53 protein-coding genes, 2 tRNA genes, 2 pseudogenes and 1 other annotated feature (1 of these 58 cut by a window edge) are annotated in these 56,763 nt (G+C 55.7%); of the genes and pseudogenes, 29 read left to right on the forward strand and 28 right to left on the reverse strand.

Translation table 11 applies throughout. The features are described 5' to 3' along the window. Positions 1-347 precede the first annotated feature (347 nt). From PGH32_RS08450 to topA, 4 genes are all read right to left on the reverse strand, one after another. Positions 348-527, reverse strand: coding sequence for a hypothetical protein (locus tag PGH32_RS08450; RefSeq protein ID WP_314424952.1), 180 nt, complete (start codon positions 525-527; stop codon positions 348-350). Then, positions 518-682, reverse strand: coding sequence for a YmiA family putative membrane protein (locus PGH32_RS08455; protein ID WP_314424953.1), 165 nt, complete (start codon positions 680-682; stop codon positions 518-520). The genes PGH32_RS08450 and PGH32_RS08455 overlap by 10 nt, the downstream gene beginning before the upstream one ends. A gap of 489 nt (positions 683-1,171) precedes the next feature. Next, positions 1,172-2,146, reverse strand: a complete 975-nt coding sequence (cysB, locus tag PGH32_RS08460; protein ID WP_105595191.1) for an HTH-type transcriptional regulator CysB — start codon at positions 2,144-2,146, stop codon at positions 1,172-1,174. A gap of 263 nt (positions 2,147-2,409) precedes the next feature. Then, positions 2,410-5,007, reverse strand: a complete 2,598-nt coding sequence (topA, locus tag PGH32_RS08465; RefSeq protein ID WP_337893764.1) for a type I DNA topoisomerase — start codon at positions 5,005-5,007, stop codon at positions 2,410-2,412. Positions 5,008-5,409: 402 nt separating this feature from the next. Between topA and PGH32_RS08470 the strand changes: the two genes are divergently transcribed. Beyond that, positions 5,410-5,652: a DUF2498 family protein gene (locus PGH32_RS08470; RefSeq protein WP_443112771.1), complete on the forward strand. Its 243-nt coding sequence runs from the start codon at positions 5,410-5,412 to the stop codon at positions 5,650-5,652. Positions 5,653-5,682: 30 nt separating this feature from the next. On the opposite strand, the gene sohB is transcribed toward PGH32_RS08470, so the two are convergent. Further along, the gene (sohB, locus tag PGH32_RS08475) at positions 5,683-6,732 is read right to left on the reverse strand and encodes a protease SohB (RefSeq protein ID WP_314424957.1); all 1,050 of its coding nucleotides are present in this window, start codon (positions 6,730-6,732) and stop codon (positions 5,683-5,685) included. 223 nt (positions 6,733-6,955) lie between these two features. On the opposite strand from sohB, the gene PGH32_RS08480 reads away from it, so the two are divergent. Together PGH32_RS08480 and cobO are read left to right on the forward strand one after the other, a co-directional pair. After that, entirely contained in the window at positions 6,956-7,717 is a 762-nt protein-coding gene (locus tag PGH32_RS08480) for a YciK family oxidoreductase (protein ID WP_314424959.1), read from the forward strand. Further along, entirely contained in the window at positions 7,717-8,307 is a 591-nt protein-coding gene (gene cobO, locus PGH32_RS08485) for a cob(I)yrinic acid a,c-diamide adenosyltransferase (protein WP_314424961.1), read from the forward strand. The genes PGH32_RS08480 and cobO overlap by 1 nt, the downstream gene beginning before the upstream one ends. 56 nt (positions 8,308-8,363) lie before the next feature. On the opposite strand, the gene rluB is transcribed toward cobO, so the two are convergent. Next, positions 8,364-9,263 (reverse strand): 23S rRNA pseudouridine(2605) synthase RluB, encoded by a 900-nt coding sequence (gene rluB / locus PGH32_RS08490; RefSeq protein ID WP_105595197.1) that lies wholly within the window; start codon positions 9,261-9,263, stop codon positions 8,364-8,366. A gap of 696 nt (positions 9,264-9,959) precedes the next feature. On the opposite strand from rluB, the gene PGH32_RS08495 reads away from it, so the two are divergent. Next, positions 9,960-10,589, forward strand: a complete 630-nt coding sequence (locus PGH32_RS08495; RefSeq protein WP_337893765.1) for a serine protease — start codon at positions 9,960-9,962, stop codon at positions 10,587-10,589. 54 nt (positions 10,590-10,643) lie between these two features. Here PGH32_RS08495 and PGH32_RS08500 read toward each other — a convergent pair whose 3' ends face one another. Both PGH32_RS08500 and rnm read right to left on the reverse strand, forming a co-directional pair. Continuing rightward, a complete protein-coding gene (locus PGH32_RS08500) occupies positions 10,644-11,264 on the reverse strand; it encodes an L-threonylcarbamoyladenylate synthase (RefSeq protein WP_314424965.1) in 621 nt (206 codons plus the stop codon). Positions 11,265-11,316: 52 nt separating this feature from the next. Beyond that, the gene (gene rnm / locus PGH32_RS08505) at positions 11,317-12,195 is read right to left on the reverse strand and encodes an RNase RNM (protein WP_314424967.1); all 879 of its coding nucleotides are present in this window, start codon (positions 12,193-12,195) and stop codon (positions 11,317-11,319) included. Between the two features lie 156 nt (positions 12,196-12,351). Further along, positions 12,352-12,450: a sequence feature (Trp leader region), on the forward strand. A gap of 23 nt (positions 12,451-12,473) precedes the next feature. Here rnm and PGH32_RS08510 point away from each other — a divergent pair. The 6 genes and pseudogenes from PGH32_RS08510 to PGH32_RS08535 all read left to right on the forward strand — a co-directional run bounded on the left by PGH32_RS08510 (position 12,474) and on the right by PGH32_RS08535 (position 19,547). Beyond that, complete coding sequence (locus PGH32_RS08510) at positions 12,474-14,036, forward strand: anthranilate synthase component 1 (RefSeq protein WP_314424968.1); 1,563 nt, start codon at positions 12,474-12,476, stop codon at positions 14,034-14,036. Next, a pseudogene (gene trpD / locus PGH32_RS08515) lies at positions 14,036-15,628 on the forward strand (bifunctional anthranilate synthase glutamate amidotransferase component TrpG/anthranilate phosphoribosyltransferase TrpD). Before PGH32_RS08510 ends, trpD begins: the two are co-directional and overlap by 1 nt. A 2-nt stretch (positions 15,629-15,630) precedes the next feature. Continuing rightward, a complete protein-coding gene (trpCF, locus tag PGH32_RS08520; RefSeq protein WP_337893766.1) occupies positions 15,631-16,998 on the forward strand; it encodes a bifunctional indole-3-glycerol-phosphate synthase TrpC/phosphoribosylanthranilate isomerase TrpF in 1,368 nt (455 codons plus the stop codon). Between the two features lie 87 nt (positions 16,999-17,085). Then, a complete protein-coding gene (gene trpB / locus PGH32_RS08525; protein ID WP_337893767.1) occupies positions 17,086-18,276 on the forward strand; it encodes a tryptophan synthase subunit beta in 1,191 nt (396 codons plus the stop codon). Further along, positions 18,276-19,079, forward strand: coding sequence for a tryptophan synthase subunit alpha (trpA, locus tag PGH32_RS08530; protein ID WP_314424974.1), 804 nt, complete (start codon positions 18,276-18,278; stop codon positions 19,077-19,079). The genes trpB and trpA overlap by 1 nt, the downstream gene beginning before the upstream one ends. A 153-nt stretch (positions 19,080-19,232) precedes the next feature. Beyond that, a complete protein-coding gene (locus tag PGH32_RS08535; protein ID WP_314424976.1) occupies positions 19,233-19,547 on the forward strand; it encodes a BON domain-containing protein in 315 nt (104 codons plus the stop codon). A gap of 54 nt (positions 19,548-19,601) precedes the next feature. On the opposite strand, the gene ompW is transcribed toward PGH32_RS08535, so the two are convergent. After that, the gene (gene ompW / locus PGH32_RS08540) at positions 19,602-20,234 is read right to left on the reverse strand and encodes an outer membrane protein OmpW (RefSeq protein WP_314424978.1); all 633 of its coding nucleotides are present in this window, start codon (positions 20,232-20,234) and stop codon (positions 19,602-19,604) included. Positions 20,235-20,512: 278 nt separating this feature from the next. Here ompW and PGH32_RS08545 point away from each other — a divergent pair, with 278 nt between their 5' ends. The 4 genes from PGH32_RS08545 to yciA all read left to right on the forward strand — a co-directional run bounded on the left by PGH32_RS08545 (position 20,513) and on the right by yciA (position 22,745). After that, the gene (locus tag PGH32_RS08545) at positions 20,513-20,932 is read left to right on the forward strand and encodes a YkgJ family cysteine cluster protein (RefSeq protein ID WP_337893768.1); all 420 of its coding nucleotides are present in this window, start codon (positions 20,513-20,515) and stop codon (positions 20,930-20,932) included. A 24-nt stretch (positions 20,933-20,956) separates the two neighbouring features. After that, positions 20,957-21,694, forward strand: coding sequence for a YciC family protein (locus tag PGH32_RS08550; protein WP_314424982.1), 738 nt, complete (start codon positions 20,957-20,959; stop codon positions 21,692-21,694). Between the two features lie 75 nt (positions 21,695-21,769). Next, positions 21,770-22,309, forward strand: coding sequence for a septation protein A (locus PGH32_RS08555; protein WP_314424984.1), 540 nt, complete (start codon positions 21,770-21,772; stop codon positions 22,307-22,309). 13 nt (positions 22,310-22,322) lie between these two features. Then, the gene (gene yciA / locus PGH32_RS08560) at positions 22,323-22,745 is read left to right on the forward strand and encodes an acyl-CoA thioester hydrolase YciA (RefSeq protein WP_314424986.1); all 423 of its coding nucleotides are present in this window, start codon (positions 22,323-22,325) and stop codon (positions 22,743-22,745) included. A gap of 104 nt (positions 22,746-22,849) precedes the next feature. Here yciA and tonB read toward each other — a convergent pair whose 3' ends face one another. After that, positions 22,850-23,572 (reverse strand): TonB system transport protein TonB, encoded by a 723-nt coding sequence (gene tonB, locus PGH32_RS08565; RefSeq protein WP_314424987.1) that lies wholly within the window; start codon positions 23,570-23,572, stop codon positions 22,850-22,852. Between the two features lie 205 nt (positions 23,573-23,777). Between tonB and PGH32_RS08570 the strand changes: the two genes are divergently transcribed. Together PGH32_RS08570 and dsbG are read left to right on the forward strand one after the other, a co-directional pair. After that, entirely contained in the window at positions 23,778-24,074 is a 297-nt protein-coding gene (locus PGH32_RS08570; protein WP_123329542.1) for a YciI family protein, read from the forward strand. 154 nt (positions 24,075-24,228) lie between these two features. After that, positions 24,229-24,987, forward strand: a complete 759-nt coding sequence (dsbG, locus tag PGH32_RS08575) for a thiol:disulfide interchange protein DsbG (RefSeq protein ID WP_337893769.1) — start codon at positions 24,229-24,231, stop codon at positions 24,985-24,987. A 70-nt stretch (positions 24,988-25,057) separates the two neighbouring features. Here the strand turns inward: dsbG and PGH32_RS08580 are convergent, their stop codons facing one another. Next, positions 25,058-25,231 (reverse strand): YciY family protein, encoded by a 174-nt coding sequence (locus PGH32_RS08580; protein ID WP_205064414.1) that lies wholly within the window; start codon positions 25,229-25,231, stop codon positions 25,058-25,060. Between the two features lie 183 nt (positions 25,232-25,414). On the opposite strand from PGH32_RS08580, the gene cls reads away from it, so the two are divergent. Then, positions 25,415-26,875, forward strand: coding sequence for a cardiolipin synthase (gene cls, locus PGH32_RS08585; RefSeq protein ID WP_314424993.1), 1,461 nt, complete (start codon positions 25,415-25,417; stop codon positions 26,873-26,875). A gap of 52 nt (positions 26,876-26,927) precedes the next feature. Further along, positions 26,928-27,251 carry an HI1450 family dsDNA-mimic protein gene (locus PGH32_RS08590; RefSeq protein ID WP_314424996.1) on the forward strand — a complete coding sequence of 108 codons (324 nt, stop codon included), beginning with the start codon at positions 26,928-26,930 and terminating at the stop codon, positions 27,249-27,251. 1 nt (position 27,252) lies between these two features. Here PGH32_RS08590 and PGH32_RS08595 read toward each other — a convergent pair whose 3' ends face one another. The 7 genes from PGH32_RS08595 to PGH32_RS08625 all read right to left on the reverse strand — a co-directional run bounded on the left by PGH32_RS08595 (position 27,253) and on the right by PGH32_RS08625 (position 35,334). After that, positions 27,253-28,128, reverse strand: a complete 876-nt coding sequence (locus PGH32_RS08595) for an ion transporter (protein ID WP_337893770.1) — start codon at positions 28,126-28,128, stop codon at positions 27,253-27,255. Between the two features lie 137 nt (positions 28,129-28,265). After that, positions 28,266-29,267, reverse strand: a complete 1,002-nt coding sequence (gene oppF, locus PGH32_RS08600) for a murein tripeptide/oligopeptide ABC transporter ATP binding protein OppF (protein ID WP_314425000.1) — start codon at positions 29,265-29,267, stop codon at positions 28,266-28,268. After that, positions 29,264-30,280, reverse strand: coding sequence for an ABC transporter ATP-binding protein (locus tag PGH32_RS08605; RefSeq protein WP_314425002.1), 1,017 nt, complete (start codon positions 30,278-30,280; stop codon positions 29,264-29,266). Before PGH32_RS08605 ends, oppF begins: the two co-directional genes overlap by 4 nt. A 10-nt stretch (positions 30,281-30,290) precedes the next feature. Then, positions 30,291-31,199: an oligopeptide ABC transporter permease OppC gene (gene oppC, locus PGH32_RS08610; protein WP_314425004.1), complete on the reverse strand. Its 909-nt coding sequence runs from the start codon at positions 31,197-31,199 to the stop codon at positions 30,291-30,293. A 13-nt stretch (positions 31,200-31,212) separates the two neighbouring features. Continuing rightward, positions 31,213-32,133, reverse strand: a complete 921-nt coding sequence (gene oppB / locus PGH32_RS08615; RefSeq protein ID WP_314425006.1) for an oligopeptide ABC transporter permease OppB — start codon at positions 32,131-32,133, stop codon at positions 31,213-31,215. Positions 32,134-32,218: 85 nt separating this feature from the next. After that, the gene (gene oppA / locus PGH32_RS08620) at positions 32,219-33,859 is read right to left on the reverse strand and encodes an oligopeptide ABC transporter substrate-binding protein OppA (protein ID WP_337893771.1); all 1,641 of its coding nucleotides are present in this window, start codon (positions 33,857-33,859) and stop codon (positions 32,219-32,221) included. An 827-nt stretch (positions 33,860-34,686) separates the two neighbouring features. Beyond that, positions 34,687-35,334 carry a YchE family NAAT transporter gene (locus PGH32_RS08625; protein ID WP_123329525.1) on the reverse strand — a complete coding sequence of 216 codons (648 nt, stop codon included), beginning with the start codon at positions 35,332-35,334 and terminating at the stop codon, positions 34,687-34,689. Positions 35,335-35,807: 473 nt separating this feature from the next. Between PGH32_RS08625 and adhE the strand changes: the two genes are divergently transcribed. Then, positions 35,808-38,489 carry a bifunctional acetaldehyde-CoA/alcohol dehydrogenase gene (gene adhE, locus PGH32_RS08630; RefSeq protein WP_337893772.1) on the forward strand — a complete coding sequence of 894 codons (2,682 nt, stop codon included), beginning with the start codon at positions 35,808-35,810 and terminating at the stop codon, positions 38,487-38,489. 158 nt (positions 38,490-38,647) lie between these two features. Here the strand turns inward: adhE and tdk are convergent, their stop codons facing one another. Next, entirely contained in the window at positions 38,648-39,271 is a 624-nt protein-coding gene (tdk, locus tag PGH32_RS08635; RefSeq protein ID WP_314425013.1) for a thymidine kinase, read from the reverse strand. A gap of 296 nt (positions 39,272-39,567) precedes the next feature. Between tdk and hns the strand changes: the two genes are divergently transcribed. Beyond that, on the forward strand, positions 39,568-39,975 hold the full coding sequence (gene hns / locus PGH32_RS08640) for a histone-like nucleoid-structuring protein H-NS (protein WP_314425015.1): 408 nt from the start codon (positions 39,568-39,570) through the stop codon (positions 39,973-39,975). A gap of 116 nt (positions 39,976-40,091) precedes the next feature. On the opposite strand, the gene PGH32_RS08645 is transcribed toward hns, so the two are convergent. From PGH32_RS08645 to rssA, 5 genes are all read right to left on the reverse strand, one after another. After that, positions 40,092-41,099 carry an NAD-dependent epimerase gene (locus PGH32_RS08645; protein ID WP_337893773.1) on the reverse strand — a complete coding sequence of 336 codons (1,008 nt, stop codon included), beginning with the start codon at positions 41,097-41,099 and terminating at the stop codon, positions 40,092-40,094. A 14-nt stretch (positions 41,100-41,113) separates the two neighbouring features. Then, complete coding sequence (locus tag PGH32_RS08650) at positions 41,114-42,454, reverse strand: UDP-glucose dehydrogenase family protein (protein ID WP_314425019.1); 1,341 nt, start codon at positions 42,452-42,454, stop codon at positions 41,114-41,116. A gap of 24 nt (positions 42,455-42,478) precedes the next feature. Next, a complete protein-coding gene (gene galU / locus PGH32_RS08655) occupies positions 42,479-43,387 on the reverse strand; it encodes a UTP--glucose-1-phosphate uridylyltransferase GalU (RefSeq protein ID WP_337893774.1) in 909 nt (302 codons plus the stop codon). A gap of 192 nt (positions 43,388-43,579) precedes the next feature. After that, a complete protein-coding gene (gene rssB / locus PGH32_RS08660) occupies positions 43,580-44,593 on the reverse strand; it encodes a two-component system response regulator RssB (RefSeq protein ID WP_314425022.1) in 1,014 nt (337 codons plus the stop codon). A gap of 94 nt (positions 44,594-44,687) precedes the next feature. Then, a complete protein-coding gene (gene rssA / locus PGH32_RS08665; protein ID WP_314425024.1) occupies positions 44,688-45,593 on the reverse strand; it encodes a patatin-like phospholipase RssA in 906 nt (301 codons plus the stop codon). Between the two features lie 158 nt (positions 45,594-45,751). On the opposite strand from rssA, the gene PGH32_RS08670 reads away from it, so the two are divergent. From PGH32_RS08670 to PGH32_RS08695, 6 genes and pseudogenes are all read left to right on the forward strand, one after another. Further along, positions 45,752-46,213: a YchJ family protein gene (locus PGH32_RS08670; RefSeq protein WP_337893775.1), complete on the forward strand. Its 462-nt coding sequence runs from the start codon at positions 45,752-45,754 to the stop codon at positions 46,211-46,213. A gap of 39 nt (positions 46,214-46,252) precedes the next feature. Next, a complete protein-coding gene (purU, locus tag PGH32_RS08675) occupies positions 46,253-47,101 on the forward strand; it encodes a formyltetrahydrofolate deformylase (protein ID WP_123329505.1) in 849 nt (282 codons plus the stop codon). A gap of 144 nt (positions 47,102-47,245) precedes the next feature. Next, positions 47,246-47,330 (forward strand) — tRNA-Tyr (locus PGH32_RS08680). Between the two features lie 87 nt (positions 47,331-47,417). Beyond that, positions 47,418-47,502: transfer RNA gene (locus tag PGH32_RS08685), tRNA-Tyr, on the forward strand. A 162-nt stretch (positions 47,503-47,664) separates the two neighbouring features. Continuing rightward, positions 47,665-48,471 (forward strand): exodeoxyribonuclease III, encoded by an 807-nt coding sequence (xthA, locus tag PGH32_RS08690; RefSeq protein ID WP_337893776.1) that lies wholly within the window; start codon positions 47,665-47,667, stop codon positions 48,469-48,471. Beyond that, positions 48,471-48,866, forward strand: a pseudogene (locus PGH32_RS08695) (pyrimidine (deoxy)nucleoside triphosphate diphosphatase). The gene xthA and the pseudogene PGH32_RS08695 overlap by 1 nt, the downstream one beginning before the upstream one ends. Before the next feature lie 72 nt (positions 48,867-48,938). On the opposite strand, the gene PGH32_RS08700 reads toward PGH32_RS08695, so the two are convergent. From PGH32_RS08700 to PGH32_RS08710, 3 genes are all read right to left on the reverse strand, one after another. Next, entirely contained in the window at positions 48,939-50,909 is a 1,971-nt protein-coding gene (locus PGH32_RS08700) for a DNA topoisomerase III (RefSeq protein ID WP_337893777.1), read from the reverse strand. Between the two features lie 18 nt (positions 50,910-50,927). After that, entirely contained in the window at positions 50,928-51,974 is a 1,047-nt protein-coding gene (selD, locus tag PGH32_RS08705) for a selenide, water dikinase SelD (protein WP_337893778.1), read from the reverse strand. A gap of 153 nt (positions 51,975-52,127) precedes the next feature. Next, positions 52,128-52,679 carry an NAD(P)H nitroreductase gene (locus tag PGH32_RS08710; protein WP_314426402.1) on the reverse strand — a complete coding sequence of 184 codons (552 nt, stop codon included), beginning with the start codon at positions 52,677-52,679 and terminating at the stop codon, positions 52,128-52,130. A gap of 192 nt (positions 52,680-52,871) precedes the next feature. Between PGH32_RS08710 and sppA the strand changes: the two genes are divergently transcribed. The 3 genes from sppA to pncA all read left to right on the forward strand — a co-directional run bounded on the left by sppA (position 52,872) and on the right by pncA (position 56,475). Further along, entirely contained in the window at positions 52,872-54,734 is a 1,863-nt protein-coding gene (sppA, locus tag PGH32_RS08715; RefSeq protein ID WP_314426405.1) for a signal peptide peptidase SppA, read from the forward strand. Between the two features lie 91 nt (positions 54,735-54,825). Next, on the forward strand, positions 54,826-55,839 hold the full coding sequence (ansA, locus tag PGH32_RS08720) for an asparaginase (RefSeq protein ID WP_314426408.1): 1,014 nt from the start codon (positions 54,826-54,828) through the stop codon (positions 55,837-55,839). Between the two features lie 15 nt (positions 55,840-55,854). Then, positions 55,855-56,475 carry a bifunctional nicotinamidase/pyrazinamidase gene (pncA, locus tag PGH32_RS08725; RefSeq protein WP_337893779.1) on the forward strand — a complete coding sequence of 207 codons (621 nt, stop codon included), beginning with the start codon at positions 55,855-55,857 and terminating at the stop codon, positions 56,473-56,475. 67 nt (positions 56,476-56,542) lie between these two features. Here the strand turns inward: pncA and PGH32_RS08730 are convergent, their stop codons facing one another. Next, positions 56,543-56,763: the 3' portion of a YeaC family protein gene (locus tag PGH32_RS08730; RefSeq protein WP_314426413.1), read on the reverse strand. 58 nt of this gene lie beyond the right edge of the window; 221 of the gene's 279 nt are visible here — the last part of the coding sequence; its start codon lies beyond the right edge, outside the window — the gene reads right to left on this strand; its stop codon occupies positions 56,543-56,545.

Raw genomic sequence — 56,763 nt, forward strand, 5'->3', positions numbered from 1 at the left:
GCCGACACGGCCGGCGAGGCATCGAATTAATCACTCAGGTTATTTATATTCATGCGATTAATCTGCATCAGCATGCTAATAATGGCTGTATTATGATTTGGATTCATTACTCGAATTAAGCATTAATCCCGCATAATCAGACTAAAATTATTGAACCGCATTCATCTTTATTGATAACTGTTTCTGCCGTTATCATTCACGACCGATAATACCGGCTTGCCATGAATGAACGTATTTCCCATAGTAATGACATTTCGTATTTTTTGTTTACGAAGAGTAACTATTGATAATCAGAATCAGTCAGAAAGGCAAAAAGCCGGGGGATGATTTTCATTACCCGGCTTGATTTAGCTGCCATTACCGTCTTCAATTATAGATTGGATGAATTTCAGCTGCATCTCGTTCAGACACCAGGCTGCGGGAATAATAACCTGAGAAAGGTGCTCTTCATTGCCGAAATCTTCAGGAACTTCAGCAATGAAATCAGTACTCAGCTTGCCATTCAGGCGCTGCAGGGTTAGTTCCACAGGTTCCAGACCATTGTAACGACCAGTACCCAAAACAGGAAGGAGCCCGCGAAAAGCGCCAGCCAGGCGTTGCGCTTCAGGTTATCGCTGCCGCTATGCTCAGCATCCTGTGACTCGTGACCGAAGTTGGACTGTACAGATAATCTAGTAGCCATAATTGATACTCACTCTCATTTACACAATGTTTCAACCAGTAATTGGCTTGAATCCTAATCAGCCGGTTGCCCAAGATCCAGTCATTTTCATTAAACTAAACGCTTAAAAACATTAGTAAGTTTCAGAAGAACTTTAATAAGGTGTTTTAAGTTAACCATTCAGCATAAAAACTTTACCACTCTGATATGCACCTCGCGTTCTGCGCGGCGGTGCCAAATATCTGAGCCCCCTTTACCTGGCTACCAACGCAATCCTCTGCTCGTTGGCGTTGGGTATATTATGGGAATAGTCTTAATTTTTCGCAAAGATTAACGATAGAAAATGTGTACTATTTCTCACTTCATCAATAACAATGGATGAACATGTGATAGACATTTCATTTATTGAACGAAAAGGAAAGAAACTAACGATGGCAGTGAGAGGCGGGAGCTTTCAATAAGTTCAGATCCGTTACAATCTGAACTTATGATGATTAGAAACAAATGTAATTATTTAGCCGGCAATTTAATATCTTTAAACATCGCTTCAATATCTTCATTAGAGCGCAGCCCCACCGCCGTATCAACCACGTCGCGGGTCAGATGCGGGGCAAAGCGCTGGATAAAGTCATACATATAGCTACGCAGGAAGGTACTGCGGCGGAAACCGATTTTCGTGGTGCTGTAGGTGAACACGTCCGTTGCTTCAATGCGCACCAGGTCGGGATCGGAAACCGGATCCACCGCCATACTGGCGATAACGCCCACGCCCAGCCCCAGACGGACATAGGTCTTAATGACGTCGGCATCGGTGGCGGTGAAGACGATGCGCGGCGTCAGCCCGGCGCGGTTGAATGCCGTATCCAGCTCGGAGCGCCCGGTAAAACCAAAGGTGTAGGTTACCAGCGGGTACTCGGCCAGCTCTTCAATCGACACTTTTGATTTACCGGCCAGCGGATGATCCGGCGTGACCACGATTGCACGGTTCCAGTGATAGCACGGCAGCATAATCAAATCGTCGTACAGATGCAGCGCCTCGGTGGCAATGGCAAAATCCGCGTTGCCTTTTGATACCGCTTCCGCTATCTGAGTCGGCGACCCCTGGTGCATATGCAGCGAGACGCGCGGGTAGCGTTCAATGAAGCCTTTAATCACGTTCGGCAGCGCATAACGCGCCTGGGTGTGGGTGGTCGCCACGTAAAGTGACCCTTTATCCGGCCAGGTGTGCTCCCCGGCAACGGATTTAATCGCATCCACTTTTGACAGGACTTCGCGGGCAATACGAATGATTTCCTGCCCTGCCGGCGTCACCTGGGTCAGATGCTTCCCGCTGCGGGCGAAGATCTGGATCCCCAGTTCATCTTCCAGCATGCGTACCTGCTTACTGATACCGGGTTGAGACGTGTAAAGCCCTTCGGCCGTTGAAGAGACATTGAGATTGTGGTTTACCACCTCAACGATGTACCGCAGCTGCTGCAATTTCATTTTTCATTCCGTCCAGGGTCTGAAGCAACGTGCCGAAAACCCTACAGAAGAAGACACCAGGAATCTGGTCAGCGTCAGGTTAGCGGTCTAATGCGATTTAATAATAAGAAGAGGCATATCTATAACAACTATATCAAAAATGTGGGATATGTATAGCGTCGGCAGGGAAACATTCACTAACAATCGGTTAGATTATCAGCAAAGTCTCTTTTCAGGGGCTGACCGTGAAGGCCTGCCCCTGTGAAGAGAGAAATCAGCGCGGATTACTTCTTGCTGACTTCCCATTTACCATCAACATAGAAGGCGGACCAGCCGGTGGCTTTCCCGTCTTTCTCGGTGCTGACGTACTGCTGTTTCGTCTTACGGCTGAAGCGAACGACCGCTTTGTTACCGTCTTCATCCGTCGCAGGCGCATCGGCAAGATAGCGCAGCTTCTCAGGCAGACGGTCACGGAATCGCTGCAGCTCTTCAACCTGAGGCGCGCGGGTTTCACGTGATTTAGGGAAGGTGTTGGCCGCCAGGAACACGCCGGCAGCGCCGTCACGCAGCACGAAGTAAGCGTCAGACTTCTCACACGGCAGCTCGGGCAGCGGAACCGGATCTTCCTTAGGCGGAGCGACTTCACCGTTGCGCAGAATTTTACGCGTATTCTTACAGTCTTCACCGGTACAGGCCATGTACTTGCCGAAGCGCCCCATTTTCAGGTGCATTTCAGAACCACATTTTTCGCATTCCACAATCGGGCCATCATAGCCTTTGATGCGGAATTCACCCTGTTCAATTTCGTAACCGTCGCACTCCGGGTTGCTACCGCAGACGTGCAGCTTGCGCTGATTATCAATCAGGTAGCTGTCCATCGCCGTGCCGCATTTCTGGCAGCGGCGGCGCGCGAGCAGTGCGTTGGTTTCCGCGTCGTCTCCCTCAAGAATATTCAGCACTTCATTCTCAGGGATCAGGTTGATGGTCTGCTTGCAGCGCTCTTTTGGCGGCAGGGCATAGCCGGAACAGCCAAGGAACACGCCGGTGCTGGCGGTACGGATACCCATCTGGCGCGAACAGGTCGGGCACTCGATAGAGGTCAGTACCATCTGGTTAGGCTGCATGCCGCCCTCTTCCGGATCCTTCTCGGCCTGCTCAAGCTGCTGGCTGAACTCACCGAAGAATTTATCCAGAACGGCCTTCCACTGCGCTTCGTTATTGGCAACCTTGTCGAGGTTATCTTCCATGTTCGCGGTGAAATCGTAGTTCATCAGATCGCGGAAGTTTTCCTCCAGACGATCGGTGACGATTTCCCCCATCTTCTCGGCATAGAAACGACGGCTTTCCACTTTGACGTAGCCGCGGTCCTGTATGGTCGAGATGATTGACGCATAGGTAGAAGGACGACCGATGCCGCGCTTTTCCAGCTCACGCACCAGCGACGCTTCACTGAAGCGTGCCGGCGGCTTGGTAAAGTGCTGGCTCGGGTTCAGCTGCTGCAGACTCAGCTCGCTGCCCACGTCAACCGGCGGCAGCGTGCGATCTTCATCGCCTTTACGCAGCGCAGGCATCACGCGGGTCCAGCCGTCAAAGCGCAGCGTACGGCCCTTCGCTTTCAGTTTGAAATCACCGGCCGTGACGGTCAGCGTGGTGGAGTCGTACTGCGCCGGCATCATCTGGCAGGCAACGAACTGACGCCAGATCAGCTGGTACAGCTTCTGCGCGTCCGCTTCCATATCCTTCAGCTGCTCGGACTGAATGTTCACGTCGGAAGGACGAATCGCTTCGTGCGCCTCCTGCGAATTGTCCTTGCTGGTATAAACGACAGGTGCCTTCGGCAGGTACTTCGCGCCGAATTCCTTCTCGATATAGCCGCACACCATGCTCACCGCGTCCTGGCTCAGGTTAGTCGAGTCGGTACGCATATAGGTGATATGGCCCGCTTCATACAGTCGCTGTGCCATCATCATGGTTTTTTTCACGCCAAAACCAAGACGGGTACTTGCCGCCTGCTGCAGCGTGGAGGTAATAAACGGTGCGCCGGGCTTGCTGCTGGTCGGTTTGTCTTCACGATCGGCAACAACATAGCGCGACTTTTCCAGCAGGCTGACCGCAGCGTGGGTTTGCTCACCGTTGACCGGCCGGAACGGCTTATCGCCCTGATGGGTGACCTGCATCGGCAGGTCCGTTCCCTTCGGCGTGGTCAGACTGGCATTCAGCTCCCAGTACTCTTCCGGCACGAACGCTTTAATTTCACGCTCACGCTCCACCACCAGACGAACGGCAACGGACTGCACGCGCCCGGCGGACAGGCCACGAGCGACCTTTTTCCACAGCAGCGGCGACACCATATAGCCGACCACGCGGTCCATAAAGCGCCGCGCCTGTTGGGCATTCACCCGGTCGATATTCAGTTCGCCAGGCTTTTCAAACGCCTGACGAATCGCATTCTTGGTGATTTCGTTAAACACCACGCGGCTGTAGCGTGATTCATCGCCACCGATCACTTCCCGCAGGTGCCAGGCAATGGCTTCCCCTTCGCGGTCAAGGTCCGTTGCGAGATAGATATGGTCAGCGTTTTGCGCCAGTGATTTCAGTTCAGCAACCACCTTTTCCTTGCCCGGCAGGATTTGATAATTCGCATCCCAGCCGTGGTAAGGGTCGACGCCCATACGGTTAACCAACGCCGCCTTTTCGTCTTTTTTGACCTTCTTCGTTGTTTTACTGGTTGTAGAGTCAGCGCTCTTTTTAACCGTTGAACCACTCGTCGGCAAATCACGGATATGACCCACGCTGGATTTCACCACGTAGTCATTACCGAGATATTTATTGATAGTTTTGGCTTTTGCCGGGGACTCAACTATTACGAGAGCTTTTCCCATAGTTACCTTTACCTGATTAAAACATCCGAGAGTAAGTAGTGCCGTCCTGGGCTGCGCTATGCCGATTGAACCATCGGGTGCATGAAGCCTGGCCCGGATAGTTTTTTATCAAATTTCACGCTATTGCAACCCTTTTAACATATTGATAAACGGGACTATTTACTACCTGTTAAGCGAATCTCTAACAAAGCGTAAACTCACTTTTACGCCCGGAACCCGAAACGCCCACACTCTACCTGATAAAATCTGTTACGCAACTTAATTAGCATCAAGCACGGGTTTCCGCCAGAAAAGGCTGAAAAAAGAGGCATTTTTCTAAACCGGCACCAGGATTGCGGTTTTATCAGCCAGGCGTACAATACTCCGCAGCGTAATCACTATAAAGGAGGGAATGTGACCATGATGCAGGAAACCATCGATCGCAGCAGCCTGCTGGCGCTTGCCGGACAGTTGCTTGCCGACCATGACGATTACTTCGTCGGGATGGCCGCTACGGGCGTGGAGCAAAAAGGCGATCTGCTGATTTTTAGCGGTGACTACTTTCTGGATGAGCAGGGATTACCGGGGCCGCGCAGCACCGCCGTGTTTAACGTCTTCAAATTTCTGACGGTCGAGCTTTCGCCAAAATACCGGCTGGCGGCGTAGCGCCCGCCTGAACGGGCGCTATTATCGCCATTAAAGCAGCGGTTTTTCACCCCGCTGCCAGATACGCAGCAGCAGGCTTTCGGTACTGGCCGCCGCGCTCTGGGTGAAACGATCCATCATGCGTTTGCGCTGGGCAAAGCGCACGCCGATCACCTGACGCTGCTCGATGTGTTCGAGTAGCAGATCGTCGCTGGTACCAATCGCATCGACCAGCCCTTTTTCCAGCGCCTGGCTACCGTACCAGTGCTCGCCGGTGGCCACGCTGTCAATGTCCAGCGACGGGCGCATCTGATGAACAAAGTCTTTGAACAGCTGGTGAGTTTCGTTGAGATCCTGGCGGAATTTTTCGCGACCGGCTTCCGTATTTTCCCCCAGCATAGTCAGCGTGCGTTTATATTCCCCGGCGGTATGCAGTTCCAGGTCAATATCATTACGCTTCAGCAGCCGGTTGAAGTTGGGGATCTGCGCCACGACGCCAATCGAGCCAATAATGGAAAACGGCGCGGCAACAATACGCTCTGCCACACAGGCCATCATGTACCCGCCGCTGGCCGCCACTTTATCGACGGCCACGGTCAGCGGAATGCCTTTCTCACGCAGGCGCTGCAGCTGTGAAGCCGCCAGGCCATAGCCGTGCACCACGCCGCCCGGGCTTTCCAGGCGCAGCAGAACTTCATCCCCGCTGCGGGCAACGGCAACCACTGCAGAAATCTCTTCGCGCAGCGACGTCACCTCACCGGCATCCATACTGCCTTTGAAATCCAGCACAAACAGCGTCGGCTTACCTTCCGGCTGCCGTCCACCCGTTTTCATCTGCTGTTTAGCCAGCTTGTGCTTCTGCTTTTCCGCCTTCTTACGCTCTTTAAGCCAGTGTTTCTGCTGCTCGGGTTCGATCTTTGCCAGCTGCATATCGTCACGCATTTCACGGTAGCGTTCGCTCAGATGCGTCAGCCTGAGCTGACCGCCCTGGCCCCGTTTGCGGGCGGCAAGGTTAGCAATCACCAATGCAATGGCGGCAATAGCCACCACCACGGTGACCGTTTTCGCTAAAAAGAGTCCATAATATGAGAGTAATTCCACTCAATCCGCCTTAATTAACATTGTATTAGAGATGAAGCAGTGTAACCGACTCCGGGCATTCAGTCGCCTGTCAGCCGGTAACAGGGCATTTACTGGCAGGTCCGATGATTGCACTTGCCTCATTTTTCAGGCATAAAGCACTTAATTCTATGTCCTGCAAGAACTTACGCCAGCCTCCAATGCCAGCAAAAATGCAGAGACTTCATCGCCAGAGGATTTTACCGTGCATTATCAACCGAAAAGCGATCTGCTCAACAACCGAATTATTCTGGTTACCGGTGCCAATACCGGCATCGGTCGCGAAGCGGCCCTCACCTATGCCCGCTATGGCGCGCAGGTTCTTCTGCTGGGGCGCAATACGGAACAGCTGCAGCAGGTATGCGATGAGATAAACCTGCACGCGCGGCAGCCCGCCCGCTGGTTCCGGCTGGATCTGGAAGCGGCCACGCCGGAAAGCTGTCAGCAGCTGGCTGAAGATATCGCGCAGGTGGTTCCCCGGCTGGACGGCGTGCTGCACAACGCCGGGTTACTCGGCGAAGTGGTACCGATGACGGAGCAAACTCCGGCCGTCTGGCAGCAGGTCATGCGGGTGAATATCGATGGCACCTTCTTCCTGACTCAGGCGCTGATCCCGCTGCTGCTGAAATCGTCCTCCGCGTCACTGGTCTTCACCTCTTCCAGCGTCGGTCGCCAGGGGCGCGCCGGATGGGGTGCCTATTCCGTATCCAAATTCGCGACCGAAGGGATGATGCAGGTTCTGGCCGAGGAGTACGACAGCCGACAGCTGCGGGTTAACTGCATTAATCCGGGCGGAACCCGCACGCGCATGCGCGCCAGCGCCTTCCCACAGGAAGATGCGATGAAGCTGAAAACCCCCGCCGACATTATGCCGCTCTATCTCTGGCTGATGGGCGACGACAGCAAACGCAAAACCGGCATCAGCTTTGACGCCCAGCCGGGTCGTAAACCGGGGGCCGCAGAATAATGTCAGAAGATCGCCATCAGCAGCGCCAGCAGCGGCTGAAAGACCAGGTGGATGCGCGTATTGCCGCCGCCACGGAAACCCGCGGCATCCTGATGGTCTTCACCGGCAACGGTAAGGGTAAAACGACCGCCGCCTTTGGGACCGCCACCCGCGCAATCGGCCATCAGAAGCGCGTCGGCGTGATCCAGTTTATTAAAGGCGAATGGCCTAACGGTGAACGCAACCTGCTTGAGCCGCACGGCGTGGAGTTTCAGGTGATGGCGACCGGATTCACCTGGGATACGCAGAATCGCGCCACCGATACCGAAGCCTGCCTGAAGGTGTGGCAGCATGGAAAGCGAATGTTGCAGGATCCCTCGCTGGATCTGGTCATCCTTGATGAACTCACCTACATGGTCAGCTTTGATTATCTGCCGCTGCAGGAGGTCATCGATGCGTTACGACAGCGCCCTGTGCACCAGAGCGTGATCGTCACAGGGCGAGGCTGCCACCGGGATCTGCTGGATCTGGCGGATACGGTCAGTGAAATGCGCCCGGTGAAGCACGCTTTTGACGCCGGGATTCAGGCCCAGCAGGGGATTGACTGGTAGAAACGTGACGGATAAAAAAAGGGGCCATCTGGCCCCTTTTTTACCGGCATGGCAACTTACGGCTTGCCCTGCTGGCGCTTTGAACCCGGACGGCGGCTGCCGCCTGGCTTCGCGGCTTTGGTGGTGGTCGTATGGCGTTTCACCGCACGACGGATCTGATTCGCCTTGGTGCGGCGGCGATCTTTTTCAACCGGCACTTTGCTGACGGTTTCTGCTTCCAGCCCTACCAGCTCGCGCAGATAGTTGGTTGGCTGCAGATCCAGCTCGGTGTAACCCCCGCGCGGCAGGCCTTTCGGCAGATCGATATCGCCGTAGCGAACGCGGATCAGACGGCTCACCTGCACGCCAACGGCTTCCCACAGACGGCGAACCTCGCGGTTACGGCCTTCGGTCAGGGTGACGTTGTACCACTGGTTAATTCCTTCACCGCCGGTGAATTTAAGGGTCTTAAACGCAGCCGGACCATCTTCCAGCTGCACGCCGCGGCTCAGCTGTTTGATTTTCTCGTCATCCACCTGGCCGAAAACGCGCACGGCATATTCACGCTCAACTTCACGGCTCGGGTGCATCAGACGGTTAGCCAGTTCACCATCGGTGGTGAACAGCAGCAGGCCGCAGGTATTGACATCCAGACGGCCTACGGCAATCCAGCGCGCCCCGCGCAGCTTGGGCAGGCGATCGAACACCGTCGGGCGACCTTCAGGATCGCTGCGGGTACACAGCTCGCCTTCCGGCTTGTAGTAGGCCAGAACGCGGCAAACTTCGGTAATGGATTCGCTGACCGGGACAACGTGCCCGTCAATGCGGATTTTCAGGGAACTGCTTGGCTCAACGCGGTCACCCAGCGTGGCCAGCTTGCCGTCAACGCTGACGCGTCCGGCGGAGATCATGGTTTCGATTTCACGACGGGAACCGTGCCCGGCGCGTGCTAAAACTTTCTGTAACTTTTCGCTCATGGAGCTGCCTCTTTGTCGCCTTCCCAGGCGTCATGGTGAAAATAAAAATTCTTTTATTTTCAATAACTTATATTTAAATTCGGTGGTTATTATACAGACTTTTATCCCCGCTGTAACCTGTTTGTTAGCAGGATAATGCCTAATTTTAGCCTGGCTTTGCCGCGCCTGCCGGAAGGGACGTCATTAATTCTGAAAAATTTAACGTCGCCAAACGCAGATAATGGATTTTGATTTAAATGACGGCAATGACGGCTGCCTTATACAGGCTAACGACTTCTCACGGTGTTATTTTTAATGACTTATTGACCTTGCATTAAAATCACATTCCCGCTCAGGTGAAAATTATTTGCACGCCCATTTTAACAACCAAAAATAAAGATATAAATCAACATATTAAACACAACAAAGTCCTGAAACCGCCTCACATAAAAGTCATTCGGTAATCTTTCTTATTATTAAACCTGATTTTAAGGATGAATAATTAACCGCCTTCGCACCTTGAAATTAATATATCCGCCAGGACTCAGTCAGGAAGCCCCTTATTGACAATGACCCTCCAACGCCTTTCGTTTCTCAAAAATGAGAACGCGTTGACCGCATGATTTTTAAAATTAACCCGCCGGGTAATATCCGGCACTGGCCCCGCACGTCTTTACGCCCGTTCGGTAAGTAAACGACGTGCCTGAGAAGGGAAAAATGGATATTAAAAAGTGTCTGCTGGTACTGTCGATGCTGGCTTTAACCGGCTGTTCTGTTGGTAGCTACAGCTACAGTCGTGAAGCGATGAAACGGGTGGATATGAACTTCGTGGGCATCCCCACCATTCTTGGCGCGGGTGCACTCGGCACCAGCATTCCCATTACCCCGGAATACAGCCTGACGGCCGGCCACGTGGCGCGCTGGACAATGCACAGGGTAAAGGCCTATCACCCCTACTGCGATCTGGCGATTATCCACCACAAAAATAATTTGAAGAAACTGCCCGTATTCCGCACCACGAAAGTGGGTGAGCCGGTTCGCATGTATGGTTACAGCTTCTTCTCGGCGATGCCGGTTGAATCCTCCGGAACCAATCTGGCGATGACCGGAATTCGCAACGGCTGGAATAAAAAACCCTGCGTAGCCATGGCGTCAAACGCCGGAGCCGTGCAAGGCATGTCCGGGGGAGCGGTTTACCACAGCGATGACAGTATCGGCGGCGTGCTGGTTGGATATACCAGCGAAGTGAAAAACACAGCGACGCAGGAAACGAAATTAAAAAACGTTTCCCTCTACATTCCCTATCAGGTTTTCCAGACGTGGCTTGAAGTGTCCACCGCATCATAGCAATGGAAATGAGGCAGGGAAGCGTTCAGCTCCCTGCCCCGGCAAAGCCAGTGATTACAGGAACGGTTGAATATCGCCGACGCCTTCACGCACCACCACCGGTGAGTCATCCGTCAGGTCAATCACCGTTGTCGGCTGCTGCCCCAGATAGCCACCGTGAATAATCAAATCGACCAGCTTGCCAATCTCATCCTGAATGGCTTCCGGGTCTGACTCGGTGAAATCGTTGCCCGGGAGCATGAGCGAGGTCGACATCATCGGCTCGTTCAGCGCTTCCAGCAGGGCCAGCGCAATCGGGTTCGACGGCACGCGCAGGCCGATGGTTTTACGTTTTTCACTCATCAGGCGGCGAGGAACCTCTTTCGTGGCCTTAAGAATGAAGGTGTAATTGCCCGGCGTGTTGTTTTTGATCAGGCGGAATGCCGTATTGTCGACGTGCGCGTAGGTCGACAGTTCCGACAGATCGCGGCACACGAGGGTGAAATTATGGCTGCCGTCCAGCTGGCGAATGCGGCAGATGCGCTCCATCGCGTTTTTATCTTCCAGCTTACAGCCCAGCGCGTAGCCGGAATCCGTGGGATAGACGATCACGCCGCCCTTGTTTAACATCTCCACGGTCTGCTTGATCAGTCGCGGCTGTGGATTATCCGGGTGAATATAGAAAAACTGACTCATAACGAACCTCTTATCCAAACCTCAGCAATGATGAATACAGCGCCCGTTCAGGCTATTGCTTAACAATTTCTGGAAAACGTTGCCACACGGCGTCTACACCGCCGGGTAACCATAATTTTTTACCCAACTCTATCCACGCACAGGGCTGATGAAAATCGGACCCCTGCGATCCGGCCAGGTCATACTCCTGCGCGTATCGCGCCAGCTGGGTACGCTCCTGCGGAGCCTGCTGGCACTGCGCGACTTCCATCGCTTCGCCGCCCTGTTCACTGAAGTGAGCAATCAGGCGCTTCAGCCACTTGGCAGACAGCCCATAACGACCCGGGTGTGCCAGCACCGCCCGGCCGCCAGAATCATGAATCGCATCAACGGCTTGTTTAATTGTACACCACTGTGGCGGAACGTAACCGGTTTTACCGCGGGCCAGGTAGTTTTTAAACACCTTCTGCATCGTGTCGGCTTTACCGGCTGAGATCAGAAAACGGGCAAAATGCCCCCGCGTCACCGCTCCGCCCTGCGCCAGCTCAAGGGCGGCTTCCAGCGCGCCGGGGATCCCGGCTTTATCCAGGCGCTCGGCGATCGTCTGCGCCCGCGCCATCCGGCGCTCGCCCTGCTGTGCCAGAAAGGCGACCAGCGTGGGATGGGCGATGTCCACGCCCAGACCAACAATATGGATCTCATGGTTTTCCCACAGCGACGACACCTCAACGCCGGCAATAAGCTGCAGCGGAAGCTGATGGCGTTCTATCGCCTCACGGGCGGGCTGTACCCCATCGGTCGTGTCGTGGTCGGTGACGGCCAGTACGCCAACGCGATGCTCTACCGCGCGCAGCACCAGCTGTTCCGGGGTGAGTAACCCGTCGGAGGCGGTGGTGTGACTGTGAAGGTCGAAGATAGGGAAAGAACTGATTGGTGTGGCTGCTACTGTCAAAACGGCTCCGGCACTGGCGGGAATATCGCAGCATGATAACGTCATTCCCGGCTAAGGGAAAAAGAGTATTGACTTTTTTTCCGCGTTCCAGTTAACTAGTACGCAAGTTCACGAGCATAAGGTATCTGTATCATGTCATATTCACTCTCTCTGATGACTGGTTGGTGGCGCACTTCTCCCTGAACGGGCGATGTCGTCGTGCACGGTTACTACGTTGTGCAGATACTCAGGCCCGCTAAAAGCGGGCTTTTTTTTGAGCAAAAAACAGAGATCAAACCATGTCGAATGCCAAACCTACAGTGAAGTTGATTACCGGCAATGCACCCTACCGTGAAGATCCGGCAGCGGTTTTCCACCAGCTTTGCGGCGCACGTTCTGAGACGCTGCTGCTGGAGTCGGCGGATGTTGACAGCAAGCGCAATCTGAAAAGCCTGCTGATTGTCGACAGCGCCCTGCGCATCAGCGCGCTGGATAAAACCGTGCAGATTCAGGCGCTGTCTGAAAACGGCCGCGCGCTGCTGACGCTGCTCGACGCGGCGCTGCCTGCATCGGTGCAGAATCACGTCCGCCCCGATGGCCGTGAACTGGTCTTTCCGCACAACACGGAAATTCAGGACGAAGACTCCAACCTGCGCGCGTTGTCGGTATTCGATGCCCTGCGCCTGATCCCGCAGCTGATTAACGTCCCGGCGGACAATCGTGAAGCGATGCTGCTCGGCGGGCTGTTCGCCTACGACCTGGTTGCCGGTTTCGAGTCGCTTCCGGCGTTAAAGAACGAACAGCGCTGCCCCGACTACTGTTTCTATCTGGCGGAAACGCTGCTGGTCATTGACCACCAGCAGCAAACCTCCCGCCTGCAGGCCAGCCTGTTTACCTCTTCCCCGGCAGAGTTTATTCGCCTGCAGAGCCGCATTGAGCAGCTGCACAGCCAGATGCTCCAGCCCGCGCCCGCGCTGCCGGTGCAGACCGTTGACGGCATGGCGCTGAGCGTCAGCCAGAGTGATGAAGACTATTGCCAGGTGGTTCGCCAGATGCAGGAAGCCATTCGCATTGGTGAAATTTTCCAGGTCGTGCCGTCACGCCGCTTCTCGCTGCCGTGCCCTTCTCCGCTGGCCGCCTACGATACGCTGAAAAACAGCAACCCCAGCCCGTATATGTTCTTTATGCAGGACCGTGATTTCAGCCTGTTCGGCGCGTCGCCGGAAAGCTCACTGAAGTACGACGCCGAAAGCCGCCAGATTGAGATCTACCCGATTGCCGGCACCCGCCCGCGCGGCCGCCATGCAGACGGTTCTCTGGACCGCGATCTCGACAGCCGTATTGAGCTGGAGATGCGCACCGACCATAAAGAGCTGGCCGAGCACCTGATGCTGGTTGACCTGGCGCGCAACGATCTGGCGCGCATCTGCGAACCGGGCAGCCGCTACGTGGCGGATCTGACCAAAGTGGACCGTTACACCTTCGTGATGCACCTGGTTTCTCGCGTCGTCGGCAAGCTGCGCGGCGATATCGATGTCCTGCACGCCTACCGCGCCTGCATGAATATGGGCACCCTGAGCGGCGCGCCGAAAGTTCGCGCCATGCAGCTGATTGCGAAAGCCGAAGGCACCCGGCGCGGCAGCTACGGCGGCGCGGTCGGCTACTTCACCGCCAGCGGCGATCTGGATACCTGCATTGTTATCCGCTCCGCGTGGGTGGAAGACGGCGTTGCCACGGTGCAGGCCGGTGCCGGCGTGGTGCTGGACTCGAACCCGCAGGCCGAAGCCGACGAAAGCCGTAATAAAGCCCGCGCCGTACTGCGTGCGATTGCCACCGCTCACCACAGCCAGGAGATTTTCTGATGGCCGATATTCTGCTGCTCGATAACTTCGACTCGTTTACCTATAACCTCGTCGATCAGTTACGCACCTTTGGCCATCACGTGGTGGTTTACCGTAACAACGTTCCTGCCGCCACGCTGATTGCGCGCCTGCAGGAGATGGAAAACCCGGTGCTGATGCTCTCACCCGGTCCGGGCGCACCGTCCGAGGCCGGCTGCATGCCGGAAATGCTCCAGCAGCTGCGCGGCCGCCTGCCGATTATCGGCATCTGCCTGGGTCACCAGGCGATTGTCGAAGCTTACGGCGGGCACGTCGGCCAGGCCGGTGAAATCCTGCACGGCAAGGCGTCCGCCATTACTCATGATAATGAAGGGATGTTCGCCGGTTTAAGCAATCCGCTGCCGGTCGCCCGCTACCACTCGCTGGTGGGCAGCAATATTCCTGACGGACTGACGGTTAACGCCACTTTCAACGGCATGGTGATGGCCGTTCGTGACGACGCACAGCGCGTCTGCGGCTTCCAGTTCCACCCTGAATCCATTCTCACCACCCAGGGGGCACGCCTGCTGGAACAAACCCTGGCCTGGGCGCTGGCGTAATCGAGGAGACGTTTGATGAACACTATTCTGGAAAAATTATTTCAGGCCGAGATCCTGACTCAGGCAGAGAGCCACCAGCTGTTCTCCGCGATTATTACCGGTCAGCTGGAACCGACTCAGCTGGCGGGCGCGCTGATTGCAATGAAGGTTCGCGGCGAGCGCCCGCAGGAAATTGCCGGGGCGGCTACCGCCCTGCTGGAAGATGCGAAAGCCTTCCCGCGCCCGGATTATGACTTTGCCGATATCGTCGGTACCGGCGGCGACGGCAGCAACAGCATTAATATCTCCACCGCCAGCGCCTTCGTGGCGGCTGCCTGTGGCTTGAAGGTGGCCAAACACGGCAACCGCAGCGTCTCCAGCAAATCAGGTTCGTCCGACCTGCTGGCGGCATTCGGCATCAGCCTGGATTTACCGGCGGAGCAGGCGCGCCAGGCGCTGGATGAACTGAACGTCTGCTTCCTGTTTGCGCCGCAGTATCACAGCGGATTCCGCCATGCGATGCCGGTACGCCAGCAGCTGAAAACCCGTACCATTTTCAACGTGCTTGGCCCGCTGATTAACCCGGCACGGCCTCCGCTGGCGGTGATTGGCGTTTACAGCCCGGAACTGGTGCTGCCGATTGCTCAGGCGCTGAAGGTCTTAGGCTATCGCCGCGCGGCGGTGGTTCACGGCGGCGGCATGGATGAAGTGGCGCTGCACAGCTTGACCCACGTGGCCGAACTGCGTGAAGGTGAGATCACCAGCTATCAGCTGACGCCGGAGGATTTTGGTCTGAGCTATCACCCGCAGGAGGCGCTGGCCGGGGGTTCACCGGAAGAAAACCGTGACATTCTGGCGCGTTTACTCCAGGGTAAAGGCGAGCTGGCTCATGAAGAAGCCGTGGCGGCTAACGTCGCCCTGTTACTGAAGATTTTTGGCCATGAAGATTTGCGACAGAACGCGCAGCAGGCGCTGGAAACCATCCGCAGCGGCCGGGCTTATCAACACGTCGTCGCACTGGCAGCAAGAGGATAATCATGCAGCAGGAAACCGTACTGAATAAGATCGTTGCGGACAAAGCCATCTGGCTTGCCGCCCGTCAGCAGCAGCAGCAGCCGCTGGCCTCGTTCCAGAATGATATCGTCCCCTCTACGCGCAGCTTTTATGATGCGCTGAGCGGCACGCGCACGGTGTTTATTCTCGAATGCAAAAAGGCCTCTCCTTCTAAAGGGCTGATCCGTGACGATTTCGACCCGGCGACCATCGCCGGGGTTTACAAGGACTATGCCTCCGCGATTTCGGTGCTGACCGACGAGAAATATTTCCAGGGCAGCTTTGATTTCCTGCCCATCGTCAGCGCGGCCGTCACCCAGCCGGTGCTGTGCAAAGATTTTATCATCGACCCGTACCAGATTTACCTCGCCCGCTTCCACCAGGCGGATGCGATCTTACTGATGCTCTCCGTGGTCAGCGATGACCAGTACCGCCAGCTTTCCGCCGTGGCGCACAGCCTGAATATGGGCGTGCTGACCGAGGTGATCAGCGATGAAGAGCTGGAGCGCGCCACCGCTCTGGGGGCGAAAGTGGTTGGAATCAACAACCGCGACCTGCGCGATCTGTCGATTGACCTCGATCGCACCCGCCGTCTGGCGCCGAAAGTGGCACACGGGGTGACGGTCATCAGCGAGTCGGGTATCAACAGCTACGCCCAGGTGCGCGAGCTGAGTCATTTTGCTAACGGCTTCCTGATCGGCTCTGCGCTGATGGAAGAGGACGACCTGGCCGCGGCGGTTCGCCGGGTGATTATCGGTGACAATAAAGTGTGCGGTCTGACCCGCCCGCAGGATGCGCAAAACGCACTGGCTGCAGGGGCCATCTATGGCGGACTGATTTTTGCCGAAGGCTCGCCGCGCCGGGTGGATCTCGCCGTTGCACGATCGGTGACTACTGCCGCCGCGCTGAAATACGTCGGCGTGTTCCGCAACCAGCCGATAAGTGACGTTGTCACCACCGCCACGGCGCTGGGGCTGACTGCGGTACAGCTGCACGGCGACGAAGACCGCCGGTACGTCAGCGAGCTGCGCGATGCGCTGCCGTCCGGTGTGCAAATCTGGAAGGCATTCAGCATTCGCGACAGCCTGCCGAACCGCGACTGGCCGCACGTTGATCGCTACGTATTCGACCACGGCAACGGCGGCAGCGGTCAGTCATTTGACTGGTCACTCCTGCAGGGGCAGACGCTAAAGAACGTGCTGCTGGCCGGCGGGCTGAGCGCCGATAACTGCGTGGAGGCCTCCCGACTCGGCTGTGCCGGGCTGGACTTTAATTCCGGGGTGGAAAGCGCGCCCGGCATTAAAGATGCCGATAAGATTGCCTCGGTATTTCAGACGTTAAAAGCCTACTGAACGGCCTGACGCTGATGCCCACCGGCAGGATAATTTTTCGTCGGGCGTGATCCACGCCCGCGCTGAGAGAACTTAAAGAGACGCGATATGACCAGATTAAACCCCTATTTTGGCGAGTTTGGCGGTATGTATGTGCCGCAGATCCTGATGCCCGCGCTGCGCCAGCTGGAAGATGCTTTTATCAGCGCCCAGAGCGATCCGGAATTCCAGGCTGAATTTACCGGCCTGCTGAAAAACTACGCCGGTCGCCCTACCGCGCTGACGCTGTGCAGCAACCTGACGAAAGGCACCAAAACCCGCCTGTACCTCAAGCGCGAAGACCTGCTGCACGGCGGCGCGCACAAAACCAACCAGGTGCTGGGCCAGGCTCTGCTGGCTAAGCGCATGGGCAAAAAAGAGATCATCGCGGAAACCGGTGCCGGCCAGCATGGCGTGGCGTCGGCGCTGGCCAGCGCCCTGCTGGGCCTCAAGTGCCGTATTTACATGGGTGCGAAGGACATTGAACGCCAGTCGCCGAACGTCTTCCGTATGCGCCTGATGGGTGCGGAAGTGATCCCGGTTCACAGCGGTTCCTCCACGCTGAAAGATGCCTGTAACGAGGCGCTGCGCGACTGGTCCGGCAGCTATGAAACCGCACACTATATGCTGGGCACCGCGGCCGGTCCGCATCCGTTCCCGACCATTGTTCGCGAATTCCAGCGCATGATCGGCGAAGAAACGAAGGCGCAGATCCTTGAGCAGGAAGGCCGCCTGCCGGATGCAGTGATTGCCTGCGTCGGCGGTGGTTCTAACGCAATTGGTATGTTTGCTGACTTTATTGATGACACCAGCGTCGGTCTGATCGGCGTTGAGCCGGCCGGGCACGGGATTGAATCCGGGGAACACGGTGCGCCGCTGAAGCATGGCCGCGTGGGCATCTATTTCGGTATGAAAGCGCCGATGATGCAGACCGAAGACGGCCAGATTGAGGAATCCTACTCGATTTCCGCCGGCCTGGACTTCCCGTCCGTCGGGCCTCAGCATGCGTATCTGAACAGCATCGGCCGCGCGGATTACGTTTCCATTACCGATGACGAAGCGCTGGACGCTTTCAAGGCCCTGTGCCGCAATGAAGGGATCATCCCGGCGCTGGAGTCGTCACACGCCCTCGCCCATGCGTTAAAAATGATCCGAGAGAACCCGGAGAAAGAACAGCTGCTGGTGGTGAACCTCTCCGGCCGCGGCGATAAAGACATATTCACCGTACATGACATTTTCAGCGCCAGGGGAGAAATCTGATGGAACGTTACGATCGTTGTTTTAAGCGCCTGGCAGAACGTAAAGAGGGTGCGTTTGTTCCTTTCGTTACGCTGGGCGATCCCACCCCGGAGCTGTCGCTGCAAATTATTGATGCGCTGGTGGCCGGGGGCGCGGATGCGCTGGAGTTAGGTATCCCGTTTTCCGATCCGCTGGCCGACGGCCCGACGATTCAGAACGCCACCCTGCGCGCCTTTGCCGCAGGCGTCACCCCGGCGCAGTGTTTCGAGATGCTGGCGACGATCCGCCAGAAATACCCGGAGCTGCCGATCGGCCTGCTGATGTACGCCAACCTGGTGTTTTCCAACGGCATCGATAATTTCTACGCCCGCTGCCAGGAAGTCGGAGTGGATTCCGTGCTGGTGGCCGATGTGCCGATTGAGGAGTCCGCTCCGTTCCGCCAGTCCGCGATGCGCCATAACGTCGCCCCGATCTTCATCTGTCCACCCAATGCAGAAGACGATCTCCTGCGTGAAATCGCCTCACACGGCCGCGGCTATACCTACCTGCTGTCCCGTGCGGGCGTTACCGGTTCAGAAACGCGCGCAAATCTGCCGCTTAAGCATCTGATCGACAAGCTGAAAGAGTACCATGCCGCCCCGCCGCTGCAGGGATTTGGTATCTCTGAAGCGTCGCAGGTTGAGGAAGCGATCGCCGCGGGTGCTGCGGGTGCGATCTCCGGCTCGGCCATCGTGAAAATCATCGAGCAGCACCACAACAACCCGTCGGTAATGCTGACGGAACTGACCGCTTTTGTCAGTAAACTGAAAGCCGGAACGCGCTAATCCCGCCTGCCCCAAAATGGTGCCTTATCGGTTGGATAAGGCATTATTTTCTTTCTCTTTTTAACAATCTGAACTTGCAGAAACATCATCCGTCACTAAGAATAAGTTATCGCCGCCTTTTCAGCGGTTTAAACCTGGACAGGGAGAAATGCAATGAAGCTGTTAAAAACACTATCAGGAATGATTGCCGCTGCCGTTGTGGTGCTGAGCGTGAGCGCCTGCGCACCGACCGCAACGCAGGAAGGAACCGGTGGCTATATTGACGACACGGTCATTACCACCAAGGTGAAGGGTGAACTGCTGCACGATCAGTCACTGAAATCGACCGCCATCAGCGTGGAAACCTTTAAGGGCCGCGTACAGCTGAGCGGATTTATCAGCTCGCCGCAGATGGCAAACCGTGCCGTAGAAATCACGCGCGGCGTGCCCGGGGTAAAATCTGTGGTTAACAATTTGCAAATTAAGTAACAGTTCAGACAACAAAAAAGGCGCGAATTTCGCGCCTTTTTTCGTTCTGCGGGCTTAGAACCGGTAGCCTGCGCCAAAGAAGAACACGAACGGGTTCACGTGAGTGTCAATACTTTGACGCGCGTCCCCGGCGCTGAAGCGAACTTTGGTATTGATATCCATGTACCACAGCGAGGCGTTAAGCATCCAGTCCGGGGTCAGCTGGTAGTCCAGGCCAACCTGACCGGCAACGCCCCAGGTATTTTTCACGCTCAGATTGCTCAGGCCCGCATCGCGGCCGGTTTCGTTGAAATCAGTATTATAGAACATGGTGTAATTCACACCCACGCCGGCATAAGGCTGCCATTTGCTGGTGTTACCCATGAAGTACCACTGCGCCATCAGCGTTGGCGGCAGCTGGTGCACGGTCGCCAGCGTGCCGGTCGAGCGCAGGCCGACTTTGTGGCGGAACGGGGTCGCACCGAGTAGCTCAATACCGATATGGTCAGTGGCCATATAGGTAAAAGTCAGCCCCAGCTGCGTGTTGTTGTTGACGTGGAATTCGCCCAGACCCAGGACGTTATCGGAACCGCCGGTAGGCCGCACGGTAGCGGAACCCACGCGCATAAAGAAATCACCTGCTTCGTGTGCCGATGCGGCAACCGGTAACAGGGTGACGACAGCCAGTGCTAATGCTCTCAGTTTCATGACCACTCCTTTTTAAAATATAAAAACGTATGTAAGCATCTGTGTCCTACTGCGAGGACTTATGCGATATCACGGACACATATTTACGCTGATTTACTGGAAAGGTCATGCGAATCATTTTTTTCATTCTTCATATAAAACAATGGCTTGATTTAGATCAATTTCCAGTCGTTGCGGCATTCGAAAAATCCGATTGACCAATTTTTGGGGAAGGCTTAATTTTCTCTTCTCCTTCTCTGTGATTTTGGTTCGAAGCCTCAGGAGGGGCGGGTAATCAGATGAGCGATACTCTTAATCCTTGCATCAGCTGCGGCGCGTGCTGCGCTTCATTTCGCGTTTCTTTTTACTGGTCAGAAGCTGAAGATGGCGGCGGCGTCGTCCCGGTTGACCTGACTGAACCGCTCAACCTTTTTATGCGCAATATGCGCGGAACCAACGATCGCGCGCCGCGCTGTGTGGCACTGCAGGGTGAGGTTGGCGGGTGTGTCTCATGCGGCATTTATGAACAACGCCCGACGCCCTGCCGGGAGTTTGATATGTCGGGGGAAAACGGCATTCTTAATGAGCGCTGTGACCGGGCGCGGGCAAAATATGGCCTTCCACCGATATTTAACCCGGTAAAACCTTCTTTAATCGAAAGTTATGTCAATCTGAGTGCCAGCACCCTACTGGAACATGTACAATCTCCGGGTCTATAAAATCGGTTTTCTCAAGGAGTGTACATGTCTATCACGGCGGCTTCGCTATACCGTGACACGGGGAATTTTTTCCGCCATCAGGTACTGACTATTGTCCTGATGGCGCTGCTGACCTCGTTTATTTCCGTGCTGATCGGTCACGGGCTGACGCCGGATGCCGATCAGATGTCGATCCTGAATGACGGTGCGGCGGGTTCAGCCTCCAGTCTGATGGAGATGGTGCAGAACATGTCACCGGAGCAGCAGCAGGTTCTCCTGCGCGCTTCAGCGGCAGGCACGTTCGCGGCGCTGGTAGGCAACACGCTGCTGCTGGGTGGCATGCTGAGCCTGATCCCGATGGCCTCGGCCGGTCAGCACGTCAGCGCCCTGCGCGCCATCGGTGCGTCGGCACCTAAACTGCCGTGGCTGCTGCTGCTGACGTTCTTAATGACGCTGGTTATTCAGCTGGGCTTTATGGTGCTGGTGGTGCCGGGCGTACTGCTGGCCATTACGCTTTCACTGTCCCCGATGCTGCTGGTGAATGAGAAGGTTGGCGTGTTTGGCGCGATGCGCGGCAGCATGCGCCTGGCCTGGGGACACATGAAACTGGTCGCCCCGGCGGTCATTTTGTGGATTGTGGCCAAGCTGATTGTGCTGCTGATGGCGTCCTCGATGACCGTACTGCCAGCAAACGTGGCCTCCGTGCTGCTGAACGGGTTGAGTAATCTGGTGTCTGCACTGCTGATTATTTACCTGTCTCGCCTATATATGTTGTTACGCTAATTAGCCATGAATGCCTCGACAGAGGCATTCAATGGATGATTTCATTAGATACTGGTCTGATATCTGGAAGCCGCTATGAAGCAGTTACTCGACTTTCTTCCCCTCGTGGTCTTTTTCGTTTTTTATAAACTGTACGATATTTTCGTCGCCTCCGGCGCGCTGATCGTGGCCTCTGCCGTTGCGCTGGCCGCGGGCTGGTTCATCTACCGCAAAGTAGAAAAAATGAGCCTGGTGACCTTTGCGCTGGTCGCGGTGTTCGGCACCTTAACCATCGCCCTGCATAACCCGGACTTCATCAAGTGGAAAGTGACGATTATTTACGGTCTGTTCACTCTCGCCCTGCTGTTCAGCCAGTGGTTTATGGAAAAACCGTTAATCCAGAGAATGCTCGGCAAAGAGATCCAGCTGCCCGAGTTCGCCTGGCGTCGTCTGAATATTGCCTGGGCGCTGTTCTTCTTCCTCTGCGGTCTGGCAAATATCTACGTGGCCTTCTGGCTGTCTCAGGACACCTGGATGAACTTCAAAGTGTTCGGCCTGAGTGCATTGACCCTGCTGTTTACCCTGCTCAGCGGCATTTACATCTACCGTTTAATGCCGCAGCAGGAAGAAAAATAACGGAAGCGAGATAATGAGCGAACAACAACGCGTACCGCAGGGCGAGATGGTGCTGCGCACCCTGGCCATGCCTGCGGATACCAACGCCAACGGTGACATTTTTGGCGGCTGGCTGATGTCTCAGATGGATATGGGCGGCGCTATTCTGGCGAAAGAGATCGCCGAAGGACGCGTGGTAACGGTCCGCGCGGACGGGATGACCTTTTTGAAACCGGTCGCCGTAGGCGATGTGGTGAGCTGCCACGCCCGCTGTATCCGCACGGGCACCAGTTCCATCACCATCAATATCGAAGTGTGGATTAAAAAGGTTTCATCAGAACCGATCGGCCAGCGCTACTGCACCACCGAAGCGGTATTCATCTACGTGGCGGTGGATCCGGAAGGCAAGCCGCGCCCGCTGCCTGCCGATAAAATCCACTTCACCGCGCAGGACTGACCTCCCCCCTGCCATCCCACGGCGAGATGTTATTCTGGCCGCACTCGCCCTCCGGCGGGCCGGTGATGTTGAGCGGACAATAAAAAAGGGCTTACGCCCTTTTTTTATTCGATGCTGCTGCCACCATTAATTTTGAACACGATGTTCATCGTTACGTCTTTGCCCGGCTTGTTCGGTTCATAACGCCATCTGCGCATCGCCTGTTTGACTTCACGCTCAAACATGTTGCGCGGCTCGGCCGAGAGAATGCGAACATTGTCTACCTGGCCGGAACTGTCGACGTCAAACTGCACGCGCACGCGGCCTTCCACGCGCAGAGCAAAGGCACGCTGAGGATAGGACGGTTTGCTCTGGTTGAGCGCGCGCGGACCGCTGGAAACGGCGGTAGAAGGAGCCTGAGACAGCTTCGGCGCGGTTGAAGGTTTAGGCGGCTGCGGAGTGGTCACCGGCTGAGCCTGACGCGTCTCCTGCGGCTTCACCTCTTTCTTCGGCTTCACCACCTCTTTCTTCACCGGCTTGGGTTTAGGCTTCGGCTTAGGTTCAGGCTTCGGAATCGGCACCGGCTCCGGTATCGGTGGCTCAGGCACGGGTTCCGGCTCCGGCTCGGGTTCCGGCTGCGGTTCAACCTGCGGCGGTACCGGTTCAGGTTCAGGCTGCACCTCAGGTGCGACCAGCGAGACGCTTATCGGCTGAGACGCCTTAGGCATATCAACCGTCTGATGAAATGAGGCATAAAGCAGAGCGGCGATAACCGAGCCATGCAGTACAACTGAAATCAGCAGAGGCAAAGGAGCGCGGCGTGGTAATGATGTTGTCAGCGTCGTCATAATCTTTCTGGTCAAAATGTGAAGCACCGAGTTTAAATGCAAATAGCAATCAGTTTCAACAACCTCTCACGGCTTATCCGCGATTTCCCGTTTAAAGTTTAACAAACTGACCTTTATCAAGGGCGAATTATCTTTTAATTGCACAAAAGTTAACGATCACTTAACGTGATGCCCGAATCTCAATCCCCGACAGGAGTGCTTAAAGGTGCTTTATGTAATTTACGCTGAAGATCACGCGGATTCTCTGGAAAAACGCACGGCGGTTCGCCCTGCACACCTCGCACGTTTGCAGCTTTTACGTGATGAAGGACGTCTGATTATTGCCGGCCCGATGCCTGCCGTAGACAGCAATGAACCGGGCGTGGCGGGCTTTACCGGCTCAACGGTGATTGCCGAGTTTTCGTCGCTGGAAGCCGCACAGTCCTGGGCGCAGGATGACCCGTACATCGCCGCCGGCGTGTATAAGCAGGTCGCCGTTAAGCCGTTCAAAAAGGTTTTCTAAAACAAGAATAAGTTTCAAAATCCGTTTTTTATATTCACACCAGTGGGCAGATCATCTTAGACAGTACGTCAAAAGGTACACAGGATTTTCTGCTCATTCATCCTCTGTTCCCGCAGCTTTTCTTCCCTCAACAATCTCTGTGCCGAGGCGATCGATGAAATCTACTTTGCTACTAGCCGCCTGCCTGCTTCCCGGTCTGGCTTATTCAGCTGATACCCTGCCGCCGGTGGTGAAAACCTTCAGCGAACAGCAGGGAATTAAGATCGTCAAAAAGATCGATGCCCCCGGTGGCGTGCAGGGCTGGGTGGGTCAGTATCAGGATATGGGCGTGACGCTGTTTCTGACGCCGGACGGGAAGCACGTTATTTCCGGTTATCTGTATGACGACAAGGGTAAAAACCTCAGCGAGGGCTACTTCCAGCAGGAAATCTACGTGCCCCTCGGGCGCGAGATGTGGAAAACGCTGAACGCGGCGCACCCCATCAAAGAAGGACCGGATTCCGCAGCCAGAAAGGTGATTGTTTTCGCCGATCCGTTCTGCCCGTACTGTAAGCAGTTCTGGTCTGCGGCGCAGCCGTGGGTGGACGCCGGAAAGGTACAGCTGAACACGCTGCTGGTCGCATTCCTCAACCCACAGAGCGGCAGATACGCCACGGCTATCCTGAACGCGGCGGACCCGGTGCAGGCGTGGAAAGAGTACGAACTGTCGGGTGGGAAAAAGCTGCCGCAGTTTGACGGCGCCACGCCGCGTGAGACGTTTAACCTGCTCCAGCGCCATCAGAAACTGATGGACGATCTCGGCGCCAGCGCCACGCCGGCCATTTATTATATGAATGATAAAAATGAGCTGCAGCAGGTGGTCGGAATGCCGGATGAGAAGCAGATGGCGGAGATGTTCGGGCCGAAGCCCTGACGACGGTTAACCTCCGCGCCACCCGGGTACAGTTTGCCCCGGGTGTCCTCCTGCGCGGGAGGCGCGGCGTTCAGAGAATCTGAGTAAGGAACAGAATCGACCGGCGCTGCTGCTGGCTGACCATATGACGGAACGAGTGCATCCGGCCGTAGCGGCGGGACTGCCCTTCTAACCAACGCGATCTGCGACGCTGAACCTGACGCATCATGCGCCAGCGCGCAACTTCATTTCTGCTCCGTTTCATTACACCCTCTGTCCGATCTCTGTGTATCACATGTCGCCAAAAAACTCGCGCAGCATTATAGATCTTTCTGCCCATCAACCAGGTCCGATGACTTTGCCGCTGAAAATTTCCTTAAAGGTTTCCAGAGCTGCCATCAGCACGTAAACTTCCTCTTAACTCGAGCGTGAACAGGATTTCCACTTAATGACCACTTTTTACACCGTGATGAGCTGGCTGCTGGTTTTTGGATACTGGTTACTGATTGCCAGCGTGACGCTGCGCATCCTGATGAAACGGCGCGCGGTGCCGTCGGCGATGGCCTGGCTGTTAATTATCTATATCCTGCCGCTGGTCGGGATTATTGCCTACCTCTCATTTGGTGAACTGCATCTTGGCAAGCGCCGCGCCGAGCGCGCACGGACAATGTGGCCGTCCACCGCCCGCTGGCTCAAGGATTTGAAGTCCAGTCAGCATATTTTTGCCGACGGCAACAGCGACGTTGCGCGTTCGCTGTTCCAGCTGTGTGAAAACCGTCAGGGCATCGCCGGGGTGAAGGGAAACCAGCTTCAGCTGCTCACCAGCAGCGACGACACCATGAAAGCGCTGATCCGCGATATCCAGCTGGCCCGCCACAATATCGAGATGGTGTTTTATATCTGGCAGCCCGGCGGCATGGCGGACGAGGTGGCAGAATCACTGATGGCCGCCGCCCGACGCGGCGTTCACTGCCGGCTGATGCTGGATTCCGCCGGCAGCGTGGCCTTTTTCCGCAGCCCCTGGGTGGCCATGATGCGCAATGCCGGGATCGATGTGGTCGAAGCGCTCAAGGTCAGCCTGCTGCGCGTGTTCCTGCGCCGTATGGATCTGCGGCAGCATCGCAAGGTGGTGCTGATTGATAACTATATTGCCTACACCGGCAGCATGAACCTCGTCGATCCCCGCTTCTTCAAACAGGATGCCGGGGTCGGTCAGTGGGTGGATTTAATGGCGCGCATGGAGGGACCGGTGGCGACAACCATGGGCATCGTTTACTCCTGCGACTGGGAAATTGAAACCGGGAAGCGCATTCTGCCGCCGCCGCCGGACGGCAACATCATGCCCTTTGAGCAGGAAAGCGGCCACACCATACAGGTGATCGCCTCCGGCCCGGGTTTCCCGGAAGATATGATCCATCAGGCGCTGCTGACCGCCGTGTATTCCGCACGCGAGCAGCTGGTGATGACCACGCCCTACCTGGTGCCCAGCGACGACCTGCTGCACGCAATCTGTACCGCCGCGTTTCGCGGCGTTGACGTCAGCATCATCGTTCCGCGCCACAACGATTCCATGCTGGTCGGCTGGGCGAGCCGCTCCTTCTTCAGCGAACTGCTCGAAGCCGGCGTCAAAATCTACCAGTTTGAAGGCGGCCTGTTACACACCAAGAGCGTGCTGGTCGACGGTCAGCTCAGCCTGGTGGGGACGGTGAATCTGGATATGCGCAGCCTGTGGCTGAACTTCGAGATCACCCTGGTGATTGATGATGACGGCTTCGGCGGCGATCTGGCCCGCGTTCAGGACGATTATATCGCCCGGTCCCGTCTGGTTGATGCACAGCGCTGGTCGCGCCGTGCTTACTGGAAGCGTATCGTTGAACGACTGTTTTACTTCTTTAGTCCATTGCTGTAAAACGAGCGGAATTAACCAGATAACATCGCCCGTCGGCGGAACAGGAAACAGTATGGATTTGAACAATCGTCTTACCGAAGATGAAACGCTGGAACAGGCTTACGATATTTTTCTTGAGCTGGCCGTGGATAATCTCGACCCGGCTGATGTGATTTTATTTAACCTGCAGTTTGAAGAGCGCGGTGGCGCCGAACTGTACGATCCTTCAGAAGACTGGGCCGAGCACGTCGATTTCGACCTTAACCCGGATTTCTTCTCCGAGGTGGTTATCGGTCTGGGCGATGCGGACGGCGAGCCGATTACCGACGTCTTCGCACGCGTGCTGCTCTGCCGCGAGAAAGACCACAAGCTCTGCCATATTCTGTGGAAAGAGTAGGCTAATCCTCTGGCCCGGACGATCCACCGGGCCGGTTGTGTTCAGACTCGGGCAGTGCCGAACCGCAGCTTTTACAGAAGTGCGCACTCATCTCGTGGCGGGTATCTTTGCAGCGGTGACACATTCGCTGATGCCGGCGGCGCTGCATTGCATCAGACATATAGGAACTCATCACGCCGGTCGGGATGGCGATCAGTGAATACCCCAGCAGGATCAGTATCGTTGACAGGATGCGCCCCAGCGCCGTATGCGGGGTGATATCGCCGTATCCTACCGTCGTCAGCGTGACCGTTGCCCAGTACACTGAAACCGGCAGGCTGGTAAATCCGTGTTCCGGCCCCTCAATGACGTACATCAGCCCGCCAAACAGACAGATTAAAATCATCAACACGCCAAAAAAAAGCAGCAGCTTTTTGCGCGCGCTGTACAGGCTGTCCCACATCACGCTCGCAGAGCCAATGTAGCGCAGCACCTTGACTAAACGCAGCAGGCGCAGCACCCGCAGCAGGCGGATCGCCATCATGAACTGCAGGGCCATGTCGGGCCACAGAAAGTAAATGTAGAGCGGCAGCACGGTCACCAGATCGACGATGCCAAAAAAGCTGAAGGCGTAGCGTAATGGACGGGGATCGGTCGTCAGCCTGAGCAAATACTCAACGGAAAAAATCAGGGTGAAGACGTATTCCAGCAGCAGGTAAACGGTCGCGGTTGAAGGGGACGTCTGCATGGCACCGGGCAACCCGGATTCAACAAACACCAGGGCGACGCTGAGCAGCGATGCCAGGATCCAAAACATTTCCAATAAATGCCCGCTTCGGGTGCGGGTGTCAAAAAGGAAGGCGTAAAGCCTGGCGCGCTTATTTTTTTGGTTGTGCATCGCATCTCTCCGGGGCAATCCATTGCAACGGGCTATTTTCAGAGGAGGCGATGACTAAGATCAAGCGTTACCCGAGGGGCGAAAAAAAACCCGCATTGAATGTCCAAAGCGGGCCTGATAACGGTCATTCCGACTGATTACATGGGATCAACCTTGAGGCAGGACACCGCGTGGCGGAAACTCCCCTCCAGCAGCGGCCGGGTTTTGGCGCACTCCGGCCCGGCGATCGGGCAACGCGTGCGGAAAACGCAGCCCGAAGGCGGGTTAATCGGCGACGGCAGCTCGCCGTCCAGCAGCTGGATGACCTTGTTCTTCTCCAGATCGGGGTCGGGGATCGGCACGGCGGACATCAGCGCACGGGTGTAGGGGTGCTGCGGATTCTGGTAAACCTGGTCGTAGGTGCCCAGCTCCACCGCGTGGCCCAGATACATCACCAGCACGCGGTCGGAAATGTGCTTCACCACCGCCAGATCGTGGGCAATAAAAATCAGCGACAGGCCCATTTCGCGCTGCAGTTTCTGCAGCAGGTTAACCACCTGCGCCTGGATAGACACATCCAGCGCGGAAACCGGCTCGTCACAGATAATCAGTTTCGGTTCCAGGATCAGCGCCCGGGCAATGCCGATGCGCTGACACTGCCCGCCCGAAAACTCATGCGGGTAGCGGTTGATCAGGTTAGGCAACAGCCCGACCTTCAGCATCATCGCTTTGACACGCTCTTTAATTTCCAGCCGCGGCATTTTCGGATGATAGGTGCGCAGCGGCTCGGCGATAATTTCGCCGATGGTCATGCGCGGATTCAACGACGCCAGCGGATCCTGGAATATCATCTGAATGTCGCTGCGCGCTGCACGCCACTCGTCGGCCGTCTGGCCCAACAGGTCACGCCCCAGCCACGCCACGCGGCCCTCGGTGGCTTTCACCAGTCCGATAATTGCCCGGGCAAGCGTCGACTTACCGCAGCCGGACTCACCCACCACGCCGAGCGTTTCGCCCTCGTACAGCCGCAGGCTGACGCCATCCACCGCCTTCAGCGTTTTCGGCGGCTGCCAGAACCACTGACGGCCGTCTTTAATGTCAAAATGAACTTTCAGGTCGGCAATTTCCAGCAGAACCTTTTTATCAGCAACCGTTGTCATACCAGCTCCTCCACCGGTTTGAAGCAGGCGCGCAGGCGTCCTTCACCAAATCCTGCCAGCGGAGGGGCCGTGCTGCAGATTTCCATCGCATGCGGGCAGCGGGGCTGGAACGGGCAGCCTTTTGGCAGACGCAGCAGATTGGGCGGATTACCGGGAATGGTCATCAGCGTATCGCCCTCTTCCCCGTCCAGACGCGGCACCGCGTTGAGCAGGCCAATCGAATACGGATGGGAAGGATGGTAAAACACGTCGCGCGCGTTGCCATACTCCATGGTACGCCCGGCATACATCACCAGCACCCGATCGCAGATCCCGGCGACGACGCCGAGATCGTGGGTGATCATAATAATGGCGGTGTTAAACTCCCGCTTCAGATCGTTCAGCAGGGTCATGATCTGCGCCTGAACGGTCACGTCCAGCGCCGTGGTTGGTTCGTCGGCGATCAGCAATTTTGGCCGGCACAGCAGCGCCATGGCAATCATCACGCGCTGGCGCATCCCGCCGGAAAACTCATGCGGGAACATTTTCATGCGCTTGCGGGCTTCCGGCATTTTGACCGCGTCCAGCATACGCACCGACTCCTCGAAGGCCTGAGCGCTGCTCATGCCTTTGTGCAGCTGCAGCACTTCCATCAGCTGTTCGCCTACGCGCATGTAGGGATTCAGCGAGGTCATCGGATCCTGGAATATCATCGCAATCTGTTCGGCGCGCAGCCGGTTCAGCTTGTTCTCCGGCAGATTGAGGATCTCATTGCCGTTAAAACGTGCCGAGCCGCCGATCCGGCCATTGCTGGCCAGCAGCCCCATCAGGGCAAAGGCGGTCTGCGACTTGCCGGATCCGGACTCGCCGACGATACCCAGGGTTTCTCCCGCACGCAGCGAGAAATTAAGGTCGTTAACCGCCGTGACGTCGCCGTCCGGGGTGTTAAAGGTCACCCGCAGATCTTTTACGTCCAGCAGTGCCCCGCTCTGTTGACTCTGTGTTCTGACCGTTTCCAGTTCAATTACGCTCATCGTTATCTCCTTAGCGGTCTTTCGGGTCGAGGGCGTCACGCAGGCCATCGCCGATAAAGTTGAAACAGAACAGGGTGATCACCAGAAAACCCGCCGGATAAAGCAGCAGCCACGGCGAAACTTCCATGGAGTTGGCGCCGTCGCTCAGCAACGCGCCCCAGCTGCTCAGCGGCTCCTGGGTACCCAGACCGAGGAAGCTGAGGAACGATTCGAACAGGATCATGCTCGGTACCAGCAGCGAGGCATACACCACCACCACGCCCAGCACGTTCGGTACGATATGACGCAGTACGATGCTCATGGTGGAGACACCCCCGACCTGGGCCGCTTCAATAAACTCTTTGCGCTTCAGGCTGAGGGTCTGGCCGCGAACGATACGGGCCATATCCAGCCAGGAAACCATGCCGATGGCGACGAAGATCAGCAAAATATTCTGACCAAACAGGGTGACCAGCAGAATAACGAAGAACATAAACGGGAAGGAGTTGAGGATTTCCAGCAGGCGCATCATCACCGAATCGGTTTTGCCGCCAAGATAGCCCGCCAGGGTGCCGTACAGCGTACCCACCACCACCGCCACCAGCGCGGCCGCGATACCGACCATCAGGGAAATACGCCCGCCAATCGCCACACGCACCAGCAGATCGCGCCCCGACGAATCGGTGCCGAAATAGTGCCCGCTGCTGAACTCCGGCGCGGCGGACATCATCGCCCAGTCGGTGTCATCGTAGGTAAACGGTGACAGCATTGGCGCGAAGGTGACGAACAGCGCGATCAGCACCAGGACAAACAGACTGGCCACCGCCGCGCGGTTATGGATGAAGCGGCGACGGGCATCCTGCCACAGGCTGCGCCCTTCGATTTCCAGCTTTTCAGTGAAATTGTCCAGAGCTTCGCTGTTTTTCTTACTTAAAATCATGTTCAGCTCCTGCTCAATAACGAATTTTCGGATCGATCACGGCATACAGCACGTCAACAATCGCATTAAACAGAATCGTCAGTGCCCCAACCAGGATGGTCAGGCTCAGCACCAGCGAGTAGTCACGGTTCAGCGCGCCGTTAACGAACAGCTGACCGATACCCGGCAGACCGTAGATGGTTTCAATGACCATCGAACCGGTAATGATGCCGACGAAGGCGGGACCAAGGTAGGAAAGCACCGGCAGCAGCGCGGGCTTGAGCGCGTGGCGCAGAATAATGCGCCGCATCGGCAGCCCTTTGGCGCGGGCGGTGCGGATAAAGTTAGAGTGGAGAACTTCAATCATCGAGCCGCGGGTGATACGGGCGATACTGGCAATATACGCCAGCGACAGCGCCACCATCGGCAGGATCATGTACTGCAGCGCCCCGCCGTTCCAGCCGCCGCCCGGTAGCCATTTCAGGGTAATGGAGAACAGCAATACCAGCAGCGGGGCCACCACGAAGCTGGGGATAACGATACCGGTCATCGCCACCCCCATCACCGCATAATCCCACTTTGTGTTCTGCCTGAGCGCCGCAATCACCCCGGCGGTGACGCCGAAGACCAGCGCCAGCAGAAACGCGGCGGCACCCAGCTTGGCCGAAACCGGGAAGGAAGAGGCAACGAGGTCGTTCACCGTATAGTCTTTGTATTTAAATGACGGACCGAAATCACCGTGCGCCAGCTGACCCAGGTAGTTGAGATACTGCTTCCACATCGGGTCGTTGAGGTGATATTTGGCTTCGATATTCGCCATGACTTCCGGCGTTAATGCGCGCTCGCCGGTAAACGGGCTGCCGGGAGCCAGGCGCATCATAAAGAATGAGATAGTAATCAAAATAAACAGCGTTGGTATCGCTTCAAGGAAGCGACGGAAGATAAATTTTAACATTGCCCGTACCTGCTGGCTTTAAGCCGCAGAGGCGAACCTCTGCGGTGACATTGCTTTAAATGGGCAGCAGAGCTGCCCGTTGTACTTAATGTTTAATAATGTAGAGATCTTTATCGTGGCTGTTATCCAGCGGGTCTTTACCGGTATAGCCGCCGACATAAGGCTTCACTAACCGCAGATTTTTATAATAATAGACCGGCACAATCGCGGAGTCGGCGTCGAGGATTTTTTCCGCCTGGGCGTAAACTTCAGCACGCTTGCCTTCATCTCCAGCAGCCAGAGCCTGCGCCATCGCCTTATCAAATTCCGGATTTTTATAATGTGAGGTGTTGTTACTGCTGTCAGACAGCATGGTATTCAGGAAGCTGGTAGGTTCATTATAGTCCGCGCACCAGGCCGCGCGCGCCACGTCGAACGTGCCCTGATGGCGGGTATCCAGGAAGGTTTTCCACTCCTGGTTCTGCAGCTTCACGTTAACGCCCAGGTTCTTCTTCCAGATAGACGCTGCGGCAATTGCCAGCTTCTTATGCAGGTCGGAGGTGTTGTACAGCAGGTCGAAGGTCAGCGGTTTATCCGCGGTGTAGCCCGCTTCAGCCAGCAGCTTTTTCGCTTCTTCATTCCGTTTTTCCTGCGACCAGCCGAACCACTCCGGCGGCGTCAGCTTAATGCCATCGGTAAACGGCGGCGTATAGCTGTAGGCCGGGTCTTCATCCTGCGCCTTGACCTTATTCACTATGATGTCGCGATCCAGACCCAGTTTCAGTGCGGCACGCACGCGAGGATCGTTAAACGGCGGCTTCTGGTTGTTAATTTCGTAGTAATAGGTGCAGAGGTATGGATCGGCGTGAATTTCACCCGGGATCTCTTTTTTCAGCTTCTGATACAGCTCAATCGGCAGGTAGTTATAGGTCATATCGCTGCCGCCGCTGCGGTAGCGGTTGGTGTCGGTGACTTCTGAAGAGATCGGCAGGAAGGTGACCTGATTCAGAATGGTATGCGCGTTATCCCAGTACTGCGGGTTGCGCTCCACGACGATACGCTCGTTGACCACCCACTCTTTCAGCTTAAATGCGCCGTTGCCCACAAAGTTAGCGGGCTGGGTCCACTTATCACCAAATTTTTCCACCACCGGCTTGTACACCGGGGACATGGACGGGTGAATCAGCAGCTTGTAGAAATAAGGCACCGCGTCGCTGAGGGTCACTTCCAGCGTGTGGTCGTCGATGGCTTTTACGCCCAGGGTATCGGCAGGTTTTTTGCCGTCAATGATTTCATCCACGTTGAGCAGATGACCGTACTGCAGGTAGCTGGCATAAGGGGATGCGGTTTTCGGGTCGGCCAGACGCTGCCAGCTGTACACGAAGTCCTGAGCGGTAACCGGCTCGCCGTTTGACCATTTGGCAGTGTTGCGCAGGTGGAAGACCCACACTTTTCCGCCCTCTTTGCTCTCCCATTTTTCCGCCACGCCGGGGATAATTTTGCCATCCGCATCGTTAATGACCAGACCTTCCAGAACGTCACGGTTCACGTTTGATTCCGGCACCCCTTCAATCTTATGCGGGTCAAGGGATTGCAGTTCAGCACCGTTCCCCCGGATCAGCTCCTGTTTATCGGCCAGCTGCACGCCGGCAGGCACATTCGCCGCCAGGGCGGTATTGATGGTTAGCGAACCCATAGCCGCCATGACGCCCAGGGCGATGAGATTTTTCTTCGTGATGTTGGTCATTATTTACCTACTCCAGTTTTTAATATTACCTGCGGATCTTCGGCCCGCGGCGATAGCCCTGTATACGGGAAACCTTGCCAAATGGCGGAACGACGCCTTTGGTTTGTTGATAAATCGGTACGGCTTTCTGCTACCGCATTGCAGAGCACCCCTGCGTTACCGCTCAGCCTGTCGGGCTAATGCTCAGAACATCACATTGGCAATCTGCTGCTGTTCAGTTAAACCCTGCTGCCATCCCTCAAAGTTACGGCGTAATACACTGCACATCCGGTGCCAGTTTTGCCGGGTCACCTGAAAAATTATCAGAAGGGGTAGGTTTGCGCTAAAGCTAAATAGCAAAAATGTTAACCATTTCTACTTTATCATGATAAATCTCAGGGGTAATGAGTTATTACACATCGATAAATAACGCATAACGAATTGATTTTAATGGATAAAGTAACCACAAGCGCTAAATCGGGCGATAAAACAATCAGCGACGATAAAAATCCATTTTATGTCGCAAAAAAGCACCACAACAGCAACAAATACTGCTGCAAATCGTCACCACGGCAGTACATATGGCTGGATTTATAACGTCCGGATGGTGATATGTCGGTGTTAAAATAATCACACCGATCTCATCTGCAACAGGTTGCAAACTCGTTTGCAGTAATTACATTAATAATCAGGATGACAAAGTAAGTTTAATGAATAAATGCCGTAAAATGAGGCATTAAAAAGTTGAAATGCACCGAACTGGTGCAATGCAGCTCTCGCAGACGTAAAAAAAGCGCACAATGTGCGCCTTTCGGTTTTTATTTCAGAATGAAATCATCGCTGACGTTTCAGCCGGTTAACCCTGGAAACAGCGAGCGGATGCCGGTGACCACAAACTCAATCCCCAGCGCCATCAACAGCAGCCCCATAATTCGCGTCACCACGTTGATGCCCGTCTGGCCCAGCACCCGAACCATAATCGGTGCCGCGCGGAACAACAGCCAGCAGCAGAAGGCGAACAGCGCGATAGCCAGTGAAAAACCCAGCAGGTTTTGCCAGCTGTGATAGCGGGTGCTCCAGACGATGGTGGAGCTGATGGCCCCCGGCCCGGCCATCAGCGGCAGCGCCAGCGGCACCACGCCGATGCTTTCGCGGTTTGCAGTCTCAGATTTTTCCTGCTTATTCTGCTTATCCTCCCCCAGCTTCCCGCTGATCATCGACATGGCGATGGTCACCACCAGGATCCCGCCCGCAATGCGGAACGAGTCAATGGAAATACCGAAAATATGCAGAATACCGTCGCCTAAAAACAGCGCGGTCCACAGGATAATCGCCACCGAGACGTTGGCCGTCAGGTTGGTTTTATTCCTGGCGGCAGCCACCTGGTAACTGGTCATGCTGATAAAGACCGGGATAATGCCAATCGGGTTGACCAGTGCAAACAGGCCGACAAAGAATTTGATATAACCTGAAAGATCTAAAAGTGCTGAATTCACCCTGCTCTCCTGTGGGCGTCATGATGGCGCTAATGTAATGGAAATCATCAGCACTGACCATCCTGCCCGGCGCCATAATCACCTTGTTTTCTCACCGGAACAGATGCAATAACTCCGTTGTTATCGGAATGTTTAGCACATCATCTCATTGTTAAACTCCCTCACGAGTTGATGCGTATAAGTTGAGCAAAAGCCGGATTTCACACAAGCTGAAAGGTGTCAGCTTCATTAAAAGATGATCTAAATCATTATTTCACTTCGCTACTCCCGTTATGCTCAATGACATCAGAAGGAGCTGATAACGTACCGAAAGTGACAATGGGTTTCAGGATGCATTGAGACTCTGTCAGTAAACCATTAGAACGTTTTTCGCTTTTTCGCAAGCCCGCGTCCGGCAGCTGCAGCGTCGATGGCTATACTTGCATGTTCTGACTTGTTTACTAATAGAGTTTAACTTCCTCAGGAGAGCATTTATGGCCGTTACTAATGTTGCTGAACTTAACGCACTGGTTGAACGTGTAAAAAAAGCACAGCGCGAATACGCCAATTTCACTCAAGAACAAGTAGACAAAATCTTCCGCGCTGCCGCTCTGGCCGCTGCAGATGCCCGTATCCCGCTGGCTAAAATGGCCGTTGCGGAGTCCGGTATGGGTATCGTGGAAGACAAAGTGATTAAAAACCACTTCGCTTCCGAATATATCTATAACGCCTACAAAGATGAAAAAACCTGCGGGGTTCTGGCCACCGATGATACTTTCGGCACCATTACCATCGCTGAACCTATCGGCATCATCTGCGGTATCGTACCGACCACCAACCCAACTTCAACCGCAATTTTCAAAGCATTGATCAGCCTGAAAACCCGCAACGGGATTATCTTCTCCCCGCATCCCCGTGCGAAAGACGCCACCAATAAAGCCGCTGACATCGTGCTGCAGGCTGCAATTGCCGCCGGTGCTCCTAAAGATATTATCGGCTGGATCGACGCTCCTTCCGTTGATTTGTCTAACCAGCTGATGCATCACCCGGATATCAACCTGATCCTCGCCACCGGCGGCCCGGGCATGGTGAAAGCCGCCTACAGCTCCGGTAAACCAGCCATCGGCGTGGGTGCCGGCAATACCCCGGTCGTGGTCGATGAAACCGCCGATATCAAACGTGCCGTGGCATCCATTCTGATGTCGAAAACCTTTGATAACGGCGTTATCTGCGCCTCTGAGCAGTCGGTTATCGTCGTTGACAGCGTTTACGATGCGGTTCGCGAGCGTTTTGCCAGCCACGGGGGCTACCTGCTGCAGGGTAAAGAGCTTAAGGCCGTGCAGGACATGATCCTGAAAAACGGCGCGCTTAACGCGGCAATTGTGGGCCAGCCTGCGGTGAAAATTGCCGAGATGGCCGGATTAACCGTACCCGCCAGCACCAAAATTCTGATTGGTGAAGTGAAACTGGTCGACGAATCCGAACCGTTTGCCCACGAGAAGCTGTCACCGACGCTGGCCATGTACCGGGCTAAAGACTTCGCTGATGCGGTAGATAAAGCCGAGAAGCTGGTCGCCATGGGCGGCATTGGCCACACCTCCTGTCTGTACACCGACCAGGACAATCAGTCAGAACGCGTCAGCTACTTTGGCGATAAAATGAAAACGGCACGTATTCTGATTAACACGCCGGCTTCACAGGGCGGTATTGGTGACCTGTATAACTTTAAACTGGCCCCGTCGCTCACGCTGGGCTGTGGCTCATGGGGAGGTAACTCCATTTCTGAAAACGTCGGACCTAAACATCTGATTAACAAGAAAACCGTGGCTAAGCGAGCTGAAAATATGTTGTGGCATAAACTTCCTAAGTCTATCTACTTCCGTCGCGGTTCGCTGCCTATCGCGCTGGAAGAAGTGGCCACCGACGGCTACAAACGCGCGTTTATCGTCACCGACCGCTTCCTGTTCAATAACGGCTATGCCGACCAGATCATCCGCGTGCTGAAGTCCCACGGCGTGGAAACCGACGTGTTCTTTGAAGTTGAAGCTGACCCAACGCTGAGCATCGTGCGTAAAGGCGCTGAGAAGATGAACTCCTTCAAGCCGGACGTGATTATTGCCCTGGGCGGCGGTTCACCGATGGATGCAGCGAAGATTATGTGGGTGATGTACGAGCATCCGGAAACCCACTTTGAAGAGCTGGCGCTGCGCTTTATGGATATCCGTAAACGCATCTACAAGTTCCCGAAAATGGGCGTGAAGGCCAAAATGGTCGCCATTACGACCACCTCCGGTACCGGTTCCGAAGTCACGCCGTTCGCCGTGGTGACCGATGATGCCACCGGGCAGAAATACCCGCTGGCGGACTATGCCCTTACCCCGGATATGGCGATTGTTGACGCCAACCTGGTGATGGACATGCCGAAATCACTCTGCGCCTTCGGTGGACTGGATGCCGTGACCCACTCTCTGGAAGCGTATGTCTCAGTGATGGCGAACGAATTCTCGGACGGCCAGGCACTGCAGGCGCTGAAGCTGCTGCAGGAAAACCTGCCGGCCAGCTATCGCGACGGGGCTAAAAATCCGGTGGCGCGTGAACGCGTTCACAATGCCGCCACCATCGCCGGTATCGCCTTTGCCAACGCCTTCCTTGGGGTGTGTCACTCAATGGCGCACAAGCTGGGCTCTGAGTTCCACATTCCACACGGCCTGGCCAATGCGCTGCTGATTTGTAACGTGATTCGCTACAACGCGAACGACAACCCGACCAAGCAGACGGCCTTCAGTCAGTACGACCGTCCGCAGGCACGCCGTCGCTACGCTGAAATTGCCGACCATCTGGGCCTCAGCGCACCGGGCGACCGTACCGCGCAGAAAATTGAGAAACTGCTGGGCTGGCTGGAAGAGATGAAAGCCGCATTGGGCATCCCTAAATCCATTCGTGAGGCAGGCGTTCAGGAAGCCGATTTCCTGGCGAAAGTGGATAAACTGGCCGAAGATGCCTTCGATGACCAGTGTACCGGTGCGAACCCGCGCTATCCGCTGATTGCCGAACTTAAGCACATCATGATGGATACCTTCTACGGCCGCGCATTCAGCGAGTCTGATGAAGGGGTGATTGCTGAAGCGGCTCCGGAAGCCGAAATCAGGAAATTTGAGAAACGCGCAAAGAAATAACATCTACGCTGTAGAATTCTCAATGCCGTAGAAAGCAATGCCGGTTACTTAAGGTGACCGGCATTATTTTTAGCCGTAACAAACGTTTTTTTGTACAGATCGGTTAGCCTGCCTTAACTTCCTTCAGCCAACGTACTGACGCAGTGATTAAATCAGTATTATCCTTCCGTGCTGTTCTGATTACCAAATATCGCACGAGACGATCCGCTTTCCAGCGCTTCATAATAGTGTTTGCGGCAGACGGAGACATAGCTCTCATTTCCCCCAACCTGCACCTGGGCCCCCTCTTTAAACGGCCTGCCCTGTTCATCAAGGCGCAGCACCATTCCGGCTTTTCGGCCGCAGTGGCACACCGTTTTTAACTCCACCAGCTTATCCGCCCAGGCCAGCAGATACTGGCTGCCGCTGAACAGTTCCCCCTGGAAATCGGTGCGTAACCCGTAGCACAGAACCGGGATATCTAACTGGTCCACCACGTCAGCCAGTTCTTTCACCTGAGCACGGGTAAGAAACTGACTTTCGTCCAGCAGCACGCAGTGCACCGGTTCAATCAGGTTCTCCGCCTTAATCTCACTAAATAGTGAAGTCTCGTGACTATAAAGTTTTGCTGGTGAAGAAAGACCGATTCGTGAGCCAATACGACCGGCACCAAAACGATTATCAAATTCAGCGGTATACACCATCGTGCGCATTCCGCGTTCGCGGTAATTATAAGAAGACTGCAACAAAGCCGTGGATTTACCGGCATTCATCGCCGAATAATAGAAATAAAGTTGAGCCATCGGCCCTTACTCCGCAGGTCATAAATGATGCGCGAAGTGTAGCATAAACTGAGGGTTTTGATGATGATACGCTAATTATTATTAGTCGCTTAGCGCCGCCTGAAGTCTGATTTTTGATAACCGATTTTGGTTTTATTTCAACCTTAAGCGATAATCACCGTGCGTTAAACGGGTTAATATCTGTTTATTAGTTGTTTTGTATTCCTCAGACAATTAGCTATTGCAGTTCGGAATCGTCAACACTATTATTATCGGGCAAGAAGTATTCCTATCAATATAAATTAGAGAACTGGACAATGAGCGAAGCACTTAAAATCTTGAACAACATTCGTACGCTGCGTGCGCAGGCAAGAGAATGTAGCCTGGAAACTCTGGAAGAAATGCTGGAGAAGCTGGAAGTTGTGGTTAACGAACGCCGTGATGAAGAAAGTCAGGCGCAGGCCGAAGTGGAAGAACGCACCCGTAAGCTGCAGCAGTATCGCGATATGCTGATTGCAGACGGTATCGATCCTAATGAATTACTGTCCAGCCTGGCTGCGGCTAAAGCACCGGGTAAATCCAAGCGTGCGGCGCGTCCGGCTAAATATCAGTATGTAGAAGAGAACGGCGAAACGAAAACCTGGACCGGCCAGGGTCGTACGCCAGCCGTCATCAAAAAAGCCATCGAAGAACAAGGCAAGCAGCTGGACGATTTTCTGCTGTAATGACGTTTAGAGTCCGTCTCTAATACCACATTTTTTTTGTGTTTATTTGGTTTCATTTTTTTTCACCAGGCATCAATAAAAAAAGGAAGCGTAAGCTTCCTTTTTTTTCGTCTCAATTAAACCTGATAGAACGTCCTGTACCACGCCACAAAGCGTGCAACGCCCTCCGCCACTTCAGTCTGTGGCTTAAAGCCGATCACGTCGTACAGTGCACGGGTGTCCGCGCTGGTATCCAGTACATCACCCGGCTGCATCGGCAGCATATTTTTATCTGCGGTCTGCCCCAGCGCATTCTCCAGCGCTTTAATATAGTCCATCAGCATCACCGGCTGACTGTTGCCAATATTGTAAACCCGATACGGCGCTGAACTGCTGGCCGGGCTGCCGGTTTCGACCGTCCACTCCTCATCCCGCTGAGGAATAACGTCCTGCAGACGCAGGATAGATTCCGCAATATCGTCAATGTAGGTAAAGTCCCGACGCATTTCGCCATTATTATAAACATCAATACTTTCCCCGGCGAGAATAGCGCGGGTGAACTTAAACAGCGCCATATCCGGTCGCCCCCACGGGCCATAGACGGTAAAGAAACGCAGCCCGGTGGTGGGAATACCGTACAGATGAGAATAAGTGTGGGACATCAGCTCATTGGCTTTTTTGGTTGCCGCGTACAGCGACACCGGATGGTCAACGGAATCATCGGTAGAGAATGGCAGCTTGCGATTCAGTCCATATACCGAACTGGAAGACGCATAGAGCAAATGCTCAATCTGGTTATGACGGCAGCCTTCAAGAATATTTAAATGACCAATAAGATTTGCATCCGCATACGCCAACGGATTTTCCAGTGAATAACGCACGCCGGCCTGGGCGGCCAGGTGAATTACGCGCTGGAAACGCTGCTCACGAAACAGGCTGGCAATACCTCCCCGGTCGGCAAGATCGATTTTGATAAAGGTAAATTCGGGATGGTTGTTAACCAGGTCAAGGCGGGCGGTTTTCAGATTTACATCGTAATAATCATTCAGGTTATCGATACCGATAACCTGGTGACCGGCGTTAAGCAGACGTTGGGTGACATGGAAGCCAATAAAGCCTGCTGCGCCGGTGACCAGATATTTCATACTTGCCTCATCAATTATGCAATGTTAAGAGATGCTCCGCGGCCGATTGCATAATAAACAAAACCGCGTTTGCTGATTCTCTCTGGATCATACAGGTTACGACCATCAAAAATCACGGGTTCTTTCAGGGCATCTTTAATGACATCAAAATCAGGGGCACGGAAGTTCTGCCACTCGGTACAGATAACCAGACCATCGGCTCCCTGCAGCGCCGCTTCTTTGGTTCCCATCAGCTTCAGATCGCTGCGGTGGCCGTAGATACGCTGGGCTTCATCCATCGCTTCCGGGTCGAACGCCTGCACGGTCGCCCCCGCCTGCCACAGCGCTTCCATCAGCACGCGGCTTGACGCTTCACGCATGTCATCGGTGTTAGGCTTGAATGACAGCCCCCACAAAGCAAACGTTTTGCCTTCAAGATTCTCACCGAAGTGACGTTTGATGAAGGTTGGCAGCTTGTTCTTCTGCGAGTCATTAACGTCCTCAACCGCCTGCAGCAGACGCGGCGTGTAGCCGATCTGCTCTGCGGTACGGATCAGTGCCTGCACATCTTTCGGGAAGCAGGAACCGCCGTAGCCGCAGCCAGGATAGATGAAGGAGTAGCCGATGCGCGAATCTGAACCAATCCCCTGACGGACTTTCTCAACGTCAGCGCCCAGCAGCTCGGCCAGGTTAGAGATTTCGTTCATAAAGCTGATTTTGGTGGCCAGCATGCAGTTTGCCGCATACTTGGTCAGCTCCGCACTGCGAATATCCATCAGGATCATACGGTCATGGTTGCGGTTGAATGGCTCATAAAGCTCACGCAGCAGCTCAACAACTTCTTCGTTGTCGGTACCAATGACGATACGCTCAGGGCGCATACAGTCGTTAACCGCCGCACCCTCTTTCAGGAATTCCGGGTTAGACACGACATCAAAGGTCAGTTCAACACCGCGTCCTTTCAGCGTCTCTTCCATTACCTGGCGCACGCGGTCGGCTGTCCCTACCGGTACGGTAGATTTATCCAGCACCACTTTGTGGCTGGTCATATGCTGGGCGATGGTGCGCGCCACGGCAGTGACATATTTCAGGTCGGCAGAACCGTCTTCATCCGGTGGCGTCCCAACGGCGATAAACTGCATCACGCCGTGATTCACCCCTTCCTCGGCGTCCGTGGAGAACCTGAGGCGACCGGCCTCATAGTTCTGCATGACCAGCGGGGTCAGTCCTGGTTCAAAAATTGGAATAAGACCTTTTTTAAGGTTTTCAACCTTGTTTGCGTCAACATCGATGCAGAGAACGTCATGTCCAACTTCTGCCAGAACAGCAGCCTGCACCAGTCCGACGTAACCGATACCAAATACGGTGACTTTCATTGTGTTGTCCCGGTTAAAATAAAATTAATTTTTACTGCCTACGGTGCTTTCCAGCCACGCTTTGAAATCACTGCCGAGCGTGTTGTGGCGAACGCCGTATTCTACGAAGGCCTGCATGTAACCCAGTTTGTTACCGCAGTCATGGCTGACGCCTTTCAGGTGGTAGGCTTCAACGGTTTCTTTTTCCATCAGCATAGCGATAGAGTCGGTCAGCTGAATTTCATCACCGGCACCCGGAGGGGTTTTCGCCAGCAGTGGCCAGATGTCAGCGGACAGCACATAACGGCCGACTACCGCCAGGTTAGACGGGGCTTCATTGGCTTTAGGCTTCTCAACCACACCCACCATCGGCGCGCTCTCACCCGCTTTCAGCTCGGCACCCTTGCAGTCAACCACACCGTAGGCGGTTACATCGGCAACCGGCTCAACCATGATCTGGCTGTAGCCCGTTTCGTCGAAGCGACGGATCATATCCGCCAGGTTTTCTTTCGACAGGTCAGACTCATATTCGTCGAGGATCACGTCCGGCAGAATCACCGCAACCGGCTCGTTACCGACCACCGGCCAGGCACACATCACCGCGTGGCCCAGGCCTTTAGCCAGACCCTGACGGACCTGCATGATGGTCACGTGCGGTGGGCAGATTGACTGGATCTCTTCCAGCAGCTGGCGCTTAACGCGTTTTTCCAGCATCGCTTCCAGTTCAAAACTGGTGTCAAAGTGGTTTTCGATGGAGTTTTTAGAAGAGTGCGTAACCAGCACAATTTCAGTAATTCCTGCCGCGATACACTCGTTAACGACATACTGAATTAACGGCTTATCAACCAGCGGCAGCATCTCTTTCGGGATCGCTTTGGTTGCTGGCAACATACGTGTTCCCAAACCCGCAACCGGGATTACCGCTTTTTTGACTTTAGAATTATAGGCAGACATCAAAATACCTCTCATTAGGCCGCTTAAGTTGACACTTGAAATATCGAGTTTAAAAACGAAGTGAGTATACCAGTTACACCCGCGCGGATTTATCCTGATGAATTCATTTATGCAAAAATTAAGACTATTACCCAAGTGTAAAGCTTATCGATGCCTCTGTCTTGCAGGGCAGAGTGAAAGACGCGCGAGTGGTCAATCCGTACTCAGCATTAATCGCAGCCGCCCGCCAGCGCCCCAAACCTGGCACTGCCAGGCATCACAACGCTGGCTGATTTGATTAAGATGCGTACTGCCCAGCGTGCCGAGCGGCACCCCATTGCTCAATTGAATTTGCTGACTGTGAATTCCCAGCGTGGCATTCAGGCCGGCGGAAACCAGAATTAAATTTTTCAGTTCGCGATTATAGTAGCCCACCAGCAAAGGAAATTGTCCCTGCAAATTAACCTGACGTAATAATTGATTAACCTGGGTCAGCAATCCGCTTAACTCGGGGAGCCGCTGAGACTGCCCGGACAATTGCTCCTGCAGCAGACCGTTAAATAAAGCGCGTAATAACAGTGCAGCCAGTACGCCATTATCTCCGGCGCGGGTTACATCAAGACAGTAAAAGGCAAGATCTCTCTCGGAGAGCGCGGCCACATCCAGCACCAGCCCCGGCTGTTCGGCCATGGTGAGCTGGCGATAGTTAACCCGGCAGTCGGCGATGGTCTGCTGTACCGGCGGCTGTAGCTGCTGCAGCAGCTTAGCGGCTGCGGAGGGGTCGCGAACCAGCGCATCCCAGTCCTGAAACAGCTGTTCATCCTCTTCAACTTTGGAGGTAAACATTGAGGGATAAAGGCACTCAAAGACCGCCTCACGCAGGCGAGCCAGGTCTTTCACCGGTTTTAACAGCACGTCCTGCACACCCAGCCGCAGCACTTTGGCAATATCTGACATATTTTCCGTGGCGGAAATGACCAGGATTGGCAGCGTCTGGCCGTTGCTGCGCAGTTTCCCCACCAGCGTTAAGCCGTCCATCTGTGGCATGGCAAGATCGCAAATCATCATGTCCGGCTGGCTTGTGTCCAGCAGTGCCAGCGCCTGCACGCCGTCATCCGCCAGGCTTATCTGCGCGCCGAGTGAGGTGAGGAAATTATCGAGCAGGGAGCGGAAAACGACTTCGTCCTCAACGATGAGAATGCGTTTTCCACTTAACGGTTTTTCCATTGTTCTCCCCTGCAAAACAGATACCTCAATAGTGGTCTATAAATCGCAGATTTGCCTCTCTGAATTGGCTACTCCGCATCATAAAGTGATTACGCTATTGCCTGTCGCGGACAAGTGGCAGTAATTCATCCATTTTCTTTTCGACTGCCAGCTTGCCCGCCTCGATCGCTTCCTCAGCGCGATGAAAATCCAGCGTGGAAATCTGCGGGCAGAAGGGTTGCAGCAGCACATCGGGTGGATCGCCCGCCATGCGATTGCGCTTGAGGCGATTCTCCAGCACCTGGATGGAGGTCGACATGATTTCCATCGCGCTCGGGGAGTGGTTAACTTTTCGCTGCACCATGCGTCCCAGACGCTGACGAAGGCGACCGCCCCAGCTGTGCGGCTGAAGCGCCTCGTCGCCCTCCGGCTGCGGAGTCACGGAAAACAGATCCTGCTGCATAAGATGGGCATCGTGCTGCAGGTCGACGGCAATGACGATATCGGCTCCCAGCGCGCGGGTCAGGGAAATCGGCACCGGATTCACCACCGCGCCATCGACCAGCCAGTAGCCGTTCCAGCCCACCGGGGACAGCAGGCCGGGCATACTGCATGACGCTCTGATGGCCTGATGCAGATCGCCATCGGTCAGCCAGAGTTCGCGGCCGGTGCTTAAATTGGTGGCAACCGCCCCAAAAGGCAAACTGCACTGCTCAATCTTCTCGTTGGCAATCACCCGACGCACGTGGCTGAACACCCGTTCACCGCGCAAAAGCCCGCCGCGCTGCCACGAGAGATCCATCAGGCGGATCACCTGCCAGTAACTAAAGGAACGCACCCACGACTCCATCAGCGGCAGTCGCTTGCTGGCATAGGCCGCGCCGACCAGCGCGCCAACGGAACAGCCCGCCACGACGTCGATACGGATCCCGGCGCGTTCAAGGGCGTTAATCACCCCGATATGCGACCAGCCCTTCGCCGCGCCCGACCCCAGCGCCAGTCCAATTTTAACCTGTCTCATCCCACCTCTGGTAATGATACCTGCATCCTTTTGCCATAACGCCACGGAAACCCGCCCGTCAGGCCGTTAATCACGATCGAAATGGCGTCATTGCCCGTCGTCGGTTAACATCAGCCCACAAATTTTAAATTAACCGTATTGAGTGAGTCGGAGTCAACGTGTCTGAACCCTGTCCGTGCGGTAGCGGAATGCAGTATAGCTTATGTTGTGAATCGTATCTAAAAGGTGCGTCACTCCCTGCAACACCGGAAGCATTAATGCGATCTCGCTACTGCGCCTACGTCAAACGCAACACTCGCTATCTGATCGACAGCTGGCACCCATCCTGCCACGCGGAGCGCTTTGCTGAGAGCATTGAGGAGAGTTACGCCGCCACCGAATGGCGGGGACTGAACGTGCTCGGTAGCGAAATCGCTGCCGACGCGGCTCAGGGATACGTGACATTTTTTGCGCGTTTCACGGAAAATCAGCGCGAAAGCTTCATTCATGAGCGTTCACGCTTTCTTCGTGAGGAGCAACGCTGGTACTATATTGACGGAACCTTTCCCCCAATCGGGCGCAACGACCCGTGCCCCTGTGGGTCTGGCAAAAAATACAAGAAATGCTGTGGTCAGAACTGACCCTGATTTCCCTTTTGTATCGACAGGATTACCATCGTAATGCAAGCGCAAACACTGCAACGAAAAGTTTTACGCACCATCTGCCCGGATGCTAAAGGGCTGATCGCGAAAATCACCAACATCTGCTACAAGCATGAGCTAAACATCGTCCAGAACAATGAGTTCGTTGACCACCGCACCGGGCGCTTCTTTATGCGTACCGAACTGGAAGGGATTTTCAACGACACCACGCTGCTGGCCGATCTGGACAGTGCGCTGCCGACCGGTTCGGTACGCGAACTGCAGCCTGCCGGCCGCCGCCGAATTGTTATTCTGGTGACGAAAGAAGCGCACTGCCTGGGCGATCTGCTGATGAAAAGCGCCTACGGCGGACTGGATGTCGAGATTGCCGCGGTGATCGGCAACCACGAAACGCTGCGCACGCTGGTTGAACGTTTCGACATCCCGTTTGTGCTGGTCAGTCATGAAGGGCTGACGCGCGAGGATCACGACAACAATATGGCGGCGGAGATCGATCGCTACCAGCCGGACTATGTGGTGTTAGCGAAATACATGCGCGTGCTGACCCCGGCGTTTGTTCAGCGTTACCCGAACCAGATTATCAATATTCACCATTCGTTCCTGCCGGCCTTTATCGGTGCCCGTCCTTATCACCAGGCCTATGAGCGCGGCGTGAAAATCATCGGCGCAACCGCGCACTACGTGAACGATAACCTGGATGAAGGCCCGATCATCATGCAGGACGTGATCCACGTGGACCATACCTACACCGCCGAGGATATGATGCGTGCGGGCCGCGACGTAGAGAAAAATGCGTTAAGCCGGGCGCTGTATCAGGTGCTGGCGCAGCGCGTATTTGTTTACGGCAACCGCACGATTATTTTGTGATGCCGATACTGCTGTTTTGCCTTACAAAACAGCAGTTCGGGCAAAAAATCAGCGAACACGCTATTATCTGGAAATCGGGGCTTTACAGCGTCAGTTCATTTGATATGATGCGCCCCGCTTAACAAGCACAGCAGTAAGGCCAGTGGTGGGGTTCCCGAGCGGCCAAAGGGAGCAGACTGTAAATCTGCCGTCATCGACTTCGAAGGTTCGAATCCTTCCCCCACCACCATTTCAACCCGCATTCAGGGTGAAATAAGAAGGAAAAATGAAAGCCATGTCATTTTTAAGTGTTGTGAATTGTTAATGCGCTTCCCCTGGTGGGGTTCCCGAGCGGCCAAAGGGAGCAGACTGTAAATCTGCCGTCATCGACTTCGAAGGTTCGAATCCTTCTCCCACCACCATTTCAGCGTTTACTTCCTCTTTTTCGTTATCCAGCCAGCTGTATTTTCCGGCACCGCGTTATACGCTTTGCAATCCACGCCGTTCATCCCGGCAACAGATGACATTTCTGCCCGATTTCTGCTAATATTCTGCCCTCTTTCCGCCACAAAACGGCCCACGCTATGAAATTCGTCTCCTTTAATATCAACGGGCTACGCGCTCGCCCACACCAGCTCGCAGCCATTGTCGAACAGCACCAGCCGGACGTTATCGGCCTGCAGGAAACCAAGGTTCATGACGATATGTTCCCGCTGGAAGACGTCGCAAAGCTTGGCTACAACGTGTTTTACCACGGCCAGAAGGGCCACTACGGCGTTGCCCTGCTCTGCAAAGCGCCGCCGGTTGCCGTGCGTCGTGGTTTTAGCGGAGATGATGAGGAGGCACAGCGCCGCATCATTATGGCTGATATCGAGACGCCGGCAGGCCTGCTGACGGTGATCAACGGCTACTTCCCGCAGGGGGAAAGCCGCGATCATCCCACCAAATTCCCGGCGAAAGAAAAATTTTACCGCGACCTGCAAAGCTACCTGGAGCAGGAACACAATCCGGCTAACCCGGTGCTGATTATGGGCGATATGAACATCAGCAGCAGCGATCTGGATATCGGCATCGGTGAAGACAACCGCAAGCGCTGGCTGCGCACCGGTAAGTGCTCATTCCTGCCGGAAGAACGTGAGTGGATGGATCGCCTGATGAACTGGGGCCTGGTGGACACCTGGCGTGCGCAAAATGCTGAGGTTAGCGATCGTTTCTCCTGGTTCGACTACCGCTCCAAAGGCTTCGATGATAATCGCGGTCTGCGCATCGATCTGCTGCTGGCCAGCCAGTCACTGGCGGAACGCTGCACGGCGACCGGGATTGACTATGACATTCGCAGCATGGAAAAACCGTCCGACCATGCGCCGATCTGGGCACAGTTCGAATTCTGATGACCCGGCTTAATGAACTGGAAGTGGTTGCTGCGCTGATCCTGCGCGAGGGCAGGCTCCTGCTGGCCCAGCGCGGGCCGCAGGGCGATCAGCCCGGTCTGTGGGAGTTTCCCGGCGGTAAGGTAGACGCCGGGGAAAGCCAGCAGCAGGCGCTGGCCCGCGAGCTTAAGGAAGAGCTGGCGATCGATGCGGTGATTGGTGATTACATCGCCAGCGAAAACCGGGTAATTGGAGAGCGGAAAATCAACCTGCACGCCTGGCTGGTCACCGGGTTCAGCGGAGAACCAACGGTAAGCTGCCATCAGGCGCTTGCCTAGGTGGAACCGGCCGAGGCGTTCAGCTTTGCGCTGGCCCCTGCCGATATCCCCCTGCTTCAGGCTTATCTGGATCGCTAAGCGTTACCGCAAGATACTCCTGGCAGGTTGCGGGAGTTTATCGCCACCATCCCGCATCGACATGCGCTCCGCTCAGACCCGATCCTCGCCGGAATCCGCATTGCCCGCCTGACCGCCCTTAGCGGTTCCCGCTTTCGATGAGGCCGCCTTGCGACGCGGCTTCTTAGCCTGGCCCGATGCAGGCGCGGGCAGCCCGCGGAAGGCATGGGCCGCCGGCTGCTGGCGGGCCTGATGGATAAGCGAGTACAGCGTATCCACCAGCGGCTGCATAAAGTCCTGATAGCGGCACTGCTTCTCACTGATTTTGGTGAGCGTCGATTCCCAGTGCGCGGTCATATCCGGCCGGGCGGCCATTTCCGGTAACGAGTGGATCAGCGCCCTTCCCGCCGGGCTTGAGTGAATATAACGCCCTTTCTTGAACAGGAAGGTGCGTTTGAACAGCAGTTCGATAATACCGGCGCGCGTCGCTTCGGTCCCCAGACCGTCGGTGGCGCGCAGCACCTTCTTCAGGTCTTTATCCTGCACGAAACGCGCAATCCCGGTCATGGCCGACAGCAGCGTGGCGTCCGTAAAGGGCCGCGGTGGCTGAGTCTGTTTCTCTACCACCTCGCCGCGCTCGCACAGCAGCTCATCGCCCTTCGCCACCACCGGTAGCGGCGTGCCGTCGTTTTCCTCGTCGCGCTCTTTGCTGCCCAGCAGTGCGCGCCAGCCCGCTTCCGCCAGGAATCGCGCTTTGGCGATAAATTTCCCGCCGGCGATATCCAGCTCAATCACGCATTTACGGTAAACCGCATCGGGGCAGAACTGCATCAGATACTGGGTGGCGATCAGCCGGTAGATGCGCTGTTCGTTCTCATTCAACGAAACGCGGCTGCTGCGGGCCGTCGGCACTATCGCATGGTGCGCGTCCACCTTTTTGTCATCCCAGCAGCGGTTACGAATATCGGTATTGAAATCAGCCGGCGGCGTCAGGTCCGGCTGATGGCTGTTAATGGCGTTCAGCACCGCATGACGCGCGGCAAAATGCTCATCCGGCAGATAGCGGCTGTCCGAACGCGGATAGGTGATCAGCTTGTGGGTTTCATACAGCCGCTGGCAGGTATCCAGTACCACCTGCGCGCTCAGGCCGAAACGTTTACCGGCCTCAATCTGCAGGCTCGACAGAGAAAACGGCAGTGGCGCGGTATCATTCTCACGCTTGTCGTTATAGCTGGTGACCCGCGCCGGCTGCCCCCCAATCCGGGCGACCACGTGATCGGCCAGCGGGCGATGCAGCAGACGCCCCTCTTCATCCTGATAAGGCTCGCAGGATTCACTGGGCTGCCACAGGGCAACGAAGCGTTCATCCTGCGGCGTGACGATGTGCGCCCTCACCTCGAAGAAATCTTTCGCCACGAAGTTTTCTATCTCTTCATCGCGGCGCACCACCAGCCCCAGCACCGGAGTCTGCACCCGGCCAACCGACAGTACGCCGTCATAGCCGGCGTTGCGCCCCAGCAGCGTGTAGGCGCGGGTCATATTGATGCCGTACAGCCAGTCGGCGCGCGAGCGCGCCAGCGCAGAGACGCACAGCGGAATAAATTCGCGATTCTGCCGCAGGCGGCTAATCGAACGCTCCACCGCCTGCGGATTAAGGTCGTTAATCAGGCAGCGCTGGACGGCCGCGCGCTTTTCCGCCGGCAGGGTCAGATAGTCCAGCACTTCATCCACCAGCAGCTGACCTTCCCGATCCGGGTCACCGGCGTGAACCACTTCGCTGGCCTCACCGAGCAGCTTTTTTATCACGTTAAGCTGCTTCGCCACCGACGGGCGCGGCTGCAGCTGCCACTTTTCCGGCACAATGGGTAAATCAGCCAGCGACCAGCGGGCAAAGCGGCTGTTGTAGCTGTCGGGCTGTGCCTGTTCCAGCAGGTGGCCGACGCACCAGGTGACGATCTGGTCGTTACCGCAGGCGATAAACCCATCGCCACGGCGGTGGGGTTTAGGCAGAACATCCGCAATCGCGCGGGCAAGGCTGGGTTTTTCGGCAATAAACAGACGCATCCGGGACTCAATTCCTGCTCAGGGTTTAATTTCAATCATGGCTCGTCCGGTTTGAGCCTCTGTCAGTTCGCCAATCAGGGTCAGGGAAACTGCATGTTTTTCTGCGGCGGCGTGGAGTGCCGCTTCCGCTTCGGGTAATACCGCCATCAGCAGGCCACCGGAGGTTTGCGGATCGCACAGCAGGCTGCGCTGCGCCGGGGTCATCTCACCGATCAGCTGGCCATAGCTGGCAAAATTACGCGCCGTGCCGCCCGGCACGCAGCCCTGGGCGATATAGTCATCAACGCCGGGCAGCCGGGGTATTGCGCTGAACCGCACGTCGGCCTGTAAACCGGCACCCTGGCACATCTCGCTGAGGTGGCCAAGCAGGCCAAAGCCGGTAACATCGGTCATCGCGCAGACGCCGGGGATCCCTGCGACATCCGCGCCCAGCAGGTTCAGCCTGCACATTACCTCCGTCGCCAGCCCCTGATGCTCCGGTCGCAGCAGCGATTTCTTTTCCGCCGTGGTCAGTACGCCAATACCCAGCGGCTTGCTGAGCCACAGCCGGCAGCCCGCCTGCGCCTCGCTGTTTTTTTTCACCCGGTCGGTATCAACCACGCCGGTAACCGCCAGGCCGAAGATCGGCTCCGGGGCATCAATCGAGTGCCCGCCTGCCAGGCTGATCCCGGCCTGCTCGCAGACGCTGCGCCCGCCTTCAATCACCCGCCGGGCGACCTCAGGCGGCAGCACACTGACCGGCCAGCCCAGAATAGCGATAGCCATAATCGGTCGTCCGCCCATCGCCCAGATATCGCTTATCGCGTTGGTGGCGGCAATACGGCCAAAATCATAAGGATCGTCCACGATCGGCATAAAGAAATCGGTGGTGCTGACCACCGCCGTACCGTTCCCCAGATCGTACACGGCGGCATCATCGCGGGTTTCATTGCCGACCAGCAGGTTAGGATCGCGTCTGAGCGGATGGTCGCTGTGTAAAATGGCATCTAATACCTGAGGGGAGATTTTACAGCCGCAGCCTGCGCCATGACTGTACTGCGTCAGGCGGATGGAATTCTGATTCATGAAGTCGGTCCCTTTTAGCTTCACCAGATATTATGGTAGCGGATCGGGCAGACGGGTGTAAGTCTGCCGACCTTAAACGCGGACCATTCGCTTATTATCCCGGCGAATTGCAGGGCCGCTCACAACCCTGCCGGTAAAAGGAACCCGATTCAATCAGAAATAACTGACAAACGGGGCCGTGTCGACGGGCAGCACGGTGGTCGCGGCTTTCAGCTGCGGCGTGCCCAGATAGAGGAAGCCGACGATGGCATCCTGCGGGCGGCAGCCGAAGGCCTGGCGAACGGACTCATCTTCCGTCCAGGCACCGCTGCGCCAGATACCGTTAAAGCCCTGAGCGGCGGCAGCCATCTGCATCGCCATCACCGCGCAGCCAGCCGAAACGATCTGCTCCCAGCGCGGCACTTTAGGGTGATCCTCACAGCGGGCCACCACGGTAATGATCATCGGTGCGCGATACGGTGCCTGCTTCGCTTTCTCGATCGCTTTATCATCCAGACTCGCTTTGCGTGACAGCTCCTCCAGCAAGGCGCTGAGGCGGTCACGCCCCTCATTTTCGACGATAATAAAGCGCCAGGGCTGCAGCGTACCGTGATCGGGGGCACGCATACCGGCGTGCAGAATAGCGTCCAGCGCGTCCCCTGTCGGCGCGGGAGCGGCCAGCCTTGATGCCGAACGACGATTAACCAGTAAATCCAGAGCGTCCATAATTTCCTCCTGATGGGGGGCGTAAAGTGGACTGAAACTAGCACAGGATGATGTTTTGTTACAGCATTGTCCTTTTTCCTGCTGACAATTCAGCCCCTGCTATTTAGGATGTTGAACATTGCTGTCCGTTAAGGGGCGCGTTACGTTTAACCCTGTACCCTGACGGGCATTTGTTGCGATTACGGAGAGTCTATGCGCATGTTGTGGCGAGCTATCGCTGGTATTTTTAAGTGGACGTGGCGGGGACTGAATTTTGTCCGCGAGTTTATCCTCAATCTGTTTCTGATCCTGCTGATCCTGGTCGGGGCCGGGATTTGGTTCCAGCTGAACAGCAGTTCAACGCCGGCGGAAGTGAAGAAAGGTGCGCTGATTGTCGATCTCAGCGGCGTGGTGGTCGATAAACCTTCCGTCAGCAACAAATTCAGTAAACTGGGGCGCCAGCTGATTGGGGCCAGCAGCGACCGCCTCAAGGAGAATTCGCTGTTTGACGTGGTGGATGCCATTCGCCAGGCGAAGGACGACGGCCGTATTACCGGTATCGTTCTCGATCTGCGCAGCTTTGCCGGTGGCGATCAGCCCTCGCTGCAGTACATTGGTAAAGCCCTGCGCGAATTCCGCGACAGCGGCAAGCCGGTCTATGCGACCGGGGACAGCTACAGCCAGTCGCAGTATTATCTCGCCAGCTTCGCCAACAAGATCTACCTCTCCCCGCAGGGCACGGTCGATCTGCACGGCTTCGCCACCAACAGCCTGTACTACAAAACCCTGCTGGATAAGCTGAAGGTGAATTCTCACGTCTTCCGCGTCGGGACCTACAAGTCGGCAGTTGAGCCTTTCCTGCGCGATGACATGTCACCGGCCGCCCGCGACGCCGACAGCCGCTGGGTGGGTGAGCTGTGGCAAAACTACCTCAACACGCTGGCCGCTAACCGTCAGATTACCGCCGATCAGGTCTTCCCTGGCGCGCGCGGGGTGCTGGACGCGCTGCAAAAAGTCGGTGGCGACACGGCGCAGTATGCCAAAGAGAGCAAACTGGTCGATGAGCTGGCCTCGCCTTCCGTGGTCGATGCGCAGCTGGTGAAAACCTTTGGCTGGGATAAAGACGCGAAGGATTATGTGGGGATCAGTATTTATGACTATCCGCTGAATAATACCGGGACAACCGAAAGCAGCGGTAAAGGCAATATCGCGGTTATCGTCGCTAACGGGGCGATAATGGACGGTGAGGAAACCCCGGGCAGCGTGGGCGGCGATACCACCGCCGACGAAATCCGTCAGGCACGCCTGGATGACAATATCAAAGCCATCGTGTTCCGCGTTAACAGCCCCGGCGGCAGCGTCACCGCGTCGGAAACCATTCGTGAAGAGCTGGCTGCGGCCAAAGCCGCCGGTAAACCGGTGGTGGTCTCCATGGGCGGCATGGCCGCATCCGGCGGCTACTGGGTTTCCACACCGGCTAACTACATTATTGCCAGCCCGAATACGCTGACCGGTTCTATCGGTATTTTCGGCGTGATCAATACGGTAGAGAATACGCTGGACAGCATTGGCGTTCATACCGACGGGGTTGCCACCTCACCGCTCGCTGACGTGACCCTGACCAAAGCGCTGCCGCCGGAAGTGCAGCAGATGATGCAGTTGAGCATTGAATACGGCTACAAAAACTTCATCGGGCTGGTCGCGAAGGCGCGTAACAAAACGCCTGAGCAGGTCGATCAGATCGCGCAGGGCCACGTGTGGACCGGCAGTGATGCCAAAGCCAACGGCCTGGTGGATGCGCTCGGCGATTTCGATGATGCCGTCGCAAAAGCCGCCGAGCTGGCAAAAGTGAAACAGCCGCAGCTTGACTGGTATCAGGAAGAACCCGGCCTGCTGAACACCCTGTTCAGCCAGATGGACGTGCGCGCTTCGCTGCCGTCATCGCTGAAAGCGCTGCTTCCCGCGCCGCTGCTCGACGTGGTTTCATCGATGAAAAAACAGCCGGGGCTGATGGGCGATCTTAACGATCCGCAAAACCGCTACGCGTTCTGTCTGAACTGTGGTGATGTGAAGTAGTTCTGGTAATTAGCCCGACCGAGACCGGTCGGGCTGCATTTCCCCCGCTTTCCCCTTATACTGCGCGTTTTCGGCAAGTCTGAGTTTACCCATGCAAAAAAAATCGATTTATGTTGCCTATACCGGCGGAACCATCGGCATGCAGCGTTCAGAGCACGGCTACATTCCCGTCTCCGGCCATCTGCAGACCCAGCTGGCAAATATGCCCGAATTCCATCGCGCGGAAATGCCCGACTTTACGATCCACGAGTATCAACCGCTGATTGACTCGTCGGATATGACGCCGGAAGACTGGCAATCGATTGCTGACGATATCCAGAAGAACTATGACCTCTACGACGGTTTCGTCATCCTTCACGGCACCGACACCATGGCGTTCACCGCCTCGGCACTGTCGTTTATGCTGGAGAATCTGGCCAAGCCGGTGATTGTGACAGGGTCACAGATCCCCCTGGCGGAGCTTCGCTCGGACGGGCAGCAGAATCTGCTTAACTCGCTGTTCGTTGCCGCAAACTACCCGATTAACGAGGTGGCGCTGTTCTTCAACAACACGCTGTATCGCGGCAACCGCACCACCAAGGCCCACGCCGATGGTTTCAGCGCCTTTGCCTCACCGAATCTTGCGCCGCTGCTTGAAGCCGGCATTCACATCCGTCGCCTGAACACGCCGCCCGCTCCGGCAGGAAAAGGTGAACTGATCGTTCATCCGATTACGCCGCAGCCAATCGGCGTGGTAACGATTTATCCCGGCATTTCCGCCGAAGTGGTGCGTAACTTCCTGCGTCAGCCGGTAAAAGCGCTGATCCTGCGCTCCTACGGCGTGGGTAACGCGCCACAGAATAAAGAGTTCCTGGAAGAGCTGAAAGCCGCTTCCGATCGCGGTATCGTGGTGGTTAACCTGACCCAGTGCATGTCCGGCAAGGTCAATATGGGAGGATACGCTACCGGTAACGCGCTGGCCCACGCGGGTGTGATCAGCGGTGCCGATCTGACCGTAGAAGCCACCCTTACCAAGCTGCACTATCTGCTCAGCCAGGATTTAACCAGTGATGAAATGCGCCAGCTGATGCAGCAGAATCTGCGCGGTGAGCTGACGGAAGACTAAATCAGGGAGAACCGCATGCGTGCGCATCAGGCATTATTGTTGATTGATTTACAAAATGATTTTTGCCCCGGTGGCGCGCTGGCGGTGGCCGGGGGGGATGAGACGATAGCCGTGGCAAATCGCCTGGCGGCCGGGTTCCATCAGCGCGGAGAGCCGGTGATCGCCACGCTGGACTGGCACCCGGCCGGTCACGGCAGCTTTGCCTCAGTCGGGGGTAATACACCCGGCACCTGTGGCGAGCTGGACGGCCTGCCGCAGGTCTGGTGGCCGGATCACTGCATCCAGCACAGCCGTGGAGCCGAACTGCACCCGGGGCTGGTGCAGTCTGCGATTACGCTTCGCGTCTTTAAGGGTGAAAATCCGCAGGTGGACAGCTACAGCGCTTTCTTTGATAACGGCAGGCGTCAGGCCACCGCGCTGGATGGCTGGCTGAAGCAGGCAGGGATAACCTCATTGACGGTCATGGGCCTGGCGACCGACTACTGCGTCAAATACAGCGTGCTGGATGCCCTTTCTCTGGGGTTTAAGGTAACGGTGATAGCGGAGGGTTGCCGAGGGGTGAATTTGCAGCCGGAGGACAGCGCAGAGGCGCTGAAAGCGATGCAAAATGCCGGAGCCCTGATTCAGCAAGCCTGAAAACAAAGGCAGGCGTGCTGAACGCACACCTGCCTATTCTTTGTACGAATTATTCCTGCAGGAATAATTACTGTAATTGGATCCGCGTCACGACTTCATCGCTGATACCGAACTCTTCCTTCAGCTGTTTTTTACTCTTCATCACGATTTCTCCGCCCTTCGCCACGCTCATGTGCTGCGGATCGTCGTTATGCTTTGCCTGCCACAGCAGGACCAGCTGCAGGCTGTTTTCCTTCTGCTCCGGCGTCAGGGCCACACCGTCTGCCCATTTACCGGTTTCAACCGCCG

The sequence above is a fragment of the Erwinia sp. SLM-02 genome (assembly GCF_037450285.1).
Taxonomy (GTDB): domain Bacteria; phylum Pseudomonadota; class Gammaproteobacteria; order Enterobacterales; family Enterobacteriaceae; genus Erwinia.

Excerpts from the sequence above, each read along its gene's own strand:
- PGH32_RS08455 (WP_314424953.1), bottom strand. The coding sequence starts at position 682 with ATGGCTACTAGATTATCTGTACAGTCCAACTTCGGTCACGAGTCACAG.
- cysB (WP_105595191.1), bottom strand. The coding sequence starts at position 2,146 with ATGAAATTGCAGCAGCTGCGGTACATCGTTGAGGTGGTAAACCACAAT.
- topA (WP_337893764.1), bottom strand. The coding sequence starts at position 5,007 with ATGGGAAAAGCTCTCGTAATAGTTGAGTCCCCGGCAAAAGCCAAAACT.
- PGH32_RS08470 (WP_443112771.1), top strand. The coding sequence starts at position 5,410 with ATGCAGGAAACCATCGATCGCAGCAGCCTGCTGGCGCTTGCCGGACAG.
- cobO (WP_314424961.1), top strand. The coding sequence starts at position 7,717 with ATGTCAGAAGATCGCCATCAGCAGCGCCAGCAGCGGCTGAAAGACCAG.
- rluB (WP_105595197.1), bottom strand. The coding sequence starts at position 9,263 with ATGAGCGAAAAGTTACAGAAAGTTTTAGCACGCGCCGGGCACGGTTCC.
- PGH32_RS08495 (WP_337893765.1), top strand. The coding sequence starts at position 9,960 with ATGGATATTAAAAAGTGTCTGCTGGTACTGTCGATGCTGGCTTTAACC.
- PGH32_RS08500 (WP_314424965.1), bottom strand. The coding sequence starts at position 11,264 with ATGAGTCAGTTTTTCTATATTCACCCGGATAATCCACAGCCGCGACTG.
- PGH32_RS08510 (WP_314424968.1), top strand. The coding sequence starts at position 12,474 with ATGTCGAATGCCAAACCTACAGTGAAGTTGATTACCGGCAATGCACCC.
- trpCF (WP_337893766.1), top strand. The coding sequence starts at position 15,631 with ATGCAGCAGGAAACCGTACTGAATAAGATCGTTGCGGACAAAGCCATC.
- trpB (WP_337893767.1), top strand. The coding sequence starts at position 17,086 with ATGACCAGATTAAACCCCTATTTTGGCGAGTTTGGCGGTATGTATGTG.
- trpA (WP_314424974.1), top strand. The coding sequence starts at position 18,276 with ATGGAACGTTACGATCGTTGTTTTAAGCGCCTGGCAGAACGTAAAGAG.
- PGH32_RS08535 (WP_314424976.1), top strand. The coding sequence starts at position 19,233 with ATGAAGCTGTTAAAAACACTATCAGGAATGATTGCCGCTGCCGTTGTG.
- ompW (WP_314424978.1), bottom strand. The coding sequence starts at position 20,234 with ATGAAACTGAGAGCATTAGCACTGGCTGTCGTCACCCTGTTACCGGTT.
- PGH32_RS08545 (WP_337893768.1), top strand. The coding sequence starts at position 20,513 with ATGAGCGATACTCTTAATCCTTGCATCAGCTGCGGCGCGTGCTGCGCT.
- PGH32_RS08550 (WP_314424982.1), top strand. The coding sequence starts at position 20,957 with ATGTCTATCACGGCGGCTTCGCTATACCGTGACACGGGGAATTTTTTC.
- PGH32_RS08555 (WP_314424984.1), top strand. The coding sequence starts at position 21,770 with ATGAAGCAGTTACTCGACTTTCTTCCCCTCGTGGTCTTTTTCGTTTTT.
- yciA (WP_314424986.1), top strand. The coding sequence starts at position 22,323 with ATGAGCGAACAACAACGCGTACCGCAGGGCGAGATGGTGCTGCGCACC.
- tonB (WP_314424987.1), bottom strand. The coding sequence starts at position 23,572 with ATGACGACGCTGACAACATCATTACCACGCCGCGCTCCTTTGCCTCTG.
- dsbG (WP_337893769.1), top strand. The coding sequence starts at position 24,229 with ATGAAATCTACTTTGCTACTAGCCGCCTGCCTGCTTCCCGGTCTGGCT.
- PGH32_RS08580 (WP_205064414.1), bottom strand. The coding sequence starts at position 25,231 with ATGAAACGGAGCAGAAATGAAGTTGCGCGCTGGCGCATGATGCGTCAG.
- cls (WP_314424993.1), top strand. The coding sequence starts at position 25,415 with ATGACCACTTTTTACACCGTGATGAGCTGGCTGCTGGTTTTTGGATAC.
- PGH32_RS08590 (WP_314424996.1), top strand. The coding sequence starts at position 26,928 with ATGGATTTGAACAATCGTCTTACCGAAGATGAAACGCTGGAACAGGCT.
- PGH32_RS08595 (WP_337893770.1), bottom strand. The coding sequence starts at position 28,128 with ATGCACAACCAAAAAAATAAGCGCGCCAGGCTTTACGCCTTCCTTTTT.
- oppF (WP_314425000.1), bottom strand. The coding sequence starts at position 29,267 with ATGACAACGGTTGCTGATAAAAAGGTTCTGCTGGAAATTGCCGACCTG.
- PGH32_RS08605 (WP_314425002.1), bottom strand. The coding sequence starts at position 30,280 with ATGAGCGTAATTGAACTGGAAACGGTCAGAACACAGAGTCAACAGAGC.
- oppC (WP_314425004.1), bottom strand. The coding sequence starts at position 31,199 with ATGATTTTAAGTAAGAAAAACAGCGAAGCTCTGGACAATTTCACTGAA.
- oppB (WP_314425006.1), bottom strand. The coding sequence starts at position 32,133 with ATGTTAAAATTTATCTTCCGTCGCTTCCTTGAAGCGATACCAACGCTG.
- oppA (WP_337893771.1), bottom strand. The coding sequence starts at position 33,859 with ATGACCAACATCACGAAGAAAAATCTCATCGCCCTGGGCGTCATGGCG.
- adhE (WP_337893772.1), top strand. The coding sequence starts at position 35,808 with ATGGCCGTTACTAATGTTGCTGAACTTAACGCACTGGTTGAACGTGTA.
- tdk (WP_314425013.1), bottom strand. The coding sequence starts at position 39,271 with ATGGCTCAACTTTATTTCTATTATTCGGCGATGAATGCCGGTAAATCC.
- hns (WP_314425015.1), top strand. The coding sequence starts at position 39,568 with ATGAGCGAAGCACTTAAAATCTTGAACAACATTCGTACGCTGCGTGCG.
- PGH32_RS08645 (WP_337893773.1), bottom strand. The coding sequence starts at position 41,099 with ATGAAATATCTGGTCACCGGCGCAGCAGGCTTTATTGGCTTCCATGTC.
- PGH32_RS08650 (WP_314425019.1), bottom strand. The coding sequence starts at position 42,454 with ATGAAAGTCACCGTATTTGGTATCGGTTACGTCGGACTGGTGCAGGCT.
- galU (WP_337893774.1), bottom strand. The coding sequence starts at position 43,387 with ATGTCTGCCTATAATTCTAAAGTCAAAAAAGCGGTAATCCCGGTTGCG.
- rssB (WP_314425022.1), bottom strand. The coding sequence starts at position 44,593 with ATGGAAAAACCGTTAAGTGGAAAACGCATTCTCATCGTTGAGGACGAA.
- rssA (WP_314425024.1), bottom strand. The coding sequence starts at position 45,593 with ATGAGACAGGTTAAAATTGGACTGGCGCTGGGGTCGGGCGCGGCGAAG.
- purU (WP_123329505.1), top strand. The coding sequence starts at position 46,253 with ATGCAAGCGCAAACACTGCAACGAAAAGTTTTACGCACCATCTGCCCG.
- xthA (WP_337893776.1), top strand. The coding sequence starts at position 47,665 with ATGAAATTCGTCTCCTTTAATATCAACGGGCTACGCGCTCGCCCACAC.
- PGH32_RS08700 (WP_337893777.1), bottom strand. The coding sequence starts at position 50,909 with ATGCGTCTGTTTATTGCCGAAAAACCCAGCCTTGCCCGCGCGATTGCG.
- selD (WP_337893778.1), bottom strand. The coding sequence starts at position 51,974 with ATGAATCAGAATTCCATCCGCCTGACGCAGTACAGTCATGGCGCAGGC.
- PGH32_RS08710 (WP_314426402.1), bottom strand. The coding sequence starts at position 52,679 with ATGGACGCTCTGGATTTACTGGTTAATCGTCGTTCGGCATCAAGGCTG.
- sppA (WP_314426405.1), top strand. The coding sequence starts at position 52,872 with ATGCGCATGTTGTGGCGAGCTATCGCTGGTATTTTTAAGTGGACGTGG.
- ansA (WP_314426408.1), top strand. The coding sequence starts at position 54,826 with ATGCAAAAAAAATCGATTTATGTTGCCTATACCGGCGGAACCATCGGC.
- pncA (WP_337893779.1), top strand. The coding sequence starts at position 55,855 with ATGCGTGCGCATCAGGCATTATTGTTGATTGATTTACAAAATGATTTT.